Source organism: Sporomusa sp. 246TCP1, assembly GCF_057319775.1.
In genome coordinates this window covers 382,672-440,342 of sequence record NZ_CM170492.1, presented here as the reverse complement: position 1 = coordinate 440,342, position 57,671 = coordinate 382,672, and the positions used below count along the sequence as shown (strand labels likewise).

Annotated in this window: 57 protein-coding genes, 4 tRNA genes, 1 pseudogene and 2 riboswitches (2 of these 64 only partly in view); of the genes and pseudogenes, 10 read left to right on the top strand and 52 right to left on the bottom strand. The window is 42.4% G+C overall.

Annotated features, from left to right (window positions below):
• Positions 1-206 carry the 3' portion of a cytosine deaminase gene (locus tag AC1ECB_RS02135; protein WP_485667251.1) on the top strand. Its footprint begins 1,075 nt before the window's first position, so the window shows 206 of its 1,281 coding nt (coding positions 1,076-1,281); its start codon lies beyond the left edge, outside the window; its stop codon occupies positions 204-206.
• A gap of 129 nt (positions 207-335) precedes the next feature.
• Here the strand turns inward: AC1ECB_RS02135 and cas6 are convergent, their stop codons facing one another.
• From cas6 to AC1ECB_RS02090, 9 genes are all read right to left on the bottom strand, one after another.
• Entirely contained in the window at positions 336-1,124 is a 789-nt protein-coding gene (gene cas6 / locus AC1ECB_RS02130) for a CRISPR-associated endoribonuclease Cas6 (RefSeq protein WP_485667250.1), read from the bottom strand.
• A gap of 178 nt (positions 1,125-1,302) precedes the next feature.
• Positions 1,303-2,292, bottom strand: a complete 990-nt coding sequence (locus AC1ECB_RS02125; RefSeq protein ID WP_485667249.1) for a bile acid:sodium symporter family protein — start codon at positions 2,290-2,292, stop codon at positions 1,303-1,305.
• 85 nt (positions 2,293-2,377) lie between these two features.
• A complete protein-coding gene (locus AC1ECB_RS02120) occupies positions 2,378-3,052 on the bottom strand; it encodes an RraA family protein (RefSeq protein ID WP_485667248.1) in 675 nt (224 codons plus the stop codon).
• A gap of 56 nt (positions 3,053-3,108) precedes the next feature.
• On the bottom strand, positions 3,109-5,058 hold the full coding sequence (locus tag AC1ECB_RS02115; RefSeq protein WP_485667247.1) for a methyl-accepting chemotaxis protein: 1,950 nt from the start codon (positions 5,056-5,058) through the stop codon (positions 3,109-3,111).
• Positions 5,059-5,244: 186 nt separating this feature from the next.
• Positions 5,245-5,330, bottom strand: a riboswitch (cyclic di-GMP riboswitch).
• A 721-nt stretch (positions 5,331-6,051) separates the two neighbouring features.
• Positions 6,052-6,771, bottom strand: a complete 720-nt coding sequence (locus AC1ECB_RS02110) for an ankyrin repeat domain-containing protein (RefSeq protein ID WP_485667246.1) — start codon at positions 6,769-6,771, stop codon at positions 6,052-6,054.
• Between the two features lie 233 nt (positions 6,772-7,004).
• A complete protein-coding gene (locus AC1ECB_RS02105; RefSeq protein ID WP_485667245.1) occupies positions 7,005-7,208 on the bottom strand; it encodes a hypothetical protein in 204 nt (67 codons plus the stop codon).
• Between the two features lie 506 nt (positions 7,209-7,714).
• The gene (locus AC1ECB_RS02100) at positions 7,715-8,518 is read right to left on the bottom strand and encodes a 4Fe-4S binding protein (protein ID WP_485667244.1); all 804 of its coding nucleotides are present in this window, start codon (positions 8,516-8,518) and stop codon (positions 7,715-7,717) included.
• Positions 8,519-8,590: 72 nt separating this feature from the next.
• A complete protein-coding gene (locus AC1ECB_RS02095) occupies positions 8,591-9,364 on the bottom strand; it encodes a basic amino acid ABC transporter substrate-binding protein (protein ID WP_485667243.1) in 774 nt (257 codons plus the stop codon).
• Between the two features lie 287 nt (positions 9,365-9,651).
• Complete coding sequence (locus AC1ECB_RS02090; RefSeq protein WP_485667242.1) at positions 9,652-10,428, bottom strand: transposase; 777 nt, start codon at positions 10,426-10,428, stop codon at positions 9,652-9,654.
• A gap of 311 nt (positions 10,429-10,739) precedes the next feature.
• On the opposite strand from AC1ECB_RS02090, the gene AC1ECB_RS02085 reads away from it, so the two are divergent.
• Positions 10,740-11,612 carry a tyrosine-type recombinase/integrase gene (locus AC1ECB_RS02085; RefSeq protein WP_485665399.1) on the top strand — a complete coding sequence of 291 codons (873 nt, stop codon included), beginning with the start codon at positions 10,740-10,742 and terminating at the stop codon, positions 11,610-11,612.
• Positions 11,609-12,760 (top strand): IS91 family transposase, encoded by a 1,152-nt coding sequence (locus AC1ECB_RS02080; protein ID WP_485665747.1) that lies wholly within the window; start codon positions 11,609-11,611, stop codon positions 12,758-12,760. The genes AC1ECB_RS02085 and AC1ECB_RS02080 overlap by 4 nt, the downstream gene beginning before the upstream one ends.
• Before the next feature lie 404 nt (positions 12,761-13,164).
• Here AC1ECB_RS02080 and ltrA read toward each other — a convergent pair whose 3' ends face one another.
• The 5 genes from ltrA to AC1ECB_RS02055 all read right to left on the bottom strand — a co-directional run bounded on the left by ltrA (position 13,165) and on the right by AC1ECB_RS02055 (position 17,036).
• The gene (gene ltrA, locus AC1ECB_RS02075) at positions 13,165-14,541 is read right to left on the bottom strand and encodes a group II intron reverse transcriptase/maturase (protein WP_485664894.1); all 1,377 of its coding nucleotides are present in this window, start codon (positions 14,539-14,541) and stop codon (positions 13,165-13,167) included.
• A 474-nt stretch (positions 14,542-15,015) separates the two neighbouring features.
• A complete protein-coding gene (locus tag AC1ECB_RS02070) occupies positions 15,016-15,489 on the bottom strand; it encodes a hypothetical protein (RefSeq protein WP_485667241.1) in 474 nt (157 codons plus the stop codon).
• A gap of 167 nt (positions 15,490-15,656) precedes the next feature.
• Positions 15,657-15,827 carry a hypothetical protein gene (locus tag AC1ECB_RS02065; protein ID WP_485667240.1) on the bottom strand — a complete coding sequence of 57 codons (171 nt, stop codon included), beginning with the start codon at positions 15,825-15,827 and terminating at the stop codon, positions 15,657-15,659.
• Positions 15,820-16,164: a transposase gene (locus tag AC1ECB_RS02060; protein WP_485669256.1), complete on the bottom strand. Its 345-nt coding sequence runs from the start codon at positions 16,162-16,164 to the stop codon at positions 15,820-15,822. The genes AC1ECB_RS02065 and AC1ECB_RS02060 overlap by 8 nt, the downstream gene beginning before the upstream one ends.
• A gap of 23 nt (positions 16,165-16,187) precedes the next feature.
• Positions 16,188-17,036: a DDE-type integrase/transposase/recombinase gene (locus AC1ECB_RS02055; RefSeq protein ID WP_485667239.1), complete on the bottom strand. Its 849-nt coding sequence runs from the start codon at positions 17,034-17,036 to the stop codon at positions 16,188-16,190.
• Between the two features lie 75 nt (positions 17,037-17,111).
• On the opposite strand from AC1ECB_RS02055, the gene AC1ECB_RS02050 reads away from it, so the two are divergent.
• Positions 17,112-18,277, top strand: a protein-coding gene (locus AC1ECB_RS02050; protein ID WP_485669255.1) for an IS3 family transposase whose coding sequence is annotated in 2 segments (ribosomal slippage) — positions 17,112-17,385 and positions 17,385-18,277 — 1,167 coding nt in all. Because the reading frame shifts where the segments join, the coding sequence is not laid out codon by codon here.
• Between the two features lie 34 nt (positions 18,278-18,311).
• Positions 18,312-18,635 (top strand): hypothetical protein, encoded by a 324-nt coding sequence (locus tag AC1ECB_RS02045; RefSeq protein WP_485664417.1) that lies wholly within the window; start codon positions 18,312-18,314, stop codon positions 18,633-18,635.
• A gap of 206 nt (positions 18,636-18,841) precedes the next feature.
• Here AC1ECB_RS02045 and AC1ECB_RS02040 read toward each other — a convergent pair whose 3' ends face one another.
• The 13 genes from AC1ECB_RS02040 to AC1ECB_RS01980 form a co-directional block, all read right to left on the bottom strand.
• The gene (locus tag AC1ECB_RS02040; protein WP_485667238.1) at positions 18,842-19,426 is read right to left on the bottom strand and encodes a DUF6431 domain-containing protein; all 585 of its coding nucleotides are present in this window, start codon (positions 19,424-19,426) and stop codon (positions 18,842-18,844) included.
• Between the two features lie 522 nt (positions 19,427-19,948).
• Positions 19,949-22,174 (bottom strand): vitamin B12-dependent ribonucleotide reductase, encoded by a 2,226-nt coding sequence (locus tag AC1ECB_RS02035; protein ID WP_485667237.1) that lies wholly within the window; start codon positions 22,172-22,174, stop codon positions 19,949-19,951.
• A 188-nt stretch (positions 22,175-22,362) separates the two neighbouring features.
• Complete coding sequence (locus AC1ECB_RS02030) at positions 22,363-22,794, bottom strand: RDD family protein (protein ID WP_485667236.1); 432 nt, start codon at positions 22,792-22,794, stop codon at positions 22,363-22,365.
• Between the two features lie 90 nt (positions 22,795-22,884).
• A complete protein-coding gene (locus AC1ECB_RS02025; protein WP_485667235.1) occupies positions 22,885-23,361 on the bottom strand; it encodes a metallophosphoesterase in 477 nt (158 codons plus the stop codon).
• Positions 23,358-23,966 carry an XTP/dITP diphosphatase gene (locus AC1ECB_RS02020; RefSeq protein WP_485667234.1) on the bottom strand — a complete coding sequence of 203 codons (609 nt, stop codon included), beginning with the start codon at positions 23,964-23,966 and terminating at the stop codon, positions 23,358-23,360. Before AC1ECB_RS02020 ends, AC1ECB_RS02025 begins: the two co-directional genes overlap by 4 nt.
• A 2-nt stretch (positions 23,967-23,968) precedes the next feature.
• Positions 23,969-24,712, bottom strand: a complete 744-nt coding sequence (rph, locus tag AC1ECB_RS02015; RefSeq protein WP_485667233.1) for a ribonuclease PH — start codon at positions 24,710-24,712, stop codon at positions 23,969-23,971.
• A gap of 26 nt (positions 24,713-24,738) precedes the next feature.
• Entirely contained in the window at positions 24,739-26,058 is a 1,320-nt protein-coding gene (locus AC1ECB_RS02010) for a histone deacetylase family protein (protein ID WP_485667232.1), read from the bottom strand.
• Positions 26,051-27,730, bottom strand: a complete 1,680-nt coding sequence (locus tag AC1ECB_RS02005) for a hydantoinase/oxoprolinase family protein (RefSeq protein ID WP_485667231.1) — start codon at positions 27,728-27,730, stop codon at positions 26,051-26,053. The genes AC1ECB_RS02010 and AC1ECB_RS02005 overlap by 8 nt, the downstream gene beginning before the upstream one ends.
• A 31-nt stretch (positions 27,731-27,761) precedes the next feature.
• Entirely contained in the window at positions 27,762-28,520 is a 759-nt protein-coding gene (locus tag AC1ECB_RS02000) for an acyl-CoA dehydratase activase (protein ID WP_485667230.1), read from the bottom strand.
• Between the two features lie 15 nt (positions 28,521-28,535).
• A complete protein-coding gene (locus AC1ECB_RS01995; RefSeq protein ID WP_485667229.1) occupies positions 28,536-29,531 on the bottom strand; it encodes a 2-hydroxyacyl-CoA dehydratase family protein in 996 nt (331 codons plus the stop codon).
• Positions 29,532-29,601: 70 nt separating this feature from the next.
• Entirely contained in the window at positions 29,602-30,273 is a 672-nt protein-coding gene (locus AC1ECB_RS01990; RefSeq protein ID WP_485667228.1) for a coenzyme F420-0:L-glutamate ligase, read from the bottom strand.
• A gap of 13 nt (positions 30,274-30,286) precedes the next feature.
• Positions 30,287-30,829, bottom strand: coding sequence for a hypothetical protein (locus AC1ECB_RS01985; protein WP_485667227.1), 543 nt, complete (start codon positions 30,827-30,829; stop codon positions 30,287-30,289).
• A 165-nt stretch (positions 30,830-30,994) separates the two neighbouring features.
• Positions 30,995-31,393 (bottom strand): acyl-CoA thioesterase, encoded by a 399-nt coding sequence (locus tag AC1ECB_RS01980; RefSeq protein ID WP_485667226.1) that lies wholly within the window; start codon positions 31,391-31,393, stop codon positions 30,995-30,997.
• Positions 31,394-31,891: 498 nt separating this feature from the next.
• Here AC1ECB_RS01980 and AC1ECB_RS01975 point away from each other — a divergent pair, with 498 nt between their 5' ends.
• Positions 31,892-32,860: a flavodoxin family protein gene (locus tag AC1ECB_RS01975; protein ID WP_485667225.1), complete on the top strand. Its 969-nt coding sequence runs from the start codon at positions 31,892-31,894 to the stop codon at positions 32,858-32,860.
• A gap of 45 nt (positions 32,861-32,905) precedes the next feature.
• On the opposite strand, the gene AC1ECB_RS01970 is transcribed toward AC1ECB_RS01975, so the two are convergent.
• Together AC1ECB_RS01970 and AC1ECB_RS01965 are read right to left on the bottom strand one after the other, a co-directional pair.
• On the bottom strand, positions 32,906-33,031 hold the full coding sequence (locus AC1ECB_RS01970) for a hypothetical protein (protein ID WP_485667224.1): 126 nt from the start codon (positions 33,029-33,031) through the stop codon (positions 32,906-32,908).
• Positions 33,032-33,153: 122 nt separating this feature from the next.
• The gene (locus AC1ECB_RS01965) at positions 33,154-33,570 is read right to left on the bottom strand and encodes an acyl-CoA dehydrogenase family protein (protein ID WP_485667223.1); all 417 of its coding nucleotides are present in this window, start codon (positions 33,568-33,570) and stop codon (positions 33,154-33,156) included.
• Here AC1ECB_RS01965 and AC1ECB_RS01960 point away from each other — a divergent pair.
• Positions 33,466-33,705: a hypothetical protein gene (locus AC1ECB_RS01960; RefSeq protein WP_485669422.1), complete on the top strand. Its 240-nt coding sequence runs from the start codon at positions 33,466-33,468 to the stop codon at positions 33,703-33,705. The two genes, AC1ECB_RS01965 and AC1ECB_RS01960, sit on opposite strands and share 105 nt — an antisense overlap.
• A 29-nt stretch (positions 33,706-33,734) precedes the next feature.
• Here AC1ECB_RS01960 and AC1ECB_RS01955 read toward each other — a convergent pair whose 3' ends face one another.
• The 4 genes from AC1ECB_RS01955 to AC1ECB_RS01940 form a co-directional block, all read right to left on the bottom strand.
• On the bottom strand, positions 33,735-34,163 hold the full coding sequence (locus tag AC1ECB_RS01955; RefSeq protein ID WP_485667222.1) for an acyl-CoA dehydrogenase family protein: 429 nt from the start codon (positions 34,161-34,163) through the stop codon (positions 33,735-33,737).
• 139 nt (positions 34,164-34,302) lie between these two features.
• On the bottom strand, positions 34,303-36,018 hold the full coding sequence (locus AC1ECB_RS01950) for a methyl-accepting chemotaxis protein (RefSeq protein ID WP_485667221.1): 1,716 nt from the start codon (positions 36,016-36,018) through the stop codon (positions 34,303-34,305).
• Between the two features lie 12 nt (positions 36,019-36,030).
• The gene (locus tag AC1ECB_RS01945) at positions 36,031-36,159 is read right to left on the bottom strand and encodes a hypothetical protein (RefSeq protein ID WP_485667220.1); all 129 of its coding nucleotides are present in this window, start codon (positions 36,157-36,159) and stop codon (positions 36,031-36,033) included.
• Between the two features lie 66 nt (positions 36,160-36,225).
• A riboswitch (cyclic di-GMP riboswitch) is annotated at positions 36,226-36,312 on the bottom strand.
• A 189-nt stretch (positions 36,313-36,501) separates the two neighbouring features.
• A complete protein-coding gene (locus AC1ECB_RS01940; RefSeq protein WP_485667219.1) occupies positions 36,502-37,683 on the bottom strand; it encodes a diguanylate cyclase in 1,182 nt (393 codons plus the stop codon).
• A gap of 358 nt (positions 37,684-38,041) precedes the next feature.
• Here AC1ECB_RS01940 and tnpA point away from each other — a divergent pair.
• A pseudogene (gene tnpA, locus AC1ECB_RS01935) lies at positions 38,042-38,442 on the top strand (IS200/IS605 family transposase).
• Positions 38,443-38,526: 84 nt separating this feature from the next.
• On the opposite strand, the gene AC1ECB_RS01930 reads toward tnpA, so the two are convergent.
• From AC1ECB_RS01930 to nadD, 8 genes are read right to left on the bottom strand one after another with little or no spacing between them, the layout of a single operon-like run.
• Positions 38,527-39,726: an ABC transporter substrate-binding protein gene (locus tag AC1ECB_RS01930; RefSeq protein ID WP_485667218.1), complete on the bottom strand. Its 1,200-nt coding sequence runs from the start codon at positions 39,724-39,726 to the stop codon at positions 38,527-38,529.
• A gap of 33 nt (positions 39,727-39,759) precedes the next feature.
• A complete protein-coding gene (locus AC1ECB_RS01925) occupies positions 39,760-44,151 on the bottom strand; it encodes a hypothetical protein (RefSeq protein ID WP_485667217.1) in 4,392 nt (1,463 codons plus the stop codon).
• On the bottom strand, positions 44,151-44,873 hold the full coding sequence (locus AC1ECB_RS01920; protein ID WP_485667216.1) for a DUF6063 family protein: 723 nt from the start codon (positions 44,871-44,873) through the stop codon (positions 44,151-44,153). Before AC1ECB_RS01920 ends, AC1ECB_RS01925 begins: the two co-directional genes overlap by 1 nt.
• Positions 44,870-46,522, bottom strand: a complete 1,653-nt coding sequence (locus AC1ECB_RS01915; protein WP_485667215.1) for a hypothetical protein — start codon at positions 46,520-46,522, stop codon at positions 44,870-44,872. The genes AC1ECB_RS01920 and AC1ECB_RS01915 overlap by 4 nt, the downstream gene beginning before the upstream one ends.
• Positions 46,503-47,624 (bottom strand): Wadjet anti-phage system protein JetD domain-containing protein, encoded by a 1,122-nt coding sequence (locus tag AC1ECB_RS01910; protein WP_485667214.1) that lies wholly within the window; start codon positions 47,622-47,624, stop codon positions 46,503-46,505. The genes AC1ECB_RS01915 and AC1ECB_RS01910 overlap by 20 nt, the downstream gene beginning before the upstream one ends.
• A 60-nt stretch (positions 47,625-47,684) precedes the next feature.
• Positions 47,685-48,665 (bottom strand): cysteine hydrolase family protein, encoded by a 981-nt coding sequence (locus AC1ECB_RS01905; protein WP_485667213.1) that lies wholly within the window; start codon positions 48,663-48,665, stop codon positions 47,685-47,687.
• 52 nt (positions 48,666-48,717) lie between these two features.
• Positions 48,718-49,626: an NUDIX hydrolase gene (locus AC1ECB_RS01900; RefSeq protein ID WP_485667212.1), complete on the bottom strand. Its 909-nt coding sequence runs from the start codon at positions 49,624-49,626 to the stop codon at positions 48,718-48,720.
• Positions 49,627-49,678: 52 nt separating this feature from the next.
• Positions 49,679-50,293 (bottom strand): nicotinate (nicotinamide) nucleotide adenylyltransferase, encoded by a 615-nt coding sequence (gene nadD, locus AC1ECB_RS01895; RefSeq protein ID WP_485667211.1) that lies wholly within the window; start codon positions 50,291-50,293, stop codon positions 49,679-49,681.
• Positions 50,294-50,474: 181 nt separating this feature from the next.
• Between nadD and AC1ECB_RS01890 the strand changes: the two genes are divergently transcribed.
• Complete coding sequence (locus AC1ECB_RS01890; RefSeq protein ID WP_485667210.1) at positions 50,475-50,678, top strand: 4Fe-4S binding protein; 204 nt, start codon at positions 50,475-50,477, stop codon at positions 50,676-50,678.
• A 135-nt stretch (positions 50,679-50,813) separates the two neighbouring features.
• Here AC1ECB_RS01890 and AC1ECB_RS01885 read toward each other — a convergent pair whose 3' ends face one another.
• From AC1ECB_RS01885 to AC1ECB_RS01845, 9 genes are all read right to left on the bottom strand, one after another.
• The gene (locus AC1ECB_RS01885; RefSeq protein ID WP_485667209.1) at positions 50,814-50,996 is read right to left on the bottom strand and encodes a hypothetical protein; all 183 of its coding nucleotides are present in this window, start codon (positions 50,994-50,996) and stop codon (positions 50,814-50,816) included.
• Positions 50,997-51,040: 44 nt separating this feature from the next.
• Positions 51,041-51,397 carry a nucleotidyltransferase family protein gene (locus AC1ECB_RS01880; RefSeq protein ID WP_485667208.1) on the bottom strand — a complete coding sequence of 119 codons (357 nt, stop codon included), beginning with the start codon at positions 51,395-51,397 and terminating at the stop codon, positions 51,041-51,043.
• A gap of 636 nt (positions 51,398-52,033) precedes the next feature.
• Positions 52,034-52,108, bottom strand: a tRNA-Arg gene (locus AC1ECB_RS01875).
• Positions 52,109-52,213: 105 nt separating this feature from the next.
• Positions 52,214-52,603 carry a zinc ribbon domain-containing protein gene (locus AC1ECB_RS01870; protein WP_485667207.1) on the bottom strand — a complete coding sequence of 130 codons (390 nt, stop codon included), beginning with the start codon at positions 52,601-52,603 and terminating at the stop codon, positions 52,214-52,216.
• Between the two features lie 107 nt (positions 52,604-52,710).
• Positions 52,711-54,045 carry an MFS transporter gene (locus AC1ECB_RS01865; protein WP_485667206.1) on the bottom strand — a complete coding sequence of 445 codons (1,335 nt, stop codon included), beginning with the start codon at positions 54,043-54,045 and terminating at the stop codon, positions 52,711-52,713.
• Between the two features lie 165 nt (positions 54,046-54,210).
• Entirely contained in the window at positions 54,211-54,726 is a 516-nt protein-coding gene (locus AC1ECB_RS01860; RefSeq protein WP_485667205.1) for a 3H domain-containing protein, read from the bottom strand.
• Between the two features lie 137 nt (positions 54,727-54,863).
• Positions 54,864-54,939: transfer RNA gene (locus AC1ECB_RS01855), tRNA-Val, on the bottom strand.
• Positions 54,940-55,001: 62 nt separating this feature from the next.
• Positions 55,002-55,076: transfer RNA gene (locus tag AC1ECB_RS01850), tRNA-Glu, on the bottom strand.
• Positions 55,077-55,078: 2 nt separating this feature from the next.
• Positions 55,079-55,154 (bottom strand) — tRNA-Asn (locus AC1ECB_RS01845).
• A gap of 160 nt (positions 55,155-55,314) precedes the next feature.
• On the opposite strand from AC1ECB_RS01845, the gene AC1ECB_RS01840 reads away from it, so the two are divergent.
• Entirely contained in the window at positions 55,315-56,427 is a 1,113-nt protein-coding gene (locus AC1ECB_RS01840; protein ID WP_485667204.1) for an aminopeptidase, read from the top strand.
• Positions 56,428-56,580: 153 nt separating this feature from the next.
• Here the strand turns inward: AC1ECB_RS01840 and speE are convergent, their stop codons facing one another.
• Both speE and AC1ECB_RS01830 read right to left on the bottom strand, forming a co-directional pair.
• Positions 56,581-57,417, bottom strand: a complete 837-nt coding sequence (gene speE / locus AC1ECB_RS01835) for a polyamine aminopropyltransferase (RefSeq protein ID WP_485667203.1) — start codon at positions 57,415-57,417, stop codon at positions 56,581-56,583.
• A gap of 188 nt (positions 57,418-57,605) precedes the next feature.
• A protein-coding gene (locus tag AC1ECB_RS01830; protein WP_485667202.1) for a YmaF family protein crosses the window boundary here: on the bottom strand, positions 57,606-57,671 show its 3' portion. It continues 453 nt past the right edge of the window; 66 of the gene's 519 nt are visible here — the last part of the coding sequence; the start codon falls outside the window, past its right edge; the stop codon is at positions 57,606-57,608.

The window sequence follows — 57,671 nt, the reverse complement described above, 5'->3', positions numbered from 1 at the left end:
GTGACCGGTATGGAATTGCTGAAGGGAAACCTGCTAATTTGATCATCCTGCCTGCCGACAACAGCTACGATGCACTTCGCCGCCAAGTACCAGTACGTTACTCACTACGCCAAGGACAGATCATTGCAGAAACAAAGCCCAGCACTACAACTCTTCACTGGAATACTGAAAAACCGGAGACAATTACCTTCAAAACTAAATCTTGACGTATTTGTCTGTGGTATTTCCGAATAGGTTTCAATTCCTTATAGGTAGACCAATTACTAAAAGTTAGTTATGTATTTTGATAGCATAGTTTATCTACAAGAACTTGAAGCATATAGTTAGACATGCTGTTAATTACCTGCCTGTAGGACTTCCTCCAGAATCACGCCTCTACTAGCGTGGTTTTGCCTTTGTACCTGCAAGCAACCCATACCCTGTGAATTTTTACTTCCCAAACCACAATCTACTGCGATTTGCAATAATTTCTGAGGTCCAGTCACTTGCAACAAGCCGGAGTATCCTTTAATCACCGTTCCCTTGTACTGATGCACATTCAGTTTGACTGCCCCTTTTGAACTGACTTTTACTCGCCCGGCTGGGGCTTCTTGCCCATAAAATGCTTTATATTTTTTTTGCAGATTAGCAGTAATGAGCGCATCATAATCTGGATCGCCCGGCTGAAAATAAACCGTATATTTCCGGCCATCCGGTCGCAGCACGGTAGAGTACATTACAACCGGCGATAAAGTCTTCACAACCATGCTGTCATTTTTTACTTTAATTGACTGAGCACTTACACTTTCAATTGCAATGACATTAGCACCTAACCGTATTTCTCCCTGCTGCAATAACCCATCAGCCAATGACTCCACAAAAGCACTCACTGGTGAAGTAATTATCAATTGTATGTTTTGCGGAAACAGTATCCTGCCAGAGTGCCTGTCTATATTATAAAAACCGTTAAGCCGGGAAAAACAAAACAGCCTGTATATACGGCCATTCACAATAAAACCTTGCTGATGCAGAAAAGATGCCATACTATTATCCATTACATTATATATGGCACTTTGGACAATATGGTTGTAATCAACCGGTAAGTTCACTGTTTGTCGGGGTTTCATAACAATAGTAATATGCATATTTTTTATCCTTTAATATTAAATTGTACGAAAAATTTCGCTATAACCATGTATTTGCTACTTTTTGCCAAATACCTTCTTGCATAACCTGAAATTTATTCAATACATTATAAAAGGAACTTGCAACAACTATTTTATCGTTGCAAGTTCCCTTTATTTAGCCTCTAACAGCATTGATTCATTCAACTCGAGCTGTTGCTCCTTGCGGGCTTATATTCCTTTTTTCATCAAGGTATTTAAAAATATTTGGAATTATCGCCGCAATCGGCTGTTGGAACAACATAAGTAAAGCAATGGGAACCGCCACCGCTGGCGGAAAGTATGTAACTGCGATGACAAGCCCGCAAGTGGCATTGCGCATACCGACACTATATATCATGGCCATCGTAATATCACGAGAACGATTAGGCACGCATAAAGAACCTACATATCCTAGAGCGTAGGCGGACACGACCATAATCAACGCAACCGCTGTCATTTGTATAATATCCCATGACAAATGAATGGCGGGTGACACGAACGCACCGTTAAAAAATATTACAACAAACAAAGCCAGTTTAGAAGTTAGTCCTCCAATACCTTTTGCAAAGGCAGCTGTTTTGCCGCCTGTCCAATCATTAAGCACCATTCCTAGTATACTCGGAATGGTCACCATCAACACCAGTTGGATAATCAAGGAGGTATAATTAATCATGACCGCCTGACCTACTATAATTTTATAGTATACTGGCAATAGCGCAGGAACAATAAGTGTATCAAGGGTAACTGCCACGAGAGATATTGATACATTACCCTGGGTAAGAGCTGTCCACATAACTGATGTAACGCCTACAGGAATGGCGGCCGCCACTAATAACCCCAGTTGCATTTCGGGCGAATCTGCGTAAAGCAGATTGCCCAAAAACCAGGCAGTCAACGGCGTCATAATATGTATAAGCAGTATCACCCACAATGGAATCCATGGTTTACCCATCACCTGAATAAAGCTTTTCAAACTTGTACCAAGCGCAGTAACAAAAGTCATGTAAGCAAACAATACAACAAGGAGATAACGGACATACTGACTATCCGGAACTCTCATTAAAAAGCCCAATACGAGTGCCGTTACGACCACTAAAAACATTCTTTTCCCCAACCAGTTGTTTATTGCAGCAATCTCTATCTTCATCACAATTCCCCCCTTCAAAATTCATTTTTTTCAGTGGCCCTAATTAAACCACCCTACCCAATTCGGGTTACTGGAGCCCTTAATCTCACTCGATAACAACGCCCCGCTCTCGAAGAGCTTGGTCAACCCATGTGCGATCCCACACCATATTGGATATATCTTCCACAACTTTATGCTCCATGCGAGATTTAGCTCTGGATTTTTCCAGCAAACTTTCGGCATCACGCGGGTTAATGACGACAATACCATCCTCGTCACCGACGAGGATATCTCCGGGATGAACAACAACTCCGCCACAAACGACAGGAACATTAAGTTCCCCGGGTCCGTCTTTGTAAGGCCCGGCCGGTGTAACTCCTGCCGCATAGATTGGCATACCCATTTTTTTTAACGCTCCAATATCACGAATGGCACCATCAATGATAAAGCCACCAATGCCTCTTTGCTTTGCCCATAAAGCCATTAATTCTCCCATAATGGAATTAGTCAAATCACCTTGGGCATCAACTACCACAATATCGCCGGGTTGGGCAAGATCAAGTGCTTTGTGAAGCATAAGATTATCACCAGGACGTGACTTTACAGTAAAAGCAGGTCCAAGCAAAGGCACGTCATTAATGGGACGAATTTTTGCATCCATGCACGACATACGGTTCATATTGTCTGCTATATTGGCTACCGGAAGTCCTGCAAAACCATCAATTAAAGCTTTAGGCGGCCTACTGATATGCAAAAAAATACGCATTCCTACATTTGACATTACTCATCACTCCATTCTTATCATTTTATTTATGCACTCAAGATACCAACTTTTTGTTATATTGAAAACTTATTAACCGCACCTTGCAGCTCATCAGCCGTTTCCACCAATGCCTGACTAGCCTTTTTTATTTCCTCTACAGAGGCAACTTGTTCTTGGGTGGCGGCTGAAACCTGCAGAGTCTGATTGGCGTTGCTTCGACTCATACTGTCAATAGCCTTGATTGCGGTCTCGATTTTTGGGCTACTCGCTGCCATGTGCTCTATCGCGGCGGAAATACCCTGCATTTGCTCAGACACCTGATTGGTCATGGAAATAATTTTATTAAACGTCTGCCCAGCCTCACTTACTATATCAGTTCCTAATTTCACCTCGGCGTTACCTTTGCTCATAGCTACAACCGCTTTATCGGTATCTGTCTGTATTTCACCAATAATGTGAGCAATTTGCTTAGTTGCACTTTCTGACTGTTCGGCTAGTTTTCGTACTTCATCGGCCACTACAGCGAAGCCGCGTCCCTGTTCACCAGCACGTGCCGCTTCTATCGCCGCATTTAATGCCAATAAGTTAGTTTGATTTGCAATACCGGATATAGTGCCAATGATTTTACCAATTTCCGTAGAACGTTCAGCCAATTTCGTCACCACTTCGGCCGAGGTTGCGACGCTGGTTTCAATGTTGCGCATTTGAACAACGGCATTTTCAATTGAGCTTCCACCGTTTGCAGCCAACTGTGCGGCTCCTTCTGATACCGATGCAACAGTAGCGGAGTCAGAAACAATTTGTTGAATGTCCGCAACAATCTGCGTGACAAACCCGGTAGTCTCATTGGCTAAATCGACCTGCTTTTCTGCACTATCGGCAATCGCATCAATTGCGCTTGTCACTTGTTCAGCTGTAGCAGCTGATTGTTCTGCACCGGCAGTTAATTGTTGGGAAGCGGCAGAAACAACTTCAGCAGAAGTAGTAACATGCCTAAGCAAGTCTTTGAGCCCGCTAGCCATTGCGTTGAAATTTTGCGCCAATTTGCCAATTTCGTCATTTCCTGTGTTAGTAATATTTACATTCAGATTCCCGTTTTTTATGGTTTCTGTCGCAGTTACCAATTGCGTGATGGGCTTAGTTAGCCGGTTAGAAAAAACAATACTAATGAAAATGACCACAGCCATCGTAATCGCCAGAACAATCAGATTGCTGATCAGCATCTCTTTAGTAACGGCATTATATTCTTCATAATCTTTTTCCATACAAATAGTCCAATGTGTTTGTGGATCATAACTATAACTTACAAGTTTGCGAACACCATTTTCTCCCGCTATTTCTTCCGTACCGCTTTGCCCCGTAATCGCTTTCTGGACAAAGGGAATACGACTCATATCTTTGGCCTCGGCTGATATGTTGTCATTCGGATGAACAATAATGTGCCCCTCCTGATCCAGTATGTACGCTGTGATACCATTGACTGATCTTTTCGTAACAAAGTCTTTAAAAGCATCGAGGTTCATTGCTGCCTGTAATACACCGGCAATGGTTCCGTTATCTGAACGTACAGGTGTAGCGAGTATCACGATAGGCTTGCCGGTTGTTGTGCTTACAAGCCATTTTGAGGCAACTTCTTCCTTACCGTTCATAGCTTCTTTATAAAACTCCCGCTCGGATACTTTCCCCAGCTTAATGTCATCACCTCTTACGACTTGGACCCCTTTAGCATCAGAAAGTGCCATCCCGATATCGGTATATACTTTTTGAACGTCTGCAAGCTCTTGTTTAGCAGCCTGTAGATCGAAATTTTTTACGGGAGCGGTATGGGAAACCGCTTTAATAATCTCCATATGCTTGTTGATATAAGACTGTGTCTCGGTTTTGAAAACTTCAGCTTTACCAGCATTAACCGCATAATAATCGGCCTCCAGCGGCTTGATAAATAGAAAATGAGAAATAAATATCGATACGAGTAAAGGAATTCCGCTAATGAACATGAGTAGTATAATGATCTTTTTTTTCATTGCTGTATTGCCTCCTATGGAAATGTGATAATAAAATAGACTCTTCCATATCAATTGCTATAGTTAGAGCAGCTATTCACTTATACGTAGAGTAGGGCTGATTCTCAATCGCCCTATTGCCACTGAGAATCTCTTGGGAATAAATATTAAAAACCCAGTCAAATGCCAGGGTTTCAATACCTATTTTAGGGCAACTTGGCAGTCATAGACCGATAATCCTTAGACCCATAGCTTTGCGTCCTTACTTTTCAATAAGTTTGCCAAATATTTTTTTAAATATCTTTGACAGGCGGACTTGTCTCGCATTCGCCTTGAAAAGCCCAGCATGCAGCCTTGGGAATCTCCATAGTCCTTGTTAACGTACAGCGGACCGCCCGGGTGACTGAGCAACATTTCTAAAATACTCCTATTCCAGCAGTACATCATTAACTCAGCGCTAACTTTCAAAGACATAGATCACCCTCACTTTCATTTTACCAATTGATTACAATTTGAGTTTAGCATAGTACAGGGAAAAGTATTTTAAGAGTATGTAAAAATATCGTTAAGTTATGTGAAACGGCATCCATGGCCGAATTTGCATCAGTATTTAATACATTAAATGTTTTGGTTGTCCGGGCAGTGAAAAAGGCACTCTTTTGAATGATAGATTCCACTATTACTTTTCTTTCTTGCAATCCTTGGCATTTTCTCCCTCCGCTATCCTTTTTCTCCAGTTTAGCATAAAAAAAGGAAGCAATAGAACCATCCCTGAACTTCTGGGCTGGTCATAGCGATAGTCTTAAGTGCTGCTGCAGGTGGTGCAGCAGCACTTAAGACTATCGCCAACAAAACTAAAATAAGCATGAATTTTCTTGTTACTTGTAACAACATCTTGTACATTTTCTCCTATAGAATCTCAGGAATGGTTATCCTGATTCGCTTTCTAACGAGAGCTATTAGACAAAAATAATACAAATTCTCACATGTTGGAGAGCAACCCAAAACCAAAAATTACTTTGCCCCCGCATTAGTTAGGACACTAATCATTTCCTTATTATTTTCTTGTTTAGCAAGAGAAAGGGCTGTAGCATTATTTTTTGCTTTTTTATTGACATCCGCCCCCTGTGACAAAAGTTCTTTTGCATTTTCAACATTATTGTTGAGCACCGCCATCATTAAAGCAGTAATTCCTGTACTAGCGTCAACCGCATGGATATCTGGTTTTTTTGCCAATATCAATCGGACAATCTCAGTATCCTTTTGCGCCACCGCCATCATCAGCGGTGTTGCTTCAAAGTCTTTTGAAATAAAACGCGCATTCACATCCGCACCTTTATCCAGCAAAAACTTAATAGTATCCTGCTTTTCTTTTACTTTCCCGTTCCCGAGAATCGCAGCAAACAGTGGTGTCATTTCGCCCTTAACCTTGCTCTTAATATTTATATCAGCCCCTTTTTCAACAAAAAGTTTGACTATTTCCAGATTACCGCTTGCAGCTGCAGTTACTAACGGACTCCCACTGGCATCCGTAACATTCGGACTCATTCCTGCCTCGATAAACAGCTCAACAACATCCATATTTTGGTCCTCTACTGCTTTTACAAAGCTTTGTTCATTATATTGAATTTTTTTATCGGATAAATCCTTCTTGGCATCCTCTGGGCTTCTTGCACACCCAGAAAGCAATAATGCCACCGCAAGTACTCCCACCATCAATATTCTTATTCTCATACTTTCCACACTCCATCTTATATTTATTAAATCGGTTTTATTGCTTGACATCAAAAATGGTAACACATAATAATCCTTGGCGATACTATCCGAAAGTATATACTTAGCTTTGTGACTTGGCCGAAGGTTTTCAGTCAGCAATATGAAACTTGGCTAGGAGACACTTGGGACGTTCCTGTGCGCCAAAAAGTGCACAGGAACGTCCCTACTTGTCCCCCTAGCGCCGGACAGGTTTAGAATTTGCCTTTAACTAGCGGGTCTTTGCCTCCCTGCTGCCTGAATAAGAAAAATTCTTCAAATACTTCCCCCAATCTCTGGATAGTATCCGTTGTATCTTTTCCCTCTTTATACAGCCGATCAAGTTCTTCAGATAGCTCCCAAATTTCATCATATAGCTCAGTCTCTTGTTTCTTACAATCCAGGTATCTTCCAAACAAACTTACCACCCCTCCTTATTTTATCTGGAGGCTTCTATGCCCTCCTGTAATCACCCATAAAGGGGAATTTTACAGGAGGAAATTAAAAAGGATCACATATGCAGGATTATTTCTACCCTACACATGCGATCCAAATCGATTTTTGCAACAGTATCAAGATACAGGAAGCAACCCAAATAGCAGAACCCGTCAGCGTGTCCTGCCAAACCTGTATCAAGATATGATACCATCGAATATTGCATGCAGTCGCACAGCCTCTGCCTTTCGCGCCAATCAATCATTACACCACGATTGTCAAAACTTGTAATTCAGCTAGCAACCGGGTATAATAAGAATGTCGTCGTGGACAGTTCGCTGTTACGTGTAGGTGCCTGTTCACCTGCTCGTGCCTATAGGTGTTCCCGCACCTATGGGACACGGCGACCTTACTTTTTAATTTCCACCTATTACTAATATTAGTACTCTTTTACATAGATTGCAAGCGTATTTTGTCTCGTTAATATAAATTATTTTCCAACCGGACAATTGCATTCACACTGCCGGCAATATTTTATCACTTTCATTACGCGCTCATAGTCGGCAACCATTTCTGGCTGCCCCAACGCCTCATCAATACCCATCTGGACATTGCAGGCGATACGGCTATAGTTTCCTTTACGGCCAGGCAATTCATTTCTGCCATATTCCGCGGGGGTATACAAAATTTCCGCAAACGCCTGCTGGGGACAGCTGCGAATGCAACGTTCGTCGCAATTTTCACAGGGATCAAACTGTAAAGGGCCTGTTGATGGCAACACCAAATCAATTATGAACGCCCTCAATCTAACCCGGGAACCATATTCGGGCGTTAGTAGCAAATTGTTTTTGCCAATACAACCTAAACCAGCCAGCACAGCTGCATCTTTCAAAAAAATCCCGCCATTATTAATATGGTATTTTAAATGCACCGGATTTAACGCGTATTCTGTTTTTAGCCATTGGCAAAGTTTATCAACAATTTCTATTAGTTTTTTATTGCCAAGCGGACTAATGTTATCATACCAATAGTCTAACTCCGGTTGCTCTTCCGGATGTACATAAGCTACAACAATTACCGATTTTGCTTCTTCCGGCCATGCTACTTCACTTGTATTTTGAGATTTTTTCTCACCACTGCCAACACCTTGGTATGTAGGCATTTTAGGTGTTACCGTAAATGAAGGAGCTGTTTTTAATGCCGCAACAGAAGTAATTCCAACAAGACTAGCGCCAAAGTCCTTGGCCTTTTTCAATATCTTTGTAGTTAGTGCTTGCGTTTCAATCTCAGTCATAAAGAATGTCCTTTCGATTTTATTAGAGAACAAAGACACACCATAGTTGTGTCTTTGTTCATTTGTATATGCTTATTGCGGCGGCTTTTTCCCGAACCACTTTACATAGATTTTTTCATATTCACCATTTTTCTTCAATTCATCCAATGCTTTATTTACTTTATCGCCCAGTTCAGGGTTTTTCTTAGAGGTTGCAATTCCGAGGGGTTCTGAATTCAGCGACTCACCTACAATTTTGGCATTATTACCGCCTGCATGGAGAATATAATATTCATTTACTGGTAGATCGTTAATTACAGCATCCACGCCGCCAGTATTCAGTTCTAAAAAAGCTTCTGCAATTGTGTTAAACTCGGTAATTTTAGCGTTATTAATCTTTCTAGCTTCATCTGCACCAGTAGAACCAATTGACACGGCAATGCGCTTACCTTCCAGGTCTTTGACGGACTTCACTGTATTATTATCTGTCCTTACAACGATAGACAAGCCAGCTATATAGTACGGTTTGGAAAAATTAACCTTTTTAGCTCGTTCATCATTAATTGTCATATCTGAAATGGCTACATCGATGCTTCCGCCATCTAACGCCGGAATCAAACCATCGAAATTCATGCTCTGAATTTGCACGTCGTAACCAGCCTGTTTGCCAATTGCTTTGATTATATCAATATCAAAGCCGATATACTCTTTAGTTTTTTCATCTTGAAAACCAAAAGGAGCATAAGTGGTATCAGACCCCACCTTCAATATTTGCGTTTTAGCTGCAGGTTGTGCCCCGCACCCGACTAGTACTAGCATTAGTACAACCACGCATAAAGCGACAGCAGTAATATATTTTTTTGACATTAAATAGCCTCCTAAAAATATTTTCCCCTTTTTCATTTACTAAAACTATAATTCATATACCACCCCATTAAAGTCCTAGATATATTAAAGGCCAAAGCTTTACCTTAAAAGGCGAAGCTTTGGCCTTCAGTATATCTGATCAACCAAATTAGTATTAATTTTATTAATTATAGCAATTAACTTATGTACTTGTCAATAATCACCTTATTTGTTAGAAACCTTTGAAAGTTTACCCCATTCCGATCATATTTTCGACTAAAAAAAGCTACGGGACGGTTCTTTTGCTCCTATGCCTTAAACACAAGGCTCTGATTGAGACCTGTTACTCTTGCTATTTGGCGTTGCGTTACACCTTCGATACTTTTAATTTTTCGTATTATCTTATCCCGACTGGCTTTTTCCATTGATTGCAGCTCTCCAAGTGATTGCCCTTTTAAGATTTTTTGTATTTCTTTATACAAACGTTCATCTTTTATCTTTTGCAGCTTCTCCTCTATATCAAGAAATTTATCATCACTATCCTGTTTCATAAACGCTTGCCATCTTTGTCGGGCTATCTCTTCGCATTCGTCAAATATCTTTAGAATAAATTCCGTATTAACCATATCCCCAAGATATTTATTCGAGTCGCTATACTTTCTACAACTACTCCACATATAGTCTTCTGCCTGCAATACCAGTTGTGCATTTACTGGATTATTATGTATATATCTTAACACGCTTAGCAAATATGCGTCACTGTCTATAGGTTCACTCTTATACCTATCTTGAAATACATGTCCGACCCTCTCCTGCTTTTTGTTATACCAGCTAGCATAGCTAACTCCTACACGCTTCATTATTGACTCCAAACTCTCTACTTTTTCATGCAGCAACAAATGTACATGATTATTCATTAGGCAATATCCATATAGCTCAAATTTACTTATGTCTTGCGCTCGCTTCAGTCCTTCTAAATACTTTGTATAGTCTTCCTCTTCGTGAAATAAATCCTGACGGTTTATTCCCCTCACTATAACATGATAGATACCGCTTTTACTTTTTTTTCTTGCAGTTCTTGGCATTTTCTCCCTCAGCTATCCTTTTTCTCCAGTTTAGCATAAAAGAAGCAAGGAAGCAATGGAAGAACGAAATCGCTCACGCGATGGCCTTGGTAGTCTCCCGTAAATAAAAATTTCATGAAAAATGTAAAAAGTACGCCCTTTTGTGGTATTGTTTAATCGCCAAACCAAACAAACCAGAAAGGAGGAACGTACTTTTTACTTTATGATTATACCATGTCTTAAGATTGAAATACATACGTTTTTTAACACAGCTAGAGCTCCTCCTGATGCCATGAATTGGCTTCACAAAACCCAAAAAATCAGGAGGTAGTATGTCTATGCAACAATATAAACAAGAGATTGAGCTATACTTTGAACTTAAAGGAACTCCGGAATCTTCACGAGAATCCTATTTGCGAAGAATCTTTGCCTTCATCAATTATATGCAAAATCAACACAAATGCATGGAAAACGTTACAGATAGTGATATCCAACAATATATCCTCTATCTCAAAAAGGAAAAGGGTCTGTCAGCGGGAACCATCAATTGTTACATTTCTGCTGTCAAATTCTTTCATACCTGCATCATAGGTAAAGAGTGGAACCCCTTAAAAATTCCCCGGATGAAAAGAATACGTAAATTTCCAGTCATCCCACCTAAACAAGATGTACTGGCAATATTAAATAAAGCTGCGAATCTAAAGCATAAAGCTATTTTAGCATTACTATACGGTAGTGGCCTCAGGGTCAGCGAAGTAGCTAAATTGAAGATTTGTGATATTTGTAGTAAAAGTATGCGCGTACGGGTAGAAAACGCCAAACATAATACAAATCGATACACCATCTTATCAGAACTGGCCCTTGATGTATTGCGAAAATACTTCCGGGCATATTTTTCAAGCTACCAAATGGACGATTGGTTGTTTCCAGGACAACACAAAGGTGAGCACATTAACGTTAAGTCCATCAAAAATACCATCATTAAGCTGCGCAACCAGTTGCAAATGGACCAGAATATTTCTGCCCATACGCTTCGGCACTGTTTTGCTACACATACATTAGAAGATGGGGTCGATCCCGTGTTTATCCAGCAAATGCTGGGGCATAAAAATCTTCAGACTACAATGACGTACCTGCATATGACATCGAAAAGCCTTATGGGCATTAAGAGTCCTCTTGATACTGGAAACAGCAACCCCAAATGACTACTGTACAGGATGTTTTCCTTAAGTTTTATCCCCAGTATGAACAAAGCTATGCTCCATATATACAACAAGCCAAAGCCGTTAGTGACATCATGCGCTGCAGGACAGCAGCTTTAGGTGGTCATACGTTTGAATGCGAAGAATGTGGCCATATAGTTGTTCGTTACAATTCATGCCGGAATCGGCACTGCCCTTTGTGTCAGGGTATTAATAAGGCAGTTTGGGTAGACGCAAGAAGCAAAGATATCCTCACTGCCCCTTACTTCCATGTTGTGTTTACCTTACCATCACAGCTTCAGCCATTGGTTTATCAAAACCAGGAATTGCTTTATGGCTTGTTGTATAAAGCGGTAGCCCAAACCTTGGCGGAACTTTCCCAAGATACCAAATATCTTGGTGCACAGATCGGCTTTTTTTCCTTGCTGCATACCTGGGGACAAGATTTGCACTATCATCCGCACATCCATACTGTGGTATTGGCAGGTGGACTAACCAAAAACAATCAATGGCGAAACAGCAGCAAGAAGTTCTTCATTCCAGTAAAGGTGTTAGCTAAAAAGTTTCGAGGTAAATTTCTTCACCACATCAAGCAATACTACCGCCAAAACTTGCTGATGTTTTATGGAGATGCCCAGAAATATCAACAGCCAAAATGTTTCCGGGATTTACTCAAACAGTGTTATGCCAAAAACTGGTACATTTACTCTAAAAAGACTTTTTCCGGACCACTCGCTGTTGTCCGATATTTGGGGAGGTACACGCACCGGATAGCCTTATCCAATACGCGCATTGTCGCCATGGATGAACATACGGTGACAATTACCGTAAGAGACTCTAACGACAACAACCAGACAAAAACGCTAACGCTCAGTGGCGTTGAATTCATCCGGCGATTTTTACTGCATGTACTTCCCAAAGGTTTTGTCAAAATCAGGCATTATGGACTCCTTGCCAACCGAAACAAAAAGACCAAGCTGGAACTAAGCAGAAAACTAACGTTAAGTCCAACCTACAAACCAAAATTTGAAGGTCTTACAACTGTTGAGATTCTATGCATTCTTGTAGGCCGGGATGTAACGAGGTGTCCTGTATGTGGAAAAGGTAAATTACAGGCAAGCTATTCGTTACCCAAAGAGGCATCGCCTTAATAGTTGCAAAAATTGAATAGATACTGCCAAGACCCGTTTGTGGGGAGGGGGAAGGTATGTCCAATCAAGACAAATGAAGCCCAATTTATTACAAATCAGCAAAGTAAAGCACAAAAAAATGTACGAAAACAGAAAAAATTAACGATCAAAAACCAAGAGAAAAAGATTGAAATTCCATAGCTGGGCAGCCCGCGACTTCATTCTTCTGAGGCAATCAAAAATTTTGCGCGTAGATAGTTTTGTGGCTCAACTGGCAGCCGGGAGCTGTTAATTGAGCCTTTTTGCGCGCAAAACTTCCGATTGATACCTTCAGTAGAGTAGAGGCCTACCTCACGGCGGCCCCCCTCTCAGAACCGGACGGGCCCAATTAAGGCATCCGGCTCTTCCACAGCATTCACTTACAGTTAGCCATACATATCTACATAGATTCTTGCCTCGGCAATTGCGAATCGCTCCTCAATCTTTGCAAACCCATCCCAGTTCACGCTCTTCTTCTGGCTCCTGCGGTTGAGGACCTTAAACAGTTTTCGCCGTACGAAATACCGGAATGCTTTGATTCGCTGCAGGTTGCCGGTAATCCCGTAATAGCGAAAATGGCCAATTAGTTTGGCATTTAGCTGCTTGATTAAGTCCCCAAGCTCGGTATGCATATTCTTGCGGACCCATTCTGCGAGGACTTTTAGCTTCACAATGAATTTCTTCTTGCTTGTTTTCCGCTTGACGCTGTAGTTCCCAGGCTTGCCTTTGCTACAGTAATGGCTGAACCCGAGAAAGTCAAAGGTCTCCGGTTTGCCATCGCCTCGTCTGGCTCGTCTTTCTTCGGCAAATCGGCCAAATTCGAGTATCTTCGTTTTCTCTTGGGCAATCTCAAGGTTGAATTTCCCTAGTCTGTCTATTAGTTTCCTATAGAAGGCTTCTGCGTCGTCTTTGTATTGAAAGAAGCAAACAAAGTCGTCGGCATACCGGATGATATGGGCTTCGCCTCTGCTTTCACGCTTTATGTTCAGAGTGAACCATAAGTCGAGTACATAGTGCAGATAGACGTTTGCAAGCGTTGCAGACACGACCCCGCCCTGCGGCGTTCCTGTATCTGTCTCGTATTCTACGCCTTCTTCCATAACGCCCGCCTTGAGAATCCGGCTTATCAGCCGCAAAAGGTTAGGGTCTTGTATGCGTTCTTGCAGACACCGCATCATCCACCCGTGGTCGACGTTGTCAAAGAATCCCTTAATGTCCGCGTCTACCACATAGCTGACCTTCTTCGTCTCAATAATTCTGCCGACTTCTTTTAGCGCATCATGGCAGCTTCTTCCCGGCCTGAATCCATAGGAACAGTCGAGAAATTCTGTTTCGTAGATGACTGTTAGAATTTCGTTAAGGGCTTTCTGCACCACTTTATCCTCGTAGGACGGAATACCTAGCGGACGCATCTTGCCGTTTCCTTTTGGGATATAGACTCGCTTGACAGGTTGTGGTTTATACGCTTGCCGTTTCATTCTTCCCAGAAGATCGTTGATGTTTTCTTCTAGCTGCTTGCCATATTCCTCTTTGCTCATTCCGTCTACGCCTAGGGCTTTACCTGCTTTTAGCGCCTGATGAGCGGCTTTCAGGCTTTCTTCGTCAATAGCATGAATCAGGGTTTGCAATTTGACTTTTGGTCGCTGTTTGGCTAATTCGGCTATCCTTGTTAGTTTAGTTCCCAATGGTTTCTCTGCCTCCAGTGCAGCATTGTTTCCCTTTTCAAGGTCACTGCTTCGTAGCGCCCTTCCCTCCGCAGGCATTACCCTGCATCCTCAGTATTATAGCGCATTCCGACTCCCTGCCGTCTATTTGGCCTCCTCGTCTTCGACTTGTCCGCCATACTCTCGTTAGAGGGCGGCAGGGTCTCCCAAGTTCACACAGAGTAATGATGTGTAGCATGCCAAGACCTTTGACCCCGGGGAGCTGAATTTAGCTCGCCTTTTATCGCTAAACTCAGTGTTGTCTTCTGCTGGTTCTAAGGCATCGACCTACCCATTTGGGGATTTCGGGGCTCTACATCTTCAGCTCTCGCTTTCGGCCTACTACCTTTCTTGCCTACGCTTAGACCTGGCGTTACCGCTTCAGTCCCAAGGCTAGATACTGAGTGGCTGGCTAAGCCTTCTCAGGCGGGACTCCCACCCGCTATACTCTGTGCGCTTCTTGGCGCACAGAACCGTCCCCGAACTTCTCTAGAAACAGATCGCGTGTATCGGATCAAACGGCAAAATTTGATATCAGAATGAATACTTCATAGAAATAGCTGCGGCTCCATACACCACATTACCATTTTTATTTCCACCGCCTGGCAGGACGTCGATATTGAATCCAACCGGAGACTCATTGCCAGTAGTAAAGTGTAAGGCTCCAATGATAGGTTTTACCGGATTGACTGAATTATATCCTCCACTTAAATCAAGACCTATGACAACGCCAGTATGTAACCCTACTACACGAAATGGCGTATATATACCGCCTACATAAAAGGTATGTTTTCTAAGGGAGTTGTTAAATAATCCAGCCGTTACGACAACATCTTTTCGTAATATATACTCCAATCCAAACCCATGATTATGTTCATTCAAATCAGGACTTGAACTAGGAAAGTGCTTTGTAAACACAGGTATAGTAACCGCCATAGAATTCTCCGCAGCTTGTACAATGCCACATGTAAAAAAAATGAATAATACAAGCAACAGCGAAACTCGCATAGTAAACCTCCTTAACTTATAACCCAATATCAAGTCTCATTCTAGCATCACTACAATTGTTTGCCTACTGGTATATAGCGTCAAATTTTCAACTGGATAAGTACAACCATCGGCTAACGCTTTCACCAAAGACCCGACGTTAGCCGGGTTTTCTAATGGACCCTTCATTAATCTGCTTTATGCAGTTTAAATTCCATCCCTTCATAAACCCTGACCGATTTTCCCCGCTCCAGTAATTCGTGTTGAATCCACATTGTTTGTTTCAGCAGCAGCTCTTGGGCAATATTTTGCTCCATAATAATTTCGTTCAACCGAATTAGCGCCAGCTTTTTATTCATCCACATATAGTCTTCTGCCTGCAATACCAGTTGTGTTTACTGGATTATTATGTATATATCTCAACACGCTTAGCAAATATGCGTCACTGTTTATAGGTTCACTCTTATACCGATCTTGAAATACATGCCCGACCCGCTCCTGCTTTTTGTTATACCAACTAGCATAGCTAACTCCTACACGCTTCATTATTAACTCCAAACTCTCTACTTTTTCATGCAGCAACAAATGTACATGATTACTCATTAGGCAATATCCATATATCTCAAATTTACTTATGTCTTGCGCTCGCTTCAGTCCTTCTAAGTACTTTGTATAGTCTTCCTCTTCGTGAAATATATCCTGACGGTTGATTCCCCTTACTATAACATGATAGATTCCGCTATTACTTTTCTTTCTTGCATCCCTTGGGATTTTCTCCCTCCGCCATCTTTTTTCTCCAGTTTAACATAAAAGAAGAAAGGAAGCAACGGAACCGTCCCTGAACTTCCATCCCTGACTGGTGTATGAAGTTTGACAATACCGAGGGAGCCGCAAATCAGACTAAGCTGTTCATTAGCATAGGTAGAACCGTTGTCGAGATACAGTTTGATACAAAGTCCATAACGTGCAATGGCTTCCTTTAAAACCAATTGGAAGTTGAATGCATTGTCTTCATAAAAGAAACGTGCGCCTACGATTAGGCGGGAATGGTCATCTACAACATGAATGAGATAAGTACGCCGAAGCTTGCCATCTTCGCGGATGTAGGATGTGTAGCAGGTGTCGGCCTGATACATAGCGCCCGGGTAAGCTTCCTCAAAAGCTTTGCGATCCTTCTGATTGGGATTAACGGCTGACTTCAAGTCATTATGTTTGATGAAACGCTGGACGGAGGAAAGTGACACCTGCGACTGGTTGAGGAAGCCGTCTTCAACGAGCTTGTGGTAAATGAGGGTAGCGTTAATCCTGGGGAACTTTTCTTTGAGGCGATAGATTTCATCAATAGCAGAATCGTTGAGTACACGGGTCTTTCCAGAATCAGAACGTTGTCTTGGCATAAGACCATCCATGCCCATTTTCTTGTAATACTCTTCCCATTTTTCAAGGGTTTTAGGGTTGTAGCGAATGGTCTTGCCGCTTGGGAGTGTCAGATCGTTTTCAGTAACCCTGCGGTAGTACGCGGTTTTGGTGGGGTCAGAAAATATGCTTTGGATGACAGGAGCAATCAAAGCAAATCTGAAGTATGCCGCGTACCCCGTTTGATGGACAGTAGAAACACATAGTATACTGATATCAGAGAGGGGATAGAAAAGATGAAGCAAGCTAAGAAGTACAGCGCAGAATATAAGATGGAAGCAATTCGACGATTGGAGCAGACGGGTGAATCGGTCGCTAAAGTGGCTGCTGATCTTGGGGTTAATGAAAATACGATGCACGGATGGATAAAGCGGCACCGTGAAAAACCGGTAAATCCTTTTCCCGGCAGCGGCAAGCTCAGCGACGATGATGAAAAGATGCGTAAGCTGGAACGAGAAATTCGTGAGCTGCGGGAGGAAAATGAGATTTTAAAAAAGGCGGCGCAGTACTTCGCCAAGAACCTCAAGTAAAAAGGTTCGAGTTTATCGCAGAACACCGCCATGAATATCGGGTAGCGAAGCTATGTGAAGTGCTCTTTGTTGCAAGAAGCGCTTATTACGCATGGGAAAAACGCCCGGCAAGCAATAGAACGCTTGAAAATCAAGCATTAGCTGAAAAAATCAAAGAAATTCATGAAAGAAAGAATCGGACCTGTGGCAGCCGGAAGATGACCCGGGAACTACGACGACTCGGCAATCATGTAAACCATAAGCGGGTCGAACGAATCATGAAACAAGAAGGAATCCGCTCGAAAGTAGCCAGGAAGTTTAAGGCCACTACGAATTCTAACCATACCCTGCCGGTAGCTGAAAACCTCTTAAATCGTGAGTTCACAGCAGAAAAACCTAATCAGAAGATGGTAAGCGATATTACCTATGTATGGACTGAGGAAGGTTGGCTATATGTTGCTGGAATAATGGATCTTTGCGGACAGAAGATAGTAGGCTTATCTATGGGGGATAGAATGACGAAAGAACTAGTGATAAACGCTTTGAAGAGCGCTTATTTTCGGGTGGGCCGGCCAGAAAACGTATTACTTCATTCGGATCGAGGCAGCCAGTACTGCTCCCACGACTACCAAAAGCTGCTGAAAAGATATAAGTTCACTTGCAGTATGTCGCGGAAGGGAAACTGCTGGGACAACGCGCCAATGGAGTCATTCTGGGGGAAAATGAAATACGAATGGCTCAATGAGCATCGGTTTAAGACAAGAGATGAGGCAAGAGCTGCCGTCTTTGAATATGTTGAAATATTTTACAACCGACAGCGCTTGCATGAAACCAACGGCTATCTAACTCCGGAAGAATATTATTCAATCGCCTTGGCGGCGTAGGCAATTGTGCAAAACATTGCGAATGTAGAGACTGATGATTGTAGTGACTATAAACATCGGCTGTAGTGACTATATTTCACAAGAGGTTGTTATCATGTTTATACGAACAATAAAACGCAAGCTCAAAACCGATACGGCGTTTGATTTCAAGCTACTTGAATCTTATCGTCAGGCCGGATCGCCTCCCAAGCACAAGTTTATCAAAGGTTGGACGATAAAGAAGTCGGACATTTGGGCCATGGGCGACATATTCGTAGACGACATAGAATTTGATCTCGATTTAGCCGGGATGAGTCGTAGCGAAATCAGGAAAATTATCGCGTCGATACGAAAAAAGTTAGTGACTTTGTTGAAATAATGAGCATGGCTTTGAGATATTGAGAAATTCTTGGGTTTTTCCTGTCTATTTTGCGGGGGACGCCCCAGTATGCCGTCTCAATGGCTGAATTTGGATCAAATTGTCTTTTCATATTGAATACACCTCCGAGAATCATGATAATACACCAATAGGTCGGAGGCTATTACGGAAGTATGTGAGAAGGAGAAACCTTGATTGGGATTCAATCAAGCAGAACTTAAAAATGCGGTTTTAGAAACGCCTTGAAGAAAAGAATGACCATGCTGCTCAAAAAAAGAACCAAGGTCGGTAGATGTGTTAATGGATGGCATTGAAGATAAGAAATCAATAGCAGTTTGGTAAATATTCTCAAGAATGCCGAGCCAGAGCGCTTTGTGAATAAGAAAAAGACGCTTCCAGGCATAAAGCGTCGAAGGGGCAATTTGATACTTGTTACAAAGTGCATGAACTGTCAAATGGGATAAATAAAAGTCGCGCAAGACTTGGATGACGAAAGGGAGACTGTAGGAACTATACGGAATAACGACTTCCGGAAGAATTGCATGAGTATGGTTACAAGAGGAACAAATAATTCTGGAAATGTCTATCTCATGCGTAACGGTGCTGCCCCCTTCGAAAGAAATGAGATAACGCTGATAGGAATCGTGATAGGACCAAACCGGATGTTTTGCTCCACAAAAAGGACAGGGCATTTTCACATATGAAAAGTCCTGCATAGCAGCCAGAAACAAGTCCTTGGCAAAAAGTTTTTTAAAATTTAGCTTGCAAAAAACCGAAAATACTCTTATCATAATTTCTAGGTATGATGCGTATTTCGTACGCATACTCAAAGAGAAAGAGTGTTTGGCGGGCAGCGAAACGGACTCTTTCTCTTTTTATGTCCAATCTTTTTATATAATGATACAGAATTAAAAATGACAGGTCAATATGAACCGATGATAATGTGACGATATTTATAACAGGATATTATCGGGCTGAAGGATAGCAAAGGAAAACAATTTGCAGTATTTGGGCTATGCCGGGTAAAAACAACTCGGCGCACTACACTACGCTTGGTTCTGGAAAATTTTTACGCCAAACTTGGGTTATGGATAATAATACTTTTATTGTTACTGTTTACCATAAAATCTAAAAATCCTGCAAAAATTTGCAGGATTTTTAGATATCATTGTTGTTTTTGATAATTATTTAGAATTTAACCTTAAAACTTGCTTGGAAAATTCCAGTTCAATAAAGCACAAAAAAAGCTGTGGAATACTTATCTCTAAGCTTTCCACAGCCCCCTACGACTCACTATGAAGGATTTGCTTTTCTCACCCGCACTTACTAAACCCGCAATTCCTACAAATTACGCAGCCGCTTTCATATTCAAGCACCTTGCCGCATTCCGGACAGGCATTGCTGGATATGCTGCAGCTATTATCTACTTCAACTTTCTCGCCACTTTGGTATTTCATTACCTTTTCGATAACCCTACCAATAGCATCAGGACAGGATAATACCTTCAAGTCATTTTGCCTGATTGTGGAATGGCACCGTATTCCTTTTAGCTGATCAATTATCGAATTTACATCCATGCCGGAGCGTAATGCGATCGAAACCAGCCTGGCCGTAGCCTCAGATTGCGACGGGCAGCCGCCTGCCCGGCCGGTGTTGGTGAAAACCTCGCAGATGCCGTGCTGATCATAATTTACCGTAATGAATATCGAACCACAGCCTATTTTGACTTTTTCCGTAAAGCCGGTAGTGATATCCGGTCTGGATCTTGGTGCAAAAAAGCCTTTTTTTGTGTCAACAAGGGTATTTTCCTGTTCGGTTGTTTCTTTGACATTAACTTTACCGATATTAAGCACCTGCGAATCCCGGCTGCCATCCCGATAGATTGTTACCCCTTTGCAGCCAGTCTGATAGGCTAAGTTAAACACATCGGCAACATCTTCCCTAGTTGCCTTACTACTGAGATTCACGGTCTTCGAGACAGCATTATCTGTATATTTTTGAAATGCTGCCTGCATTTTCACATGCCATTCCGGGGAAATGTCATGGGCGGTAACAAAAACGTCCTGCAGATATTCCGGTATTTCGGTCAACCCTTTTATTGTTCCTTTTTGGGCAATTATCCGCATTAATTCATCAGTATAGAATTGACCCTTTATGGCAGCTTGCTTGAAAAATGGATTTGTTTCGATTAATTCGTCATTATCCATAACATTTCTTATATATGATAAAGCAAACAAGGGTTCAATACCGCTGGAAACACCGGCAAGGATGCTTAACGTGCCTGTTGGTGCTATTGTGGTTGTGGTTGCATTGCGCAGCCTAATCCCCTGCTGCTGATAGCTGCTGTTCTCAAACTGCGGAAACACACCTTTTCGTTCGGCTAATTCTATTGACGTTTTTCTTGCTTGCTCCTGAATGAAGCCCATCACCTGCTCGGCAAGTTCCAGGGCCTGCTGCGAATTATAGGGGATATGTAATTGACAAAGCAGGTCTGCCCACCCCATAACACCTAGGCCAATCTTTCTGGTGCTTTTGGTCATCTCATCAATTTCGGGTAGGGGGTATTTATTCACATCAATGACATTGTCCAAAAAATGAACCGCTTTTTTAACAACAGTGCCAATTCGTTCAAAGTCGACCTCAGGCTGGTTCGTATTCTTTATCATCAAACTCAAATTTATCGAGCCAAGATTGCAGGCTTCATAAGGAAGCAGCGGCTGTTCACCACACGGGTTGGTGCTCTCAAATTCTCCCAGAGCAGGTGTTACATTGGCCTGATTAAGCCTGTCCAAAAATATGATTCCAGGTTCGCCATTACTCCAGGCCATGTCCACAATTACATCAAATACTTCTCTTGCGTTTAGTTTTCCGACAGCTGTCTTATAATGAGGATCTATTATTTCATATTCTTTATTCTCTTCTACCGCTTTCATAAATTCTTCCGTGATTCCAACACTAATATTAAAATTTGTAATATCGGCGTTGTCTTTTTTACAAGTGATGAAATCCATGATATCAGGATGATCGACTCTAAGAATCCCCATATTGGCGCCTCTTCTCGTACCACCCTGCTTTACCGCTTCTGTCGCAGCATTAAAAACTTTCATAAAGCTAATCGGACCACTGGCAACTCCACCTGTGGAATTCACTGCCGCACCTTTAGGCCGTAATCTTGAAAAACTAAAACCTGTTCCGCCACCGCTTTTATGAATCATGGCCGCATTTTTTATTGTTTCAAATATATCTTCCATTGTGTCTTCTATCGGCAGTACAAAACAAGCGCTTAATTGTCCCAAAGGCCTGCCGGCATTCATAAGTGTTGGCGAATTTGGCAGAAACTCCAGACCAGACATCATTTCATAGAATTCAGTCTCAAGAGCCTGCAGCTCGGCTGCTGAAACATACGCAGCATCTGCACCGGCGACAGCTTTAGCAACTCTGTGGAACATCCCGTTAACATCTTCTAACAGCTGACCATTTTCATCTTTCGACAAATACCGTTTTTCAAGAACCTTAATAGCATTAGCTGATAAACTCATAATAACCCCCTGGTATAACACAATATTTAGTGTTACTATCCATATTCGATACTATATATTGTATATATTATCAGTAAACCCGTCAAGATTTTTTTGGCTCTTTAAGGAGTCCAAAACTCATAAAAAGGCCACGGCTTACACAGAGCCTTGAGCCAAGTGCAAGCCAGTATTGCCCCTTATCGTACCTTTTACTTAACTCTAACCACCACAGTCCCAGCCAGCTTATCTCCTAATCGCTGATTGCGCTCTGATGACCATACAAATATTGCAGCTACTAAATAAGCAAATAAGCCATCGATAATCCGACAAGCAGTGCGCATGGCAGCAGCCGAAATGTCACAGGCTGTGCCATCGCTTTTTTCGACGCGAAGACCACACAGCATTTTGCCAGGTGTGGCACCTGTCTTGCCTTCAAAATAAGTGTAGTAACAGAAACCAACAACGAGTGACCAAAGATAATATGTGCCACTGACGTGGCCATTGCTAAAATCACTGCCCAGCACCGCGGCTAGTACCCCGCCGATAACAATTAAGATAATCCCATCCATAATTGTTGACAAAGCGCGAATACCCACACCCGCCCCCCTGGCAGGAATAGTAGTGTTATCTGGTATATCCACGTTTTTCACCTCCTATTTGCCCTGATGTAGTAATATATGCGCCACAGTTCAAGTAAGTGAAAAAAGAAACCCCCGCTTATGGCAGCGAGGTTATAGCTCGATTATCGTTCCTTCTATTGCAGCGTTTTCCTTTATCTCCAAAATGGCAAAACTCGGATCTGAGCCACCCCGGGGTAATCTGAGGCTGCCGGGATTAAGCAGCAAAATACCTTCATGCCACTTGTTATACGGAATATGAGTATGACCAAAAACGACTACACTGGCAGCATACTCTTTTCCCCAAAAGGCTAGTTGCGCCATTCCATGCTTTACATCATAACGATGACCATGAGTTATCCAGATAGTTTTACCGGCAACCTCGACATATTCATCGGCTAATGCAGCATTTGTCCGGTCACAATTACCGGCAACAACGGTTACCGGCAGGCCGGTTAGTTCTGCTAACCGCAAACCGTCCTGATAGTAGTCACCGGCATGAAACCATTGCTCAACCGGACCAGCGGCGGCAATCACTTTTTTCAGTATAGCTATGTCGCCATGAGTATCACTGACAACACCGATTCTCATTTTTCCTGGTCCGCCAGTTGCGTTACTAATTTTTTCAACGCCCGACCACGGTGGCTGATTTTATTTTTTTCTTCCGGCGACATCTCGGCAAAGGTGCGGTCCATTTCGGGAACAAAGAGCAGCGGATCATAGCCAAAACCATTAGTTCCGCGCGCTTCAGTTAGGATAATGCCTTCCACTGTACCATCAGCCTTATACCACAGCTTTTCGGCATCCGCAAGTACTAATACACAACGGAACCGGGCTGTACGCTTTTCTGGTGGTACACCAATCAACTGTTCAAGCAGCTTTTCGTTATTGTCCTGATCACTGGCGTTTTCGCCGGCATACCTGGCAGAGTAGACCCCTGGTTCGCCTTTTAGATAGTCCACTTCCAAGCCGGAATCATCAGCCAGACACAGCTTGCCTGTTAAACGCGCATAAAACTGTGCTTTGGAACTGGCGTTTTCTGCAAAGGTTTCCCCTTGTTCAGGCGCTTCCGGGAACTTTCCTAAATCGGCTAAAGATAACACCTTATAAGGCAAGCCGTTTAGTGCTGCCTTAAATTCAGCAACCTTACCAGCATTTTGGGTAGCCACAATAATTTCGGTTATCGTTTTTTCCAACGTTATCCCTCCCGGCCTACTTTCCACGATACCGGCCCCAGTGTTTCTTTTTGAATATCAAGTAAAACCTCAATACCCTGACTGGCAACTGCCAGCATCTCATTTAGCTGTTCCTGGGAAAAAGTTCCTTTCTCTCCAGTTCCCTGCACTTCAACAAATTGCCCACTCCCGGTCATAACCAGGTTCAGGTCAACAATAGCTGTGGAATCTTCGCTATAGCAAAGATCGAGATACACGCCTGCAGGCAAGATGCCCACACTAATTGCAGCTAAAAAGTCTTTAACCGGAAACGGCTTTGTACTTTCGCCCCAAATACTGTTAATGGCGTCTACAAGTGCTACAAACGCCCCGGTTATGGCGGCAGTCCGGGTACCGCCATCGGCTTGCACAACATCACAATCCAGCCATATCGTCTTTTCCCCCAAAGCCTTAAGATCAATAACACTCCGTAAGGCCCGGCCGATTAAGCGCTGAATTTCATGAGTACGGCCTGTCTGCTTCCCTCTGGCTGCTTCTCTGACATTGCGGCTTTGAGTAGAACGGGGCAGTAAGGAATACTCGGCACTTACCCAGCCCTCGCCGGAACCTTTCAGAAATGGCGGCACTTTTTCTTCAATGGTAGCTGCACAAATAACCTTGGTATCACCGAATTCAACAAGTACAGACCCCTCGGCATATTTTAAATAATTACGAGTTATTTTTACTTTTCTCAATTCATTGGTTGCACGTCCGTCTGCTCTGATCATAATGGCCTCCTTAATTATAGCTATTCTTAGATTTGTTCTAGTGTATCCAATTCTTTGTCCTGGAGGATGCAGTAGTCATATTGACCTTCTTGTTTCGCTTTATGTACAGCATCCCGCGCCTGGCTCCGGCAGGTGCTGCAACTATTTCTGGGAATCATGGCGGCAAATGCTGTTTTAACTCCAAACGAATTGCCCTCAGCCTCTGTCGCAACCGTCTGATAACCGTGGCAGTGAGGACAGATTCTTACAGTCTCTTGCTGATGCTCTTGAATACCGCTATCATCATAATAAATGCTGCGCCGCCGCTGCCAAAAGTCTCCGGCCTGGGCTACTGCCTCACGCCTAAGCTCATCCCGCTGACGCCAGATGTCCTGCCAATTGGTAACTAATTGAGCAATATACCGGGTGTTAGCCGCCGATTGCCGCGGACAACGGGCAATGTCAGGCTCTACCACCCGGCTATAATCCAGACCGGCCATAGCCAGAATAATGCCGGTATTGACGTATGGCAGCGCATCTTCAATTGAGTAGCCACCTTCGAGCACAGCAATATCAGCGTTTAGCTTCTCAGCTAACCGGGCATACCCCTGCGCCGTAATAGCCATATTAGCAAGCGGATCACTATAATGATTATCCTGCCCGGCTGAGTTAATAATAATGTCTGGCTGAAAATCTTCCAGTACAGGCAGAACAAGGTTATCCAGCACATAGTGAAGGCCATCATCTGTGGTGCCCGGTGGCAACGGGATATTAATGGTTGAGCAGAGTGCACTTGGACTACCGAGCTCTGTCACAGCTCCCGTTCCGGGGTAGAGTGTCCGTCCGTCTTGATGAAAGGAGATAAACAAGGTGTCTGGATCATGATAAAAAATATCCTGCGTCCCATCCCCGTGGTGAACATCAGTATCAACAATGGCAATACGGTTAAGTCCGTAATGCCGGCGCAAGTACTCTATCATGATAGCTTCAATATTGATGGTGCAAAAGCCCCGCGTACCCTGCACTACCCGCATGGCGTGATGTCCGGGAGGACGTACCAGGGCAAATGCATTTGTTACTTCCCGGCGCATCACGGCTTCGGCCGCGGTTATGGCCCCGCCTGCCGACACGAGATGGGCGTCGGTAATGAGGGAAGCGATATCCGGCACACCAATATGGACACGCTGCGCGTCCTGGATTGTTGCCAGCTTAGGGCGGTACTCCCTGATAGCAGGTAAATCCAACAATCCTTCTTCAACAATCTGATCCCGCGTATAGAGCAGGCGTTCTTCCCGTTCCGGATGTGACGGGGTAATCGCCCAGTCAAAAGCCGGAAAGAAAACTAATCCCAATGATTTATTATTCATTTCCTGCCTCCCCCGCCTGTACCGGCATGAGCACACCTGGTTTTAACTGCAGCTTGCAAGTCATGATTTTGCCGATAGTGTTAAAGCCGCGAATGACATTAAATTCTTCTTCATACACTCGTTCACTTACCTGTGCAGCGTCAGTTATACCGCCTGCGGCCGCGCGCTGCGCGAGATGGGCTTCGGCCGCCGTCCAGGCAGCTGCCAAATTAAACTTGCGTTTGTCCACCGACTGCTTGATGCCTAGCTCCGGCACCGTATAATAGCCCTCGGCACTGTCTGCTCTGAGCGTAATCTCTGTCGTCGGCCGGGCAGAGGCCGCGCCGATAGCATTTGCCACCATATGACCGGGTGGTACTTGCCAGGGGATACTAAGCTGCTCGGCAACCAGTGGTGCCAGGCCTTTCGCCGCACCGCCAACACCAATAAGCAGTTCCGGGGTAAATGCCTCACCATGAACAATATCTTCCACTTTATACACAGGTCTTGCGGCCTGTTCACTCAGCATAGTGCCTATCGCCTGACACACCGTATTGACTGCCACCCGTAAGGTCTCCCAGGCAGCATCTTCCGGAGTTTGGTTACTAGCAGCCACACTAGCCATGGCCTGTCTGGCCAGCGCCTCGTCGCCGTAATCAATCAGCCCGGCAACCCGCAGTGCATCGGTTACAGCAGGTTCTGCACCACCGCTGGCCATAGCAGGGCCGCGGCGCATAGGACCGACCAGCAAGCCAGTGTCTTCACGACGGCGGACATAACTATCGCCGCCAATCCCCACTGAGCATAGCCAGAACGAGCGTACTGCCGTAGGATAATTGTTGACACTGGCGCCGCCCGGAGCCAACAAGGGCACGCCATTTTGCCACAAAGCAATATCGGTACTTGTACCGCCAATATCTAATGAAATGGCCGATTCCGCCGGATTAGCCAGCGCCATAATGCCTAACACACTGGCTGCCGGTCCGGTAAAGATGGTTTCTACCGGCCTATTTTGAGCTGCGGGCAGCGGCAAGGTGCCGCCATCGGCTTTTAAAATATAAACAGGAGCAGCAATCCCTCGTTCCACAATGGCTGTTTCGATGGCTGCCGCAAAGTTGGTAAAGATACGCCATACCGCCGAGTTATAATATGCCGAGTTGATCCGCCGGAGGTAGTTTAGTGAACCAGATAACTCAGCTCCTGAGGTTATCTGAGCAGGTTTTAGGTATTCCTGAACCCAACCGGCTACCTGCTGCTCCTGCGCCGGATTGCGCACTGCAAACTTGCCCACAACGGCCGCGGCTTGCATACCGCCAAGCTCGTGACAGACAGTAACTACTTCTTGCTTGACAAGTGCCGCTTGTTCCCGGCCCCGGTGATCGGTATAGCCTGACAAGAAATGTGGCTGTCCTGGTGTCAGCCCCTCCAGATTAAGCCCCGGACCTGGCAGCAGCAACAAAGCTACCTGGTCGATTTTTCCTTCTATCAGGGCATTAGTCACAATGGTTGTTGACAAAGCCACCCGCCGAATGGCAACTCGATCGATATTGGTAAGCACCTTGTCAATAACCGTTATAATCCCTGCTAACAATTCGCCATGTGTCGTCGGCGTCTTGGCAGAAGCCAAAACATGACCATCCTGGATAACTACAGCATCAGTAAATGTCCCGCCCACATCAATTCCCAGCAACATAATTCTTCGCCTCCAAACCATTTGGGATCAGCTATTTGCCAGTGTATACAGCGCAGCCGATGGCGCCGTTAAGTTGGGGATGCTCAGGCACAATAACCTCGATGTCCATTTCCCGGGTAATAAATTCCTTGATAGCGCCACCAAGGGCAACGCCGCCGGTAAAAACAAGTTTATCGCTCTTCAGGGCCACAAGCATGGGTTTTATCCGTTTAAAAATGGTATAGTTTACCCCGGCTGCCAACGCAGCGGTGCTATAGCCCTCAACAATCCGCCCGATCAGTTCTGATTCGCCGAAGATGGCACAGGTGGCGCTAAGTTCCACTGGATTAGCGCTATAGCCTGCCAACTCCTCCAAACTGATATCAAGCACCCCTGCCATATTCTCCAAATAACGTCCAGTACTTGCGGCGCATTTGTCATTGGTCTGAAAGTCTACCATTCGCCCTTTGCGGACCTTGATTACCTTACTATCCTGACCGCCTAAATCCAGCAACGTAAAATCAGTTAACCCCGTCTGCGATATCGCGCCCAGCATATGGGCCTTTAGCTCAGGAATGATGGTTGCACCGACAATATCGATCGTATTGCGTCCATAACCAGTGGCTGTAAGATGAGTAACATCCAAATATCCGATAGCAGCAAAATCGACTACCAGCCCCGAATCAGTCCGCTGGCCATAATCACGATAAAATTTGGCTGTTTCGTAGATGCTTGCTGTCTTAAGCTGTTTTGCGTCATCCATCATGACTATCTTAACACTACGACTGCCCAAATCTATACCACAGCGCATAGTCATCCTCCCATCTTAACGCAGCATTTCCAAAAAGCTTTCCATTCGCAGTCTGGTTCTGGCATCTATTTTTCCAGGCTTGTCGCCTTCAATTGTCAAAATAGGTATCGTAAGTTTTTCCCGAAAAATCATGTCCTCAATTTGACGAAAACAAAAACTCTGTACATAGTGAATCAGACCATCCAGATTACGCCGTTCAATTTCAGTCTCAATATCATTAATCCGGCCAAACACACCATAGGGATATGTATACAGGCGATATTGCTCAACAATATCGTCTGTGGCAAATGGCATAGCAAACTGCCGTTGCACCTCGTTATATACTATTCTTGCTCCCATCGTTTCTAAATAAGGGTATAAATCAGTAAAAATAGGCGGCACACCGATAAAGCCCAATCTCAGGTCGTCGGTATACTCTGAAGCATTGTCTGCTTGTTGCAAAAAACTATCGACATCACTGGCAAACGTCTCAGTATCACTATTAAAATCACTGCAGCTTACCTGATACAAATGGTTGTATAAACCGCTCACGGTATTTTCCTGCCAAGTACGTCGATCAATCTCTGCTACGTTAAGACGGAGTTTGTCCAACTGGCGCTTGACGCCATAAACCGCCTCCCAGTTTGTCCCTAATGTAGCCATCAGTTTTTCCATTTGCAGTTTCAATAGATCATAATCGCGATCAAACGGATACGCAAACGGAATGGTTTCAATGCCGGCCAATTGGTAAGTCTCCATCAGGGCATGGGTATTACTGCAATCGCCTTGCGTAACAGCAATAACTTTATCTATACCGCCAAAACTGGCGTTAAATTCCTTATTTACCATCACTGCATATAATCCCTTTATCCAGCCACAAATATTCCGGGGATATCCAGCCTCCTCGGCTGTTTCCACCATGCGACCGGCCGCAGGGCTAGTAATAAATATATTGTTAAGATCAACAGGAATATGCCCTGCTGCCAAAATAATCTCAACCGGCACAGTAGTCGTTATGCCGATGCGAGCCATAGTAATCCGCCTCCCAGATATTTAAGACAGAGGATAGTAAGTCTACCCTCTGTCTGTGAAAAAGTTCAAGTTATTGTGCGACGGTTTTTTGTACAGCTAAACCATAGTTTTTAATAATAACGATCGGCGTTTTTTGACTGGCATTCCCAAAAGGGTTATTAATAAGGATTTGGGCAATCTCCTTCGGAACTAATCCTTGGGTCGCTCCCAATACTGCCGCCCGCTTCAGGTCATTGACATCAGCAACAACAGCTCCATAACAGCCTAAACGCTGTTTTATGGCTTCAGCCACTCCATTGGGATCAGCCGGTCCATATACCAAACACTTATCAAAGGGGGGCATCGTACCGGTAACATCGTCAATCAAGGCCGTTTGTCCACCTGCCAATTCATAGAACAGGCCGCTTCGCCCCACCAATTTACCTAGAAAACCAACAAATAAAGCCCAGGTTATCCGCCAACTGCCTTCTGCATTCATGGCTGTCTGCATACCGTAGGCGCTTGCCAGGCTGCCTTCTTTCGCGATAAACCGGCAAAGTACCCGGGCCAGCAGTGACGGCTGCAATTCTTCCGGTCGGACAAAGCGTCCCTGGGTAATCGCGACAACGCTTTCAGCTACCGATACCACATCCTGCGGACCAATATCCTCTTTGACATATTTCTCAATCACATCAACAATGTTATCTTTATCAGTAAGTATACGAGTAGGTACTGGTTTTAGTTCTAATGCCTGCTCAGTCATATTCTGTTTCCTCCTATCTGGCTGCAGCACCTTCACTAGCAGCAAGTGCCTTATGTATTTCATCAGCTGTCATAATCAAGCGCTCTTTAGCAATATACCAGAGACTACGAGCGACTACCTGATATACAATATCAATCGGCATATCCACCATGTCTTTGAGCACGGCCCTAATGTCCCCTGACTTGGCAGTAAATTTTACTGTTAAAATAATTGATCCACCAGTAGTCACAGGAATAATACAGGCCTCCCAATAACCATCATTCCGGTTGGCACGATCAAGTGTCAAGCGTGAATCGGTGTCTACAGCATCAAACTGTTCACAAGGCAAAAAGTGACGGGGAAAAACATCCATCAGCGTACCGTCTTGTGAGCCATTGTTGATAAATGGCACAGTGGTTGAAAAGGTTGCTGTCTCTTTGGTTATTCCCGTAAGCGTAAAATTAGTCCGTTGGTCCACAATAAACTTAAAATTGGCATCTCCCTGCTTGGCAATGTACAGCCACACGCCAACAGCTGCCCCTAGCACAACAATAAGTAAAAAAATTAAAAATCCCACACCATAGCCTCCGTATCCGGGTATCGGCAAGAAACCCTGTTATTCAACTTAGCCCCTAAAATCCTGTACGATGACGCCGCTGTTCAAATTAGTTTCTCTTAGCGACATAGATAATATGCAGCAACCGTAGCTGCCAGTAATCGACAACACCAACCAACCTTCTTCTTAAGAAGGCTTATGCAGCTTATTAAAATACTTGTCCGGCAGACGAATTATTTTTCCCTGGTTGTTAGTAAACACATTTTGTGTACTCCCCGTAGCCAATAGTGTCCCATCTGTTTCTTTAAGAACACGGTAAGTAAACACCAGTTTTACTTTGGATGCTTCCGCTAAAACAGCTTCAATGAGAATATAGTCATCAAATCTGGCTGATGCACGGTACTTGCAGTCAACACCGGTAATTGGAAAAACAATATCATCGGCCATCATATCAGTAAGTAAAACGCCAACCTGCCGCAAATACTCAACCCTGGCCATCTCAAACCAGCGAAAATAATTAGAGTGATGTACCACCCCCATCATATCGGTTTCCACAAATCTTACTTTTTCTCTTACAGTAATCATATACCTTTTCCCATTCCTTAATTGATGGTAAATAAAAAAGCACGCTATCAGCATGCTGGTAGAAGAATTTACTTATTTATTGTACTCTTTCTTGGACATTATTGTCAATGCCGGATTGCTCTATATACAAGTGTTACCGATTTTTGCAGACGAATGGTCGATCTTCAAACTCTAACTATTATGATTGCACCCCTAACATGCTCCTGCTATAATTAAGTATACACAATTTCCCACAAGAAACCGCTATCGCTGCCTTTTGATCTTCAGCCAAAATAATAGTAATGCTATAGTCCACAATACATTTTACCCTTTGCGTACTTTGAGTACTTTGCGGTAACAATCCTTAAAATAGGCTTTGTTTTGGGCTATGAAGTTAGGTTTGGAAACCACAAAGAACGCAAAGGGTTACGAAGGGTAGATTGTTTAATAAAGAATCTTTACGTACTTTGCGGTAAACTCTGCATCTTTATACTTTAATAATAAAAAAAGGAGACTTTTATGGCAGATAGTAACACTGTACAGGCCCTCGCACTACCGGCACGTATTGACGCCGAGGCCGCTATTATCTTAAAATCTACGTTGATTAAGCTCATCAATGGCGGAGCCAGGAAAATTATCTGTAATTTTTTTGCTACTGAGTTTCTCTCAGAAGAAGGAGCAGAAGAATTACTCCAGGTAGCTCGTTTTCTGCATAAAGTTGGGGGCGAGCTTGGGGTTTGTCTGATAAAACCGGATGTTAAAGCCAATATATTGCAACCGCAATTTTTTAAGTTTTATAGCGTCGAAGAATCAGTAGCTTTAGTCGCCCTAAGGAACCTAGTTACCTATTTTGATCTGTATGAAGATATCTTAGATCTTAAGGTTCGCATGGAGAACACCGTTGCTTATATTGAGATCTATCTCGGTTTTGACGCTAACCAGACAATGGTCCAGGTACAGAAGACGGTGGAACTTATTCGTCATAGTCTGGAACAAGAACTCACTGACGTTCATGTGCTCATCGTTCCAAGTACCACAATTGAGGAAAGTTCCCCTTCCCAGCCTGTGGAACAAACAAAGCAAATTGTTTTTTCCAGTCAGTCCCATGCGGTTTGGCAGCTTGCTCAAGCTATTCAGCAAACAATCCCGGAAGATATTCCCTGTAGTTCTATTAATGAGGCCTCTGCTGCCGATAGTTTTGATTTAATTTCGATTGTCTTTCTTATAGATCAAGCTACAGCTGACTCTGAAGCAACACTGTATCTAAAAGAATTACATGATCAAAAATTGGCTTTATTTGCCGTCACCGAAAACTATCCCTACTCTGGTTACGCCGGGGAGTGTATGAAAAATATCACAGCCCTGCTGGACACCAGCAATACTATTGTAGGAAAATTCATCTGCCGGACTACTGACAACCAAATTCCCGACACTGACTTAATGCGCGCACGAAATAAATATTTCGATATCATCCAGGAAAATACATAAAATATAAAGTCCTCGCCAAGCTGCGGGGACTTTTGTATTTACCAGCTACTCACTTTTTTGGAGAAATACACCCATAGTACATCTTGAAACACAGATGATATTTCCGGTCTCATCACTGATTCTAATATCCCATACCATAATTGTTCTCCCGCGATGAATAGGTTTTCCCACTGCTGTAACCTTCTATCGGCTTTCACCAAATCTCCTGGTAATCTGTTTACTATAAAAAGTAGAAAGAAGGGTCATCGGCTTGACACTGATGACCCTCTGGCATGTCCATAGATTCCTTAGGATTAATCGAGATACTCTAAGCGGCCACCATGTTTAATAGTCAGGCGGGAAATGGTAATGCGCTGTACGGTGGGAGTACCTTCTTCTAACCACATTGCGCGGGAATCGCGGTACAGGCGCTCAGTAGGACCATATTCACAATCTTCGAAGTACCCAACACCACCAAAGATCTCCAGCATCTCATCACCGCACACTTTGGTAACCTGGATACTGAACAGTTTGCACATCGCAGCTTTTTCTTCAATGTATTCTCCATTGGGATCTTTTTCATAGTCTTTCGCAAAATCATAAACCATAGTACGCAGGGCATGGATATGAGCAGCCATGTCGGCAATCTTCATTCTGATAGCCTGGCGTTCAATGATAGGTTTGCCAAAGGTGACACGATCATGAGCACGTTGGAGGGAAATTTCCAACATACGCTAAGCCATGCCCAAATTGCTGGCGGCGATGTGGACACGCGAAACAGACAGAGAGTGAATCGAGATATGAAGACCATCGCCTTCTTTGCCAAGCAGGTATTTTTTGTTGACTCTCATGTTGGTGAACTTTAAGCCAGTATGACCTGATCCGCGGCACCCCATCATGTGAGGCATAGGAGTAACTTCGTAGCCCGGAGTGTTGCAAGGAACCATGAAAGTGGAGAGACGGTTTCATCGCCGTCTTTTACGGCTAAGGTTTTAATATCGGCACCAGTTCCGCCTGTTTCTTCGGTAACAGCCCAACAGGTAAAGACTGATCTATCCTGGAAGCCAGGCATTAACTCTTTCTTAAGCTCTTCACTGCCAAAGTCATACAAGGGGCGCCAGTTTAAATCCATAGCATAGTGCAGATGCATACGCATTCCGCCAGGGCCACGACTAAATTCCTCCTGAACCTTCAAAATTTCCAGCTCGGAAAGGCCCCAGCCACCGTATTCTGTTGGCAGTGAGCAACGATACAGGTTATTTTTGATACCCAGTTGATAGAACTCCTCGGGAAACACATTCGTATCCTCAATTTCTTTTTGCATCTTATTATAAGTAAAACCACATTGTTCATAATAGTTTCAGCACGGAATAATCTCAATGAATTACCGCAAATAAAAAAAAACCCGCCTAAACTCATCGTTTTAGCGGGTTACAGGTTGCTTTATTCAGTCACTAATCACTCTAAACTTGAAACTTATTGACTGCATCCCGTAAATCCATTGCAAGATGGGCTAAAGCTTGGCTGGAGGCAGCTATTTCCTCCATCGATGCGGATTGTTCTTCAGTAGCGGCTGAGACGCTTTGTGCTTCGCTGGAAGCTTTTTTACTCAACTCATCAATTTGTTGTACTGAGCTAACAATCTGCTGACTGCCAGTTGCCATTTGATTTACTGCCAAAGACATGTCCTTAATTTGGTCTGATACTTGTGTTACCAATTTTGTAATTTCATTAAAAGCCAGACCTGAAGCATTAACTATCTCTGCTCCCATTTTAACTTTCTGAGAACCTTCCCCCATGGCAATAACCGCTTTGTCGGTATCGCCTTGAATTTCTCCAATAAGTGTAGCAATTTGCTTGGCAGCTTCCTGGGATTGCTCAGCCAACTTACGTACTTCTTCTGCTACCACAGCAAATCCGCGTCCCTGCTCCCCAGCCCGTGCTGCTTCAATGGCGGCATTTAAGGCCAGAAGGTTGGTTTGACCAGCAATACCAGCAATCGTATCTACAATCTGGCCTATTTCTTTAGACCGTTCACCTAGTTTGGCTACTATCCCGGCAGAACTCGTAACCGTCTGTTCAATATGTGCCATTTGCTGCACCGCTTTATCTGCTGCAATATTACCTTCGTTGGCCTTTTTAGCGGCTAAGACCGATTGTCCGGACACGTCACTGGCGTTAGCGGCAACTTGCTGAATACCTGCCGACATCTGCCTTATGACTGCCGAAGCATCTCCGGTTATACTCAACTGTTCTCCCATGCCTTGTGCCACACCAACAATGGAGCCGGCCACTTGGGTGGCCGCCTGGGCTGATTGGTCAGCGCTAGCCGTCAACTCCTCAGAGGCTGCAGCCACCTGCTCAACAGACACGTCAATTTTCTTCATCAGCGTACGGACATTGCTGCGCATAGCTACCAAAGAATCTGCCACTTTTCCGATTTCATCTGTTCTGATAGCCCGGCGCGACTTATCACGAAAATCACCATTGGCAAGTTCATCACAAACTAAAGTCAACTCATTTAGCGGTTGAGTTATAATTTTTGTTATGTACCAGCCGCTCAAACCCAATACAAAAAAGGCCGCCAACAGAATTCCCAAAGTAATTTGGTTAGCATTTTCAAAAGAGGCTTGGTTATCCTCGTTCATTTTTTGGGATAATTCTGTATAATAATCGCTAAACTCGCGCATTAGATCAATATACTCGGCAGCCTGCTTATCCACATTAGCATCATATAAGGCATATGCTTCGGCATTTTTATTTTGCAAAGCTAAACTAATAACTTGTTCCCTTGCATTACGGTACTTTTCTCTGGCCGTGTTCACTTTGTTCAACAAATCCTTGGCCTTAGCATCTAGATGAATTTTTTCAAGCTCTGTCAGATTAGCAGCAGCTCGTTTACCGGTATCCTCTATGATTGCTTTAAGTTGCTTATTTTTATTATCATCCGTTGTAAGCATCAACTCCATGGTTGCCGCATTAGCTCTGGTAATAAACATGCGATTTTCGTTTAAATCCCGGACAGGGATTAGCCTGTCCTTATACATGGTATTTATTGTAGTATTAGATTGCTGCAGGTAATAATACCCTGTAAAACCGATAACCCCTAACGCGAAAAAAGCGATAAGTATTAAAACTCCTAATTTGTACATTACTTTCATATTGTTAAAAAAGGTCATATTCTTTTCTCCTTATATTTTTCTATATCTATTTTTTTCAAAGACTATCAACATTTCGAGTTCTTTCAAGATTTCAGGAAGTTTCTTAATTAATTCCTCCAATTCTTCTTTTGTCAATTCAAACTCTTGCTTATCTAGCATAAGCCTCCCTCCTATGAATTAATAAAACAAGACTGCCAGGAACATCGCGAAAATCGTACAATTCTCTGATGCAACCTGGCAGTCATCGATAATAATACCTTTAGACCCACGGCTTTGCGTCCTTATTTTTCAATAAGTTTGCCTTTGATAAACTAGTTATTCAATTGAATGTATACCCCATAAGTTAGTCCAGTACTGCAAGATACGGACCTTTTCACTTTGTAAACTCCACGAAAAATCTGCAAGGGACCATTTACAAAATAAAAGCCTCATATTTCTCAATGAAATTGATCAGAAAAAGCTAGCCGAGATATTCCTTTTGTTTTTTCATTAAAGCTCAAACTATGATTTGACCATAAAACAAACATTTTTATACGGACTAAACACTAAGGATTTATTGCGTCCGGTTCGTTTAACAGAATATAAAGCGGCATCAGCCTTTCGAATCAAATCATCTTTATCCGTTACATCCCCTGAAAAACAGGCGATTCCAATGGAAATCGTAACTTTTCTTTTGGGCATTTTTTCACGACCATAAAAGGATTTTTGTTCAATTCTTACTCGTATTCTTTCGGCAATTTTGAGTGCCTCGTACGAAGAACAATCAGGTAAAATAATGGCAAATTCCTCACCGCCATAGCGAGCAGCAATATCGTTTGGACGAATACTATCTTGAAATATTTTTGCTACTTCTTTTAATAAGGCATCACCCGCTTGATGTCCAAGATTATCATTGTATTCTTTGAAATAATCCAAATCAAGCAATAGTAAAGAAAGATATCTTTTACTTGTTCGCGCACTCTCTAAGACTTGGGATAATTCCTGTTGAAATCTATTATGATTATAAAGCCCCGTCATGCCATCAGTATCCGCTTTTATACGAAGTGCTTGATAATTCTGCTGGCGGTTAATAATGGTTTTTATGGCATGATCATAAGCAATAGCCGCCAGCGAATTACAAACTAATAAAGCAAAGGTAATCTTAAGATAATTATCTAAGTTGGCAAAAGGAGAAAAGTAGACAAAAGCATTAAAATATTGTGCAATTAGTGCAAAAACCATTGTTGATGTTAATGTGCAAGCCACACTTGCCATAATTAACCCGATTGTGCGATTCCTTACTTGTTTTACAATACAATATGCCAGCGGACCACATAGTAAGGCCACGGGCAACCAAGAGATCCAGCCTAAACCTCCGAACATTAAGCGATATACAATTGTCATAGTGCCAACCAAAAATGAATTTAATGGCCCTAAGTAGGCACTTGCCAATGTGATAATAGCTATTCTGAGGTCAACAACAATATCAGGAATTTGGATAAAGCGAATAGGTATTAACATTGATACTAACGCAAGTACACTAAAGAAAATTACTCCCCTACTATGTATTTTTCGAGCGCTATATTTCAAAGAACCTTGCGTTACCATCGGCATGAATAAAGAAATAAATGTATACAGGAGAGCTAAGTTTTGTAATAATTCATACACGATAGGAAAAAGATTAATATCATTAAATAAAATCATTGTTTTCGCTCCTAATATATATCCACTAGTACATATATAATCGTACAAAACAAAGTTCTTCATTAGCGAAAATTATCGAAAATTATCATTTTTACATAGCAAATCTTTTTTAAAAAGAATATGACTAAATTACTCTACGTCCTTCGCCCCGAAGAACTCGAATAATGAATGCTCCGCTTCCTTTCAGATGCTCTAATTTCTCCGTTATTAACACCCTTCTTCTCGCGATACTGTGTAATAATTTGTTTTGTGATAATTTGTCCATATTGCTGAGACTTTGCTGTTTCCACTTTGTAGTCATGTTTCGTCTTTAACTTTATGAAGTTATTCATTTCTACTCTCCTAAAACAAAAAACCAGTGAAAACTAACGCTACCAGCCATAGCAAGTACAATAGTAACTACCATCTTGTCTGGTGTCCTAAGTATCGTCACCAAGTCTTAACAGGTAGAATTGAAGCCTATCTGAAAAAGCTGATTTACAATATATGCGGTCATTACAAGTACGAAGTCCTGAGCATGGAGGTAATGCCAGACCACATCCACCTGTTTGTATCTGTTAAGCCCTATGTCAGCCCCACTGAGGTTGTTAAGACTCTCAAAAGCATTACAGCGGTGTGGATATTCAAGGCTTTCCTGACCTCAAAAGGCGTAAGTTCTGGGGGGCTGGACTATGGAGCAAAGGCTACTACGTGGGAACGGCTGGCGCGGTATCGGCAGAGACAATCCAAAAGTATATTGAGAATCAGAAGTTAGTCTAATCGTATATGTGAGGGGTATCGAACCCCTCACATATACCGCGCTTACATCCCCGGCCACAAGGGCGCGGGGTTTTACGCGCGACGTTATAAAAAGCTCCTATTTAATCTTGCCAGTAATTTCCCGGTATCCTGCCCTCTGATGTAGTCCCAGCCAAGCCACTTTAAAACTGCTTTGGCTGGTAGGTTATGAGGTACCTGCGGATGAAGCGCGGGAAAATAGGCACCAGCACAAATGCGACCAAATTCCGGCCCGTTAAAATAGTCAATTAACGCTTGCAATTCTTCGGCCTTTGAGGCTTTTACCAAATAAGACAGCGGTGTTATTGGTGTTCCATCCTCCATCCAGATAACTTTTGCCTCTGCCGGTGGTGAAATCGTATTGGCAAAAAAGTACGGCATCACATAGATGGGTGGTCGGTCATGATTGCTGCTGGCCATGCTTTTGATCATTTGGGATGGGTGCATGCCAGTCCGGACCGACCTCCTTAAAGCCGCAATGCCGGCATCGCCATATTGCTGATAAATGGTTAGCAGAATGATATCATCAAAATCACCGCTGCAACCATTCAAAACCACCTTCTGTTCATATTCCGGCTGCAGTAAATCTCCCCACGTTTTCGGAATCGGCAGACGGCCCATCTGCCGACAGTCAATTACCACCACAACCGGGTTGATGGCAACAACATTATACCAGCCCTGCCTATCAACAATACCAATATAGTTAAGAGTACTATTTATCGGTTTCGGTTGTTGTAATGAAGTGGTGTACAACCCCTTATTCATAACCTGTTCGATAAATTTGCTATTGAACAAATTGTAATCTGTAGTTACTATCAAGTCTGGTACGTCATTAAGATTTTCAACCTGCTGCAGATATTCCTCAAAAGACAACACATCATTACTGCATGACCACATGTAATAATTAAGCTTGATATCTTTTTCTACCCGCAGTTTCTTTAAAATAGCTTGCAAGGCCCAGTTAAGCGGCAGGGTGAGAGCACATGGCAGTTGCGCAACAAAATTAAATACCTCATGGTTATTCATTACAACTTCTGGCAATTGACGATACTGCTCCGCATCTTCAATTTTGTCAACAAGTAAACTGATAAATAATTCTGGATTAATTTTTTTAATGCTCAGTAATGTTTTTAGTCGTAAAACCGCCCCTAAGCCTTGAGCTAGCTCTTCTTGGGTAACTATATTAAAGCCTGTAAAAATATCCATTGTTTCCGGATATTTGTCGACAATCCCCTGTATTGTGCACTCCAGTAAATTTTTATTCATAGACTACTTTTCCTCCACACGACTAAACCAAGTTTATGGCATAAACATTGATAATTGTTCCGGTTCCACATACCTCATCACATTCTCATCTTCTTCAACCCGCACATCCTTAACTACTACTCTCATCCGGCCATCCTCAAGGATTTCCTGGTTTAAAAGATAGCTAACTCCAAACCTTGAAGTGATTTCCCTCGGAATTCTGTGCCCGGGAGCTATGAGTTGGACATCATTTTGTTTCAGTATTTTGAACATAGGATCCCATAAATAAACGGCAGTAGTAGCGCCAAAGGGGTTGTCAGCAATAATAACCTTCCTGGTTTTTATGGAAGAATTAGTGATGGATAGCATCCTAATAAAGGAAATCAGGCAGGCTGCAAAAATAAAATACAGCGAATTATTTTGTCCTTCTGAGCCAATGGCATTTTCCCAACGGTAGAATTTTGAGTTTTCTGCGACGCTTTCAATCTTATACAGCCTAACAACCGCTTTCTCCATATCAGCAATTTGCGCCAATAACTCTTTTACCGCAAGCTTGGCAACAATGCGCTTTCGATCGATGGCTCCTTCCTCACCTATTTCCTTGACAATTCCATTAATATGAGCCTGCATCCGCAAATACTTTTCTTTTTCGTCAAATTCCTGAAGCTTTAGCTCAATCATATTAATCCGTCGGCCGTATACTTCGATCCGTGAGAGCGATTCAAGCTTTCTTAAATGCCCTAATACAATTTCCGCGCGCTGGATACACCTGCGGGTAAAATCTTGCTGATAGCTTTCCAGTTGGACAATATCGCTGCTAATTTTCCTCATTTGTTCCTCAAGATTAGCAGTATACTCAGCAAACGCCTGTTGTCTGCCAACACATTGCTGCGAGGTTGCAGGGTGTTCTATTTTCGCCAACTCCTCCAAAGGCTCGCGAATAACAAAACTGCCGGTCTCCCCGCCAACTGTTTTAATCCTGTTATCCCATTTCTCGCACTGCTGCTGGATATCATCCCTTAATGTATAGTACTCTTTTTCAAAAAGCCTAAAATCTTTTGTTTCCTGTGCCAGAGTCCCCTCAATAACTACTTTTTCTCGCTCGATAAACACATCATAATCCTCGGCCTGGCCACTTAGTCTATCAGTTTTTCGTCTGATTTCTTCTAGTTCTTCTGTTACAGTTGCAATAGCTTGTTCGTAACTTTTTATAAGCTGCTCGACAGTTTCTATTTCCTGCTTATACCGATCCTCGCTGTTATACACCGGCAAGTCACTTTTGGCCTCTGCGGGAAAGTCTTTTAACAGTTCTTCCAGCCGTACTTCAGCTCTTGTTATTTCGATGCTGATTCCCTTAATTTTTTTGTCTGTTGCTTTTAGCTCCGCATTATTCTGGGACTCATTCAGCTGTGCCGCTTCGATCATTGTTTGAGAAGGAATGGTAATCAGTTCTCTGTTTTCTTCGCTGTTTTCAAATTCGTCCAAATCCCTGCCGTAATCCCGCTTAATTCGATTTTTAAGAGTATTAAGCCTTTTCGCACAGTCATTCAGCTGGCTTCTAAGCTCGTTCTCCTCAGCCACTTTGCCGCTTACCGCTTCATGCAAAGCCTTATATTCTGCCTGTGCTTGCGTCATAGCAAGGCTGCTTTCGATTTCTGTGAAACTAGCTAACTCCTCTTTAACCTTATTTATATCATTTAGTTCGATCAGTAATCCTGTTATTTTTTCTTCTATCGCACTATACTGCCGGGTCAGTTCATCAATAGCGGCGTTACTGCTTGTTATCGTATTGGTAACAGCCTCCTGCTCCTTACGCTTGCCGCTTAGTTGCTCTCTGATGTTTGTCAGGCCGTTTCCTGTTTGGATAACTGCTATAAGTTTATCCCTATTTTCCCGGCAATCCTCGGTAACCTTTAACAATTCTCTGTTTTTATCCTGTAAGCAACACTGTTGTTGTTCGTGCAGGCTGATCTCAGCGTCAATGGTCTCGCTCTGTTTTCTCAGCACTGTTAGTTCATTAGCCAGAGTTTCCACGCTTTTCTTAGCGTTTTCAAGCTTATCGAGGGGATATTGAGCATGAAAGACAGCCACCTTGGACAGAGCATTACCTAATTCTTCTATTCTTTTTTCTATAGCGTCAATTTCGCTGTCAGTCGCTGCCAATACATTTTCAATACCTTGAACATATTGTTCATAACAGCTATTATGCAGCACCATATCTGCAAAGCTGCAAATATAATATACATCGGCACTTTCAGTGGCATCCAGTAACCGTACTGACTCAACATTTACAACCGGCACAGGATAGTCGGAAGCGAAATCCAGCTTCAATCTCCCGGTTTTTAGTTTTGCAAAGGATTGTCTGTCAACAAGTACGGAAAATGGCAAATAGGGCAATGTACGCAAAATATGTTCTTTCTCGTGAAGATCGGTCTTCGCGATCCAGTCAATTCCTGGCTGAACAAATTCACATTTGGCATCTAACTTTTCGGCCAGTGATACTATCGCTTCATTGGGTACATAATAGCCTCTCGCCTCAGACAGTTGTTTTTTCTGCCGCAGTCTACCTGCTTCTATTTCCTTTTCCAGCTTGGCCAGTCGTTCCTCGTTAAGTAGTAGTTCCAAGCCTTCATGGTATTGTTCAAGCGTACTTTTACCAAACGCAGCCGCCTTTTGCTTTAACCCGGCTAGTTCGTCTTGATATGCTGTCAGCCATTTCTCCTGCTGCTGTTTTGTTCCAAAAAGTTTGTTGATTTCGCCTTGTGTTTTTACACCCTCGATCTTCAAACTTTGAACCTGAGTGTCTATTGATTTTATTTCCTCATTATTTGAACCGGTTTGTCTTATATATTCCGTTAAATTATCTTCAGCTTGTCCTAAAAACTGCTCAGCAAAAAGAAGTGCTTCTGTCTCGCCGCGCTGTAAGAAGAACTTGTTCAATTCCTGTTGCTTATCTACTAAGGACTGCTCTTCCTTCTTCAAGCTAGTAATCGCAGCTGCCAATACGGCTTCTTGTCCTGTTGCTGTAAGCAATGTCTGCTGGGTTTGCTTTTGCTGAGTGGTAAGTCTTACCTTTTCAGCCATGCATTTTTTGTTGGCCTCTTCAAGCTCTGCCAACCGCCTATTCGTACGAAACTTTAGCTTGCCTCCCATTATTTTGTAATCAGCCTGTAAAGTATCCCCGTCTATTGCCATTATCTGGAGTTGTTTTTCGATTTGCTTGAGTCTTTGCTTATCAGTACGATAATCGCCATAAGCCTCCAACGCAAGAAGGTGGTCAAGCTGCTGTTTGAGTTCCCCTTGCCTGGCGGCCAATTTATCCCCTACTGCCTGCCACTGCTGTTGAACTACCAGCAGTTTCTCTTTTTCATAGTTAACCAAGCCCGCTGCCAGCAACTTCTTTAGGTTTTTTCCTTCATTGCTGCTGGCAGTATTATAATTAAGACTCGTGATGGCTGTTGTTTTTTCCTGGTCCAGTTGGGTTAGCTCGGTACCAATCCGGTTCCGGATGGCTGCAGCTTGCCCTTTAACCGCTTCGTATTCCTGGAATGCGCCCAGCAGATCGTCATTTCGGCTGCTGAATTCCGTGTAATAACTCTTTATCTTTTCATATTCAGCCATATGCCCCTTTAGTTTGAGGTACTCATTAAGCCTGCTCCTGATTTCGATAAGGGTATCTGCCAGCAAAACACTCTCATTATTTTGTTTACTGCCCTTATTCATGGTTTCCATATCCTCTACAATCTTCACAAATCTGTTTTCGATCAGCTTTCTGGAGGTAGCGTCCTGGCGGAAATAAGACTCAATATTATTTTCGCCGCTATTGATTCCCCTGATGATATTCCATTCGGCAGCAATAAGACTTTGGGCAGAAATATAGCGCTGATATTGCTCAATTGTATCAAATACTTCGGCCGGCAACCCTTTTTGCCTCAGTTGTTGTACATATTTTCTGATATCATCAAAGTTCGCGTAAGTTTTTCTACCAGACTCCCCGGTAACCAAAGGCACTGCTTTTGTCCCGGATATTTTGTCATCATTATAGAAAACGCACCAATTTAGGTGCTCAATATCTCCTGCCTGCAAATTCTTCTCATCTTCAGACGCCTCTGCCAACGGTTCACTGGCACTTTTTCTTTTTCTGGCTGAAAACCCTGTCAGCAAATAGTTGTAGCCGCCGCCCTCTTCTAGTATCCACTCAACAGCCACATGAGATGTTCTGTCCTTGCCGCCCTGAAACAACAGACTTACCGGTTTCTCCCCCCGAAGGTAGGTCTTCGGCAAAACAGTCTGCAGAATCATCAGCAGCAAAAGAGATTTCCCGCCGCCGTTTTCCAAATCGTAGGTAGTATTCTTGCCACCTAGTTCCATCATAAAATCATCATAAAACTGGGTGGCATTATTAAAGTGAACATTGACAAGCCTCACACTTTTTATATGTGGCATCAGCAGCTTACCTCCAGACTTTTAACAAATGCCAGCAGGTCTTTCCTGTTATCTCTGTCCTCATAATAGTTCCAGATTATAGCCTTAAAGCGATCAGTCGGATAAATTATTTTTTGCACCATATCTAACACAATGAGTCTTTCGTTATGGAGAAATCTGCAGATGTTTTCAATAAAAGCAACCTTGTCATTCTTGCCACCTGCGACCCCTTCTCTGGCATCAGGCAACCGTTGCCAAACCTTGCAAATTTCTGCGAAATCAAACTGATTTTCCTGGCTGACCGCCTCTAAATCTTCCGTTTTTACTAAGGAATCCAACCTCTTAGCAACACTTTCAATAAGATCCTTTACTTTGATATAGGCCACCGGCGTATCCGGATAAGCCTCCCGATAAAACATGGTAATAAGGGTCATGATGATAAAATAGCCAGTAAATAACTCGCTGTTATTGGAAATATAGCTAATCTTGTCCCTCAACTCCTCGTTCGTCCACCCAAAAAGCCTACTTCCGGCTTCCGGACAAAGAACCAGGCTGTCGTTACCGGAATAAACTCTTAGTTCCAATTTGCCGGCAATATGAACAAGCATTTCTTCTACCTCAGTACTGTACCTGTACTTTTCATATAGAAGCTCATTCTTGCCTTTGCTCACTTCTTCTCCCTGCAACAGCACTTTAAGTATCGCCAAAGCATTATCCAATACTTCCATAGTTCCTGAATTCATGGTTTACTTTCTCCTATAAACAGCATATTCGTTATTTTTAACCCCGGCAAAAGTTCAACTTCCGTTTCAGGAAAGCTTTTAACAGTAACTTGATTTATCTTTCCACTACTATGTATCGCAAGTGCAGCTTTTAAAAAAACTGCCTCAATTGATTTTAATTCTTCATCAATCTGTATCTTGGCGTCGGCAAAACTAATTGTTCTCGAAAGCTCCCCGATTTTCTTGTCTCTGTTCATTTCAATAACAAAACTAATAAAATCTCCGTTATAGACGCTATCTTCCGAGTATTGGTCCACAAGACTGCGGCAAAAATCCTGTAAATAAACCTGTCGTTCAGGCTTATCCAGTTCCTCCAGTAATTTAGCCGCATAGAACACAAAATTCTTTTTAACACGGTTGCTCGTTATTGCATCAATGGTTACCCTGTCGACCCAAACATCACTTGCCTGGTCTTCTGTTTCTTCCTGCCTCACCTTTGCTACCCGCTGTGGCTCAAAGGCTCTTACTAGATTAAAGCTTTTTTTCCTATTGGGATTCATTAACGGCTCAAATAAAAACTTTAAGGCTTCCGGTCGCTCATTGCGGTTGATAAGATTTTCAAACTCGCCCTGAAAATTAAACCTTTCCGTAAATATGGCTTTTCTTCTCACGCTTAGCGCGTTATCATACTCCCCGGTAAAGCTCACTGCTTCCTTTAATAACTCGGTATGCAATGTCTGAGCACGGCCAATTTCTTTTTCAATAATTTTTATTAAAATAAAAGTACGCGATTCTTTTGTGCTAGCTTCACCCTTATGAATTCTATCAACATATTCATTAAATGCAGTGCCAACATTTTTCACTGCTGTTTTAAATAATTCGGCTTCTTCTTCAAACTGCAACACAATACTTTGATGATAGCGATTATAAGCCTCACCAGAATCTAGTTGTCCATACATCATAGCTTCCAGCAAAGAATATTTTCTATCTTTTTTCTTTTGCACTTCCATGTTCAATCTTCTTACTGTTTCATAAGCAAAACCAAAAGCACCCTTTTCCATTTGCTTTTGAAACAAGAGAAGGTTAATCGTAATCTTTGTTTCGTCAGGAAACTCCTTGGTCTTAAGATAAAAGTCAACGCCCTGCTCAGTGATGTAGTATTGAAGTACATTATCTTCAGACCGCTTAATTTCGAGGAGTTTTACATACTTTTCCCTGAAATTACCTGTTTTAAAATTATACGTAGTTAAAGTAAAATTCTGGCCACCGTTTTGCAACCCATCCAGGATTTCTGTCATGAGCCCCCTTACACCCGCCGCAGTTGGCTGTTTCATCGGGATTTGCTGCAAAACCTTGGTTAGAAATACTTCCAAAACTTGAAACGTAATTCTTTTATGTTTAAGCTTTCCTTCATAAATCAGATAGGAAAGCACCACAAAACAGAGTTCCGGAACCAACCTTAAGAACTCATCTTCCAGCTTCCGTTTGCGGAGCATGTCTATTATGGGAACGTATATTTTGACTTGATCTAACCGTACATCAAGTTCTGCAAAAAAATCAGCAGCAAGGGCAAGTTCCAGGTCTTTTCCGCCGGTGTTTTCCTGGATAATTTCGCGGGCCACTATGTCGTCCTTATCGTTTGTAAAGCTATTACTTCTTAGATCCACCATTTGATTTACTGCCAAACCTTTCTCGCATTTCGGTAGCCGATAAGGCTTCCTGCGGTATATAGAAGCCACCTTCAAGATGCTTTTTGATTTTTACAGCCTGGGACTGGGGAAATTTTTCAATAAATCGGGCAATGTTCTCCGGCTTGAGCTGCTGTTGTTTGGGTATTTTCACAGCTGATTTTCTCAGGCCAATCTCTAAAATAGCCTGATAGCCACTATAAAATGGGACTATTTCATACTGAGGATATTCATCGGCAAGCTCACAGTAAATATTGATACCCTCAGGATCCAAATCACCAAAATAGCAAAATTCATCTGATTGCAGATCAACTTCATATTCATCCATAAACTTGAGGCTACTAAGGATTTTCCTTCCTTCACCGTAAACAAGCATATCGACCTGGATACTTGATGAATCATCCATAATATTTTGTTTAAAGGACCAAAAGGTATCCTTGTTTTCGATAATGTAAACCTTTCTTGCCGCCCGCAAATGAAAATCCTTTTTTTGAAAGCTAAAAAAGGGTTCTACCGTTTCTTGACAATCAATGTCTAAAAAACTAAGTCCCAGCCTTTTGAGGACAGTTTCTCCATGGCTTCTGGTTTTCCCCGCTCCTTTAAAAAACTTTTCATCACCAAAAAGCTCATAAGCACGTTCATTCACTGTAACCAAGCCACTGCTATGCTGTCTGAGAAAGTTGGAAATAGTATCGATAATTCCTCTGTCTTCCACGAAATCCTGCGGATGTTTAATATAGTAATCCAGTGTTGCCGGCAGAAATATGCTTTCAATTATTTGCGAAATTAGCCTATTATCCTTTTGCTTACCTTCTTTATTTACTCTGTATTTTTGATATAGCCCACTGATCGTATTCGGTTTCTTACCTACAGGCGCTATGTATTGCTCCGAAACAAGTTTACTAACCGCAGTATTAAATGCAGCCCGCCCTTCCGGGCTTTGAAGAACAACCGGCATATCATAATTAACACCTTCAACGGCGGAAAGCATCTTTTCTAAAAGAATATAGCTACGCCGGATACTGATAATTTCGTTTTTTAACTTTAGGTAGATTTCATCAGTATTTGTGTCTTTATTGTTCATTATATACATACTCCATTACGATAAAATAGGATATAGTTTCTATATTTATTTTACCATATTTCAAGCTTTCGTAGATTTTACAACCCTCATTCCTGCTACTTTGAAATTTTCCAGGGCTTCTTTGGCAATTGCCGGAAAATCGGGGCTGCCTGCTGTTGGTTGGACAGGTGACATACAATCTTCAAGGATATAAATTTTATTTTCTTTAAAACCACGCGCGTTATTAGGCATAAGTTTCTTATCTTTTTCAATGACCTTAAGCATATCTTCCAACGTCGATTTTACGCAATGGCTCGCTGCTTCCCCTGCAACATATACCCGATCAAACTCCATCAACTCTGTCATCAATTTTTCGTTGAAGTTTCCAACAATTTTTAGTGAACCATCTTTAAAATATAGCTTCGAAACTTCGGGCGATAATACGCTGTAATTTTCTGTCCAGAGGCTTTCCCCTTTAGTGATCCATTTTATTTCCTTGCCGGTCATCAAAGAGTAGAAAAATAACGCTTCATACAGCATTGGAACCACCGCATTATCGACAGAACCTTTCTGCGTGTGATACTCCCAGGTGATTAGAATGTACTTTTCACCGGTCTCAAGCTGTTCAAGATAGCTTTCAATGAGTTCAAGCGGAATCCATTTAGCATAGGGTCGCCACTTTTTCTCTTTTACATTTTTTAATGTAATAATCGAAAACGGATTCGGATTTTCATTTTGATCGTTTACCCAAAATCCCGGAGTATGGATTTGAAATACGGTGTGGGTATCAAGAGACACTCGAATTTCATCAATCCGCTCCAGATTGCGGTAGATAAAATTACAAATTCGTTCTATATCTTTCTCAGCTCCATTGACGTATAGGCTTGCACCAGGGATGCAAAATCCCACCTGTGGGTCAACCAAAAAGAGAACTGTCTTTTCACTACTAAAGGCAGTATTACATTTTTTTCGAAGTTGCCGTACTTCATTTTGAATTATGTCATATCTGGGTAAGTATAAATCTCCAGCACGGTTAGGAGAATAAAAACCAGGAGTTTCCACTTGAATTCATACCCCTTTTTTAATTATTCATCAGATTTTGAGATAAGTTTCACTAATCTTCTACCCAATCGGGATTGAAACGAAACATTCTGGCCGGCTTATAAGGCTTACCGGACTCCCATTCATCTGTCTCTATTACCATTTTCTTCTGCTTCTCCATTTTATCGCGAAAATTTCTACTATAAATGGCCTTCCCGGTGATAACTTCATACAGTTTCTTTAGTTCTGTTAAAGTAAACAATTCCGGCATAAGAGAAAAGGCAATATCGGTATATTCTACTTTGTTCTTTAAGCGCTCAAGAGTATAAAAGATAACTGTTGTGTGGTCGAAAGCAAGCCCATAGGGATTATCCATGCATTCAAAATCAACTTTAGAAGTTCTGCCTTCCATCTCCTTAGTTACAATTACAGTATCTTTTATTTCCTGCTCGCCATTTATCAAGGATAGCTCATACGTTGTTCTGCGAATATAACCTGTTTGGGTTTGCGTTTTTATTTCTTCAAGCATTGTGGCTTTTACATCAAACCAACAGGCATCCTCAGCATCATCGCCGGCTTTTACGTTTAGTTTAGAACTATCTACCAGTGCCATATAGGAAGTGCTGATAACTCTACGGCGCAAGTCACGGTAAACCTTGCCCCAAGTATAAAGTTGTTCCATGTAAACATTAGAAACGTTAGTTTCTTCTTCCAGCTCCCGGATTGCCGCAGTATCAAGGTCTTCAAAGTAATTAACGAACCCCCCCGGCAAAGCCCATTTACCTTTATATGGATCAGTTACATCAACAACAAGGGGGTCCCCCTTACGTTTAATAAGCAGGACTCGTAACACTTTATCCGGAACTGACCGAGCTTTGGTTTCAATATCAACAGCAGTCAAGATTACCATATCTACAGTAGTAGACGGTTTTTTAAATTTACTGTCATCATAGTCTTTAAGAAATTCTTTTTGTTCGTTCATAATTCAATCCTTCCTTTTCGATCCCAAATTCCGAACATTCAGTCGTTTAACATCATAATGGTTCGCTTAGTAAGTAAACATTATTGCTTTTGATATACCAATACACAGCTTCAGGAAGCAAATATCGGGGATCTGCGCCGTTCTCAAATTCTTCTCTTATGTAACTAGAACTAATTTCGTTAACTATGCCTTTATAAATCAGGCTAAAATTCCGATGATATTTACGGAGCATTGGGGTTTTGGCGATTATTTCACCCATAGGAATATTTTGTCGTTCAATTACGATAAATTTAGTAGCTTGAATGAATTTTTCTCCATAAGTCCAATTAGGCAACTCTGCTAAAAGATCTGCTCCCATCAGAAAAAACAATTCATCGTCCGGATATTTTTCTCGAAAATATTCCATAGTAAAGTAGCTATATTGCTTGCCGGAGACAGCCTTCATTTCATGGTCATCAATCTCAAATATATTACTATCAGCCACAGCTAATCTTAGCATTTCCATCCGGTGAAGATCTGCTACCTCTATATTCTTATCAGTGCGTTTGGATGAAGAAGGAAGTAATATAACCTTATCTAATTCTTCTCGTTGCGCGATTGTGTTTGCTGACCATAGATGCCCATTCGTTGGAGGATTGAAGGAAGAACCATAAATGCCAATTCTCATTATATCACCCGACTTGTTGGTATTTTACTATTAAGTTTTTATGCTGTTAGTATATTACCACTAAGTAAGAAATGCAAGTATTATTTATAGTGTTAACCAATAGGTGTTTGCAGGAAAAACATCCGAAGTCAGCGAAGAATACTTCTGTTGCTCTAATTATTCCAATTTAGGATGTGATATTATGGAAAAACAAACATCTCCCAACTATCAAAAGCCGAAAGTATTAAAGTATCTATGTAAAACCTGCAGTAAATGTATTCTGATATGCCCTTCGGAAGCGATAAACTACGAAAACGATAACAAAGCTTTTATTGACACTAAATTATGTACTGCCTGCGGTACATGCAAACATATTTGCCCTGAGTATGCCATCCGGTCAACGTAAACGAGCATGCTAAACAACATTCAATCCGGGTCAAAACGCGGTCAAAAACACAATTATTCCATAATCTTAATAAAAAATAAACTTCACGCAAACCTGCGTGAAGCCTTGATTTCTCATTTTTTATGTATTGCCCCACTAAAACACATCATTGCTTCTTATGATATCAGCAATAAAGACTTCCGTAAACCCAACAAAAGCTAGTGCATTATCCAACTGCTGCTGCGCTTCGATTTTACTAACAACGTAAAAATCATAATAGGATCGATTGATGGAATTCGCTAGGCGATTCTCTTCAAATGCATCTATAGCATCAGCCAAACATTCTTGCTTTCCCTAAACGGTACTTAGCCAATTCCAGCATCTCAGCTTGCATAATATTCAACACCTTCAGTTCTTACATTCCGATAGAAAGGCAAAAACGGCACCCAATGATGGAAATGTTCATAATTTTTATCGATAATTGACGGGAATACCCCATATTTGAGTGAAACATCAGTGATAACCCCAGCAATCGCATTATTATATTGACTTAACTCGGAATCGCTTAGATCAACCAAAACCATTATGTCCATGTCTGAATATTCTTCTTGCTCTCCACGGGCATATGATCCAAAAAGGATTACCTGACGAAGTTTATTACCAAAAATATCCTTCATACTATATACTATTTCGTTCATAATAGCATTCACACAATTTCTTTTATCTTTAGCAACAGCCACCGTCATAACCTCCCTATCCCCTGATTCTTACCTACACATTATCATTATAACCAAAGTAAAGTCAAGTTAATTCCCATACCAAAGTTTCTGGTATCCAACAAGCTTGCAATGCCCATTATATACGCATTAATCAGTATGCCGAACAATGTGGCTTAAACAATTGCCAAATGACTTATGACACAATCATTTTCGATGGGGATTTAACAAATGCAATATATATGACCCATTGGATGATTATGAACTCTTTTTTCTTGTTACAGGTTTTCTAAATTACGAAATCGACCTTTTATCCCAAACTGACCAAAATTTAGCAACAGTAGTTCTTTCCAATCAAAAACTAATCTATGAGTTCATTGATAATTTTTGTACGGATGTCACAAATACAATTACTATTCCTGACAACGAGACTTTTAAGCAATTTAAAAGCGCCAAAGCAATTAGGGATAACCGCTCTACAATTCACTTATTTCAATACATTCTATAAACATTTCCAAAACTGGATGCAAGCAAAATACAAAGACATTCTTTGCTGTTCATTCTCGTCGTTTAGAAATATTTTGTCCGTTAAATACAATCCAAGCAGTTTAAAACGAAAAAAGCCTTCCAGCGAAATCGCTGGAAGGCTTGATTTTCTTATGGTGCGCCCGGCAGGAATCGAACCTGCGCTTCCAGCTCCGGAGGCTGGCGCTCTATCCCCTGAGCTACGGGCGCATTATATTGTGGCGTAACCACAAAAATGATTATAGCATATTAGGTGTATCTGTGTCCAATAAAATTATCATGTTTTTTCTTGTAAATTTTACAGCCTGCTTTAGCCTATTTGGTTTCAATAGGAGTCTGGCAGTAAGGACACACCCGCCATTCACGATTAAGCTCTTTACCACAGGAAGGACAGACAGGCTTTAGCGTAAATCCACAGTAGGGACAGAGCTTGAACTCCTCTTTGACTCTACCGGAACACATAGGGCATTTAATCGTCTCTTCATCTACCAGTGTTGCCTCTACGTCAATAATATCCTCATTACGGCGCGGTTTCATGACTGACTTACGACCAATAAGGAGATACAACGGCAAAAAGATAATCAAAGCAGCAGCTGTTCCAACTGCCCATAGTAATGCTGATCCCAAATCATGACCACGCCCTCGAGCATCATTATATACCCAATAAGCGGCAACAGCCCCTATTAACAGACTAATAGTCATCATGAATTATCTTCCCCCTTGCAAATTTACTATGCATCAAATTATATCATGACCTAGCCAAACTAGCAAAAAAATACTAGAACGATACCCGTTCTAGTATTTTTTGCTCACTATTTACTTATTTCATCCAAAGCTTTGCCTTTGGTTTCTTCACCAAATAGCCACACAGCAATGGCAACTACCAGCATGACACCAGTAAACATAGTAAATACATGGGAAAAACCTTGCGACCCCGCGACCATGTAACCGACAATAGTCGGTGCCAGGATTCCGCCAAAGCGTCCGACCGCCGCCGCCCATCCGGAACCAAAGGCCCGTATCCGCGTAGGATAAAGTTCCGGTGTATAGGTGTATACAACCCCCCAGGCACCAAGATTAAAGAAGGACATCAAACTACCCCAGAGAAGCACAATTTGAGCACTGCCACCTTGACCAAAGAAATACGCACTAACTGCACTCATTGCCAAATAGCCTGCCAGCGTTGCCTTCCGGCCAATACGGTCAACCAAATAGGCGGCACTAAAATACCCAGGCAATTGAGCCACTGTCATAATTAATACATATTCAAATGTCTTGAGAACAGTATGTCCTTGCTGAACCATAAGCGATGGCAGCCAAGTAAAGATACCATAATAGGAATATACAATACCAAACCAAATTATCCATAGTATAATCGTCCTCTTGGCAAATTTGCCAGTCCACAATTCCTTAAAGGCTATCTTATCTTCAGTAAAGTTTGCCAAATCTGCGTTGCTTGTTGCCGCCGGCTGAACAGGCGCTTCAATCCCAGCGGACTGCTCTATTCTTGAAATAATTTCCAGGGCTTCAGCATGACGCCCTTTATTAATAAGATAACGGATAGATTCAGGTACTCCCATTCGAATAAAAAATACATAAAGTGCCGGTAATGCGCCTATGAAAAATGCCATTTGCCAGCCAAAGCGGGGAATAACAAAATACGAAATAAGTGCCGCCGCTAACCAGCCAACTCCCCAGAAACTTTCCAACAAGACAATAAAACGGCCACGCCTTGCCGGTGGCGAGTACTCTGTCATAAGTGTCGCCGCGACCGGCAACTCACCGCCTAAGCCAAAGCCTACCAAGAATCTAAACACAAGTAATGATTCATAATTCCAAGCTAATCCACACAGTCCGGTGGCTATACTATACATTAGCAGTGTGACAGTAAATACTGCCTTACGACCATATTTATCAGCTGCCATACCTCCCAGTACTGCGCCAATAGCCATACCTAGAAGACCAATGCTGCCGATAAAACCCATTTGGGTCCCCGACAAACTCCACTCCTTAGCCAATACCGGCAATACAAAAGCAATAATCCCGGTATCCATAGCATCAAACAACCAACCTAGCCCCGTCAATACCAGCAATTTGTAATGAAAGCGGCTGACTGGAATTTGTTCTAACCGTCTGATAGTGTCCATATCTCTCGACCTCCTATGTCTTTACAGCTGTCTTGTCATTACTATGTATTATACTGGCCTTGTCGTAAGATGGCAACTACTTTTTTCGCCTATTGCTATTCGTATTGGCTCGGCGAGATTGGCAAAAAAAAATTGCTACCGGTTTTAATACCAGTAGCAATTTTTCTATTCAAGCAGTATCCCCAACGCCTTAAGTTCAGCGGCAATATTCTGTAAAATTTCAGCTGTCGGCGCTTCAATGGTGTGTAAATGCACCCCACCAGTAACCAGCGAAAGCGGAGCCGCATCACTTTCGGCTGATTTATGTAGAAAATCGGTCAAGTCCCGCCGGGATGCTAACATTAAGTTGGCTTTAATCTCGCCATACACAGGATGCTCAACACTAACATCAAGTACACAACCGCCATTATCAATAATTACGGCAAGTTCGGTCTCTATACGTTTACTATCATGACAGCAGGCAAACTTCGCGCTAACAGTAGTCGGGGCAGCCGCTTGTAAAATAACATAGCCTTGAGGAGTTGCGTATATATCAGCACCAGCTGCCCGTAAAATAGCAATATCACCAACGATGACCTGCCGGCTTACCCCTAACTTTTTTGCTATTGCTGTCCCCGTTATTGGTTGCCTGCTTTGCTGCAACAAACTAGCAATCTGATCACGCCGTTCTTTTGCTTCCATAACCGAAAACACTCCTTCCGGTCTCTCATCAACCTTATTCAAGATATATTATATACCAAAACCACTTGTTCATCGATATTTCTTCATCAGCAGGATAATGAAAAAAAAGCTTACAGTTTTATCTGCAGCTTTCTTTGTGGTGGGCGATGACGGGATCGAACCGCCGACATCCTGCTTGTAAGGCAGGCGCTCTCCCAGCTGAGCTAATCGCCCGTACGTATTCAATTTTCGAATAGCATTATCGACTATCACTTGTCGCTTATCGCACTTCGAGATGGTGACCCGTAGGGGATTCGAACCCCTGATACCGCCGTGAAAGGGCGGTGTCTTAACCGCTTGACCAACGGGCCTTTGGCTCCTCGAGTAGGACTCGAACCTACGACAAATCGGTTAACAGCCGATTGCTCTACCAACTGAGCTATCGAGGAATTTTCAATAACATAATGAATTATATAATATGTCTACTCAAATTGCAAGTACAATACACATCATTTTATTGATCAAAACCAGGTTTTCAAAGGATATTCTTATTAAAACATCAAATACTGATAGTATATATCAATAACCAAACTTTAAGGAGGTACTACTTTGGATCCACGAATAAAAACTCTCGCCCAAAACCTGATTGGTTATTCTACCAGTCTTGCACCAGGCGAAAAAATATTAATTGAAATGTTTGATGATGCTTTACCGCTAGCCAAGGCACTTGTAGATGAGGCTTACGCCGCAGGCGGTATTCCTTTTCTTGAAATTAAAAACAGCCAATTACAGCGTTCACTGCTTAGGAAGGCTTCCAGTGAGCAGCTCGCACTTGCCGCCTCTTGGGAGCAGGCTAGAATGAAAGAAATGAATGCCTACATTGCCATCAGAGCCAGTTTTAATATTGCAGAAATGGCTGATGTCTCTGATGCCCAATTACAAAGCTACCAACAATACTGGGTAAAACCAGTGCATCTTGACGTGCGTGTCCCCCATACCAAGTGGTGTATCTTACGCTGGCCAAACGCTTCGATGGCGCAATTATCGAATTCCAGCACCGAAGCTTTTGAGGACTTTTATTTCAAGGTGTGTAACCTTGATTATGCCAAAATGGCTAAAGCCATGGACCCGTTGATTGCGCTTATGGAGAAAACCGACAAAGTAAAAATTACCGGACCTGATACTGAACTTACTTTTTCTATTAAAGGAATACCAGCGGTAAAATGCTCAGGACTGAGGAATATACCTGACGGTGAAGTGTATACTGCTCCTGTAAGGGAATCGGTAAATGGTGTCCTCAGTTACAACACGCCTTCAGTATATCAAGGATTTACCTATGAAAATATTCGCCTTGAATTTAAAAATGGTAAGATCGTCAAGGCAACTGCCAATGATTCAGAAAAAATCAATAAGGTTTTTGACATTGATGAGGGTGCCCGCTATATCGGTGAATTTGCACTAGGAGTAAATCCTTATATTGAAAAACCAATGAAGGATATTTTGTTTGATGAGAAAATCAAAGGAAGCTTCCATTTCACTCCCGGCAATGCCTATGATGCTGCCTTTAATGGCAACAAATCTGTCATCCACTGGGATCTTGTCTGTATTCAAACAGCCAAATACGGTGGTGGCGAAATCTGGTTTGACGATAAACTTATCCGCAAAGATGGGCAGTTTGTACTTCCTGAACTAGCAGGCTTAAATCCAGAAAGTCTAATTTGACACTCCCGACGGCTAAAGCCGTGGGATTCTTGGGTGATAAAACGCCAGGTAACTGATAAAAGCGAGATTGCTTCCTTTGCGCTTATGATGACTGTGAGCACAGCAGCTCTTCTTTATCATCACAGTCGCCAGTGTGGCAATCCCGCTCTTTTCTTACCTTACTAATTTCTTCACAAAATTCGGCAGAGCAAAGCAGCTCTTTTGCAGTTCCCGGTTATAATAGCGGGTATTAAGGTTTTCTGGAATGCGGCCAATATCAATACTAAGCGGATCATACTTTTTAGAACCAATGGTAAAACAATGCAGCCCGCCCGGATACAAGGGAATATTCGCCAAATATAAACGGGTTATCGGAAACATTGACGTAATGTCTGCAGTAAGCTGCTGGATAAGATTCTGATGATAAAAAGGCGATTCTGTCTGTTGCACAAACAAGCCGTCAGATTTTAATGCTTTGTGCACATTCTTATAAAATTCGTGAGTAAACAAGCCTTTTCCAGGACCAATTGGATCAGAACAATCTACAATAATGACATCATATTTATTCTCTACTTCCTGCATATGTTTGATGCCATCGCCAATCTTAAGCTGTAGCTTGGGATGGTTCTCGTTTAAGGCCGAACTGATTTCCGGTAAATATTTTTTACTAACCTCCACCACCAGGCCGTCAATCTCCACCATCTCAGCCACTTCAACCGACTGGTGCTTGACTACCTCGCGTATTGTACCGCCATCTCCACCGCCAATAACCAAAACTTTTTTGGGATCAGGATGAACAAATAAGGGAACATGCGCAATCATTTCATGATAAATGAACTCATCAAATATCGAGGTCTGAAAAACACCATCAAGTACTAACATCCGCCCAAACTCGTATGCCTCAACTACTGCAACCTCTTGAAATTCCGACTTCCCTGAGTATAATGTTTCCTTAATTCGGGCAGCAAGACCTAGATTCTTAGTTTGGTACTCTGTATACCATAGCTCCATTTGTATAATCCCCCCTACTTATCTTAGCTTCTACAGCTTGTCTAACTTATATCATTTATATAAAAGAAAATTATACCACAAATATTACCATAGTAAAAGCTTCCTTCACAAAAGAACAATAAGAGCCTCTTTTTTAAAACAAAAAACCATCAGAACACTATCTGACGGCTTTTTGTTGGGCAAGTATACTATTCTTCGTCTGGACGCTTTCCATATTTATACTTGTACTTAGGTAGGGTTTTTACCGGCATCTC

Bases quoted from the DNA above. Each gene is read 5' to 3' on its own strand.
- cas6 (WP_485667250.1), bottom strand. From the start codon at position 1,124: ATGCATATTACTATTGTTATGAAACCCCGACAAACAGTGAACTTACCG.
- AC1ECB_RS02125 (WP_485667249.1), bottom strand. From the start codon at position 2,292: ATGAAGATAGAGATTGCTGCAATAAACAACTGGTTGGGGAAAAGAATG.
- AC1ECB_RS02120 (WP_485667248.1), bottom strand. From the start codon at position 3,052: ATGTCAAATGTAGGAATGCGTATTTTTTTGCATATCAGTAGGCCGCCT.
- AC1ECB_RS02115 (WP_485667247.1), bottom strand. From the start codon at position 5,058: ATGAAAAAAAAGATCATTATACTACTCATGTTCATTAGCGGAATTCCT.
- AC1ECB_RS02110 (WP_485667246.1), bottom strand. From the start codon at position 6,771: ATGAGAATAAGAATATTGATGGTGGGAGTACTTGCGGTGGCATTATTG.
- AC1ECB_RS02100 (WP_485667244.1), bottom strand. From the start codon at position 8,518: ATGACTGAGATTGAAACGCAAGCACTAACTACAAAGATATTGAAAAAG.
- AC1ECB_RS02095 (WP_485667243.1), bottom strand. From the start codon at position 9,364: ATGTCAAAAAAATATATTACTGCTGTCGCTTTATGCGTGGTTGTACTA.
- AC1ECB_RS02090 (WP_485667242.1), bottom strand. From the start codon at position 10,428: ATGCCAAGAACTGCAAGAAAAAAAAGTAAAAGCGGTATCTATCATGTT.
- AC1ECB_RS02085 (WP_485665399.1), top strand. From the start codon at position 10,740: ATGTCTATGCAACAATATAAACAAGAGATTGAGCTATACTTTGAACTT.
- AC1ECB_RS02080 (WP_485665747.1), top strand. From the start codon at position 11,609: ATGACTACTGTACAGGATGTTTTCCTTAAGTTTTATCCCCAGTATGAA.
- ltrA (WP_485664894.1), bottom strand. From the start codon at position 14,541: ATGCCTGCGGAGGGAAGGGCGCTACGAAGCAGTGACCTTGAAAAGGGA.
- AC1ECB_RS02070 (WP_485667241.1), bottom strand. From the start codon at position 15,489: ATGCGAGTTTCGCTGTTGCTTGTATTATTCATTTTTTTTACATGTGGC.
- AC1ECB_RS02065 (WP_485667240.1), bottom strand. From the start codon at position 15,827: ATGAATAAAAAGCTGGCGCTAATTCGGTTGAACGAAATTATTATGGAG.
- AC1ECB_RS02045 (WP_485664417.1), top strand. From the start codon at position 18,312: ATGATTGTAGTGACTATAAACATCGGCTGTAGTGACTATATTTCACAA.
- AC1ECB_RS02040 (WP_485667238.1), bottom strand. From the start codon at position 19,426: ATGATAAGAGTATTTTCGGTTTTTTGCAAGCTAAATTTTAAAAAACTT.
- AC1ECB_RS02035 (WP_485667237.1), bottom strand. From the start codon at position 22,174: ATGAGTTTATCAGCTAATGCTATTAAGGTTCTTGAAAAACGGTATTTG.
- AC1ECB_RS02025 (WP_485667235.1), bottom strand. From the start codon at position 23,361: ATGAGAATCGGTGTTGTCAGTGATACTCATGGCGACATAGCTATACTG.
- rph (WP_485667233.1), bottom strand. From the start codon at position 24,712: ATGATCAGAGCAGACGGACGTGCAACCAATGAATTGAGAAAAGTAAAA.
- AC1ECB_RS02010 (WP_485667232.1), bottom strand. From the start codon at position 26,058: ATGAATAATAAATCATTGGGATTAGTTTTCTTTCCGGCTTTTGACTGG.
- AC1ECB_RS02005 (WP_485667231.1), bottom strand. From the start codon at position 27,730: ATGTTGCTGGGAATTGATGTGGGCGGGACATTTACTGATGCTGTAGTT.
- AC1ECB_RS02000 (WP_485667230.1), bottom strand. From the start codon at position 28,520: ATGCGCTGTGGTATAGATTTGGGCAGTCGTAGTGTTAAGATAGTCATG.
- AC1ECB_RS01995 (WP_485667229.1), bottom strand. From the start codon at position 29,531: ATGGCTCGCATCGGCATAACGACTACTGTGCCGGTTGAGATTATTTTG.
- AC1ECB_RS01990 (WP_485667228.1), bottom strand. From the start codon at position 30,273: ATGACTGAGCAGGCATTAGAACTAAAACCAGTACCTACTCGTATACTT.
- AC1ECB_RS01980 (WP_485667226.1), bottom strand. From the start codon at position 31,393: ATGATTACTGTAAGAGAAAAAGTAAGATTTGTGGAAACCGATATGATG.
- AC1ECB_RS01975 (WP_485667225.1), top strand. From the start codon at position 31,892: ATGGCAGATAGTAACACTGTACAGGCCCTCGCACTACCGGCACGTATT.
- AC1ECB_RS01960 (WP_485669422.1), top strand. From the start codon at position 33,466: ATGAGCAGCCATGTCGGCAATCTTCATTCTGATAGCCTGGCGTTCAAT.
- AC1ECB_RS01965 (WP_485667223.1), bottom strand. From the start codon at position 33,570: ATGTTGGAAATTTCCCTCCAACGTGCTCATGATCGTGTCACCTTTGGC.
- AC1ECB_RS01955 (WP_485667222.1), bottom strand. From the start codon at position 34,163: ATGCAAAAAGAAATTGAGGATACGAATGTGTTTCCCGAGGAGTTCTAT.
- AC1ECB_RS01950 (WP_485667221.1), bottom strand. From the start codon at position 36,018: ATGACCTTTTTTAACAATATGAAAGTAATGTACAAATTAGGAGTTTTA.
- AC1ECB_RS01945 (WP_485667220.1), bottom strand. From the start codon at position 36,159: ATGCTAGATAAGCAAGAGTTTGAATTGACAAAAGAAGAATTGGAGGAA.
- AC1ECB_RS01940 (WP_485667219.1), bottom strand. From the start codon at position 37,683: ATGATTTTATTTAATGATATTAATCTTTTTCCTATCGTGTATGAATTA.
- AC1ECB_RS01930 (WP_485667218.1), bottom strand. From the start codon at position 39,726: ATGAATAAAAATTTACTGGAGTGCACAATACAGGGGATTGTCGACAAA.
- AC1ECB_RS01925 (WP_485667217.1), bottom strand. From the start codon at position 44,151: ATGCCACATATAAAAAGTGTGAGGCTTGTCAATGTTCACTTTAATAAT.
- AC1ECB_RS01920 (WP_485667216.1), bottom strand. From the start codon at position 44,873: ATGAATTCAGGAACTATGGAAGTATTGGATAATGCTTTGGCGATACTT.
- AC1ECB_RS01915 (WP_485667215.1), bottom strand. From the start codon at position 46,522: ATGGTGGATCTAAGAAGTAATAGCTTTACAAACGATAAGGACGACATA.
- AC1ECB_RS01910 (WP_485667214.1), bottom strand. From the start codon at position 47,624: ATGAACAATAAAGACACAAATACTGATGAAATCTACCTAAAGTTAAAA.
- AC1ECB_RS01900 (WP_485667212.1), bottom strand. From the start codon at position 49,626: ATGAACGAACAAAAAGAATTTCTTAAAGACTATGATGACAGTAAATTT.
- nadD (WP_485667211.1), bottom strand. From the start codon at position 50,293: ATGAGAATTGGCATTTATGGTTCTTCCTTCAATCCTCCAACGAATGGG.
- AC1ECB_RS01890 (WP_485667210.1), top strand. From the start codon at position 50,475: ATGGAAAAACAAACATCTCCCAACTATCAAAAGCCGAAAGTATTAAAG.
- AC1ECB_RS01870 (WP_485667207.1), bottom strand. From the start codon at position 52,603: ATGATGACTATTAGTCTGTTAATAGGGGCTGTTGCCGCTTATTGGGTA.
- AC1ECB_RS01865 (WP_485667206.1), bottom strand. From the start codon at position 54,045: ATGGACACTATCAGACGGTTAGAACAAATTCCAGTCAGCCGCTTTCAT.
- AC1ECB_RS01860 (WP_485667205.1), bottom strand. From the start codon at position 54,726: ATGGAAGCAAAAGAACGGCGTGATCAGATTGCTAGTTTGTTGCAGCAA.
- speE (WP_485667203.1), bottom strand. From the start codon at position 57,417: ATGGAGCTATGGTATACAGAGTACCAAACTAAGAATCTAGGTCTTGCT.